This window comes from Streptomyces sp. NPDC052042, from assembly GCF_044548345.1.
Lineage (GTDB): Bacteria > Actinomycetota > Actinomycetes > Streptomycetales > Streptomycetaceae > Streptomyces.
Window position 1 is genome coordinate 244,383 of sequence record NZ_JBIUBU010000002.1, and the last position, 56,153, is coordinate 300,535.

Below are 56,153 nucleotides of genomic sequence, written 5' to 3' on the forward strand. Positions count from 1 at the left end.
GGGGGGCTGGGTTTTTCCCGGGATCGACGGGGCTGGGGGGGGGGCGGGTGCTGCCGGGACCGGTGGGTGGGGAGGCGGGGGGGGCGCCCCCCCGCCCGGCCGCGCGCCCGGCCCGAGCGGGCCTCGCGCTCAGCCGGCCGTGCGCGGGATCCGCTTCTCCCAGGTGCGGTGGAAGACGACCTCGCCGCCGTCGCGGCACACCACCTCGTCGGACGTGATGAAGTCGGTGGCGTCCGCGCTGATCTCGGAGCGGGTCTCGATCCGGACGTCCCATGCCATCTCCGGCCGGTGCAGCCGGATCGACCAGTCGGAACGGGTGCGCGCCGAGAGCGGGTCGTCCTCCTGGACGGTGTACGTCTCCAGCGCGTCCTCGGTGAATTCGAGGCCGTCCGGGTAGACGCGGGTGCCGCCGTAGCGCGGGTCCACCTCCAGTCGCCACTCGCCCGTGGCGACGTCGCGGATCACCAGGCGCTCGGGGCGCTGCCCGTCGAGCTGCACCGGCTGGACGACGCCGAGCGGCGGGGCCTGCTCCGGCTCCTCGAACCGGATCTCCGGGTCCTCGGTGTGGGCGCGCACCGGCAGTTCGAGGAAGCTGCCGTCGGCGTCGAGGGTGAAGCCCACCGACCCCGGCTGCGGCCAGATCCAGGGCCAGTAAGCGGACGAGACCGCGAGCCTGATCCGGTGGCCGGGCGGGAAGGTGTGCCCGATGCCGTTCAGTTCGAAGCTCACCTCCTCGGTGGCGCCGACCGGCCAGTCCACCGCGCGGTCGCGGCCGTGCCGGGCGGAGAGGTTGAGAGCGCCGCGGGTGACCAGGGTGGAGGAGCCGTCCGGCGCCACGTCGCAGAGCCGGGCGATCGCCTGTCCTCGCGGCGCGTCCATGCGCAGGCGGAGCTTCACCCGTGGCCGGCCCAGGATCTCGATCGGGACGTTCTCGACCGGGAACTCGAAGCACACCGACTTGGCGTCCTCGTCGCGCTGGTCCGGCGGCAGGTCGGCGTCGTTGCCGAACGGGAAGAACCGGCCCGCGTCCAGCCCGGTGTGCTGCGGCGAGTCGACGGTCTGCGGTCCGCCCCGGAAGGCGTATGCGACGGTCGACACGTTCGGGGACGGCCAGACGGTGTCGCCGACCCAGCGGCCGGGCAGCGTCTCGTATGTCGTGGCGGGCCGGTGCGACTCGCTGATCCAGGACCGCAGCAGCGGCTCCGCCATGACGCCGGTGTCCTCGCCCTTCAGATGCTGGTCCCACCAGCGCAGCGTCTCCTGGAGGAAGCCGATCGCCGGCCCGGGCGGCAGGCCCCGGTCCGGGTACTGGTGCGACCAGGGGCCGATCAGCCCGCGCACCCGGTCCTGCGGCAGGTGCTCGACCAGCCGCAGAACGGTGTCGCGGTACGGATCGTGCCAGCCGCCCACCGCGAGGACGGGGGCCTGGATCGCGGAGTAGTCCTCGCAGACGCTGCCGTGCCGCCAGTAGTCGTCGCGGGTCTGGTGCGCCAGCCAGGTGTGGATGAATGGCTCGACGCCCTCCAGCCGCCTCAGCCACATGTCCTTCCAGCCCTCGCCGGCCTGCGTCGGGTCCGGGGGCCGACAGACGAAGGCCAGCATGGTGGCCGCCCAGGCGTGCATGTCGACGCCGACGACCGAGCCGCCCATGTAGTGGACGTCGTTGTCGTAGCGGTCGTCGGTCGAGCAGACGGTGACGATCGCCTTCAGCGGCTCGGGGGCCAGCGCGGCGATCTGGAGCGAGTTGAACCCGCCCCAGGAGATGCCGAACATGCCGACCCGGCCGGAGCACCACTCCTGCCCGGCCAACCAGTTGATGACGGCGACGCCGTCGGCCAGTTCCGTGGCGTCGTACTCGTCGCCCGGCATCCCCTCGCTGTTGCCGTGGCCGCGCACGTCGACCCGGACGGAGGCGTAGCCGTGGCCCGCGTACCAGGGATGGCGCTGCCAGTCGCGCGGGGCCGTCCAGTCGCCCAGCCGGTACGGCAGGTATTCGAGGAGCGCGGGGACCGGCTCGTCGGTGACCGGCCGCCAGATACGGGCGTAGAGGCGGGTGCCGTCCGGCAGCGGGATGCGGACGTCCTCATGGGTGGTTTCGTACGGGAACGTGGTGCGGATGTGCATGGCGATACCTCGGTCGACGGGGCGCGTGTGCGTCGGTGGACGGGGTGCGCGCGGTGTGCGTCGGTGGGTGGGACGCGGACGGGCGCCGCTGGACGGAGCGCGTGCGGCGGGCCGGCGCATGGGGCGCGGTGGTCAGTGGACGGGGTGCATGGTGCGCCTGAGCCAGGGTGCGGCGGCGATGACGGCCGCACCGGCCACCACTGCGATCGCGCCGTTGACCCCGAAGTAGGCGGGCGTGGAGACCTCGCCGTACAACTTCACGACCTGCGCCTGGATGCCGTTGGCGAGGGCCAGCGAGAGGAACCAGAGCGCCATCGTCTGGCCGGAGAAGGCCTTGGGCGCGAGTTTGGTGGTCGCGGACATGCCGGAGGTCTCCAGCAGGATGTCGCCGAGCCCGAGCAGCAGGTACGAGCCGACGATCCACCAGGCGGCCATCCGGTACGTGTCGCCGGAGTGCCCGGACGTCGGCAGCACCATCAGCAGGAACGACAGCCCGCCGAGGACCACCCCGATCGCGATCTTGTTGGAGGCGTGCGGCTGGCGCGGGCCCATCCGGGCCCAGACGGCGGCGACCACCGGGGCGAGCGCCACCTCGAAGGCCCCGAGGGCCGAGGCGTACCAGCCGGCCGGGAAGTGGAAGCCGAGAATCTCGGTACGGGCGTTGGTCGACGCGAGCAGCATCATCGTCGAGTACGCCTGGAAGAGGATGAAGTTGAAGACGACGGAGGACAGGAACAGCACCACGTACGGGCGCAGCCTGCCGCGTTCCTCGGCGGTGACCCGCGGGCTGCGGAACATCACCACGAAGTACACGACCGGGGCGATCACCGACATGAGGGTGAGGACGTCCACGAACCGGCCCATGGTGAGCCAGCCCGTCAGGGCCAGCGCGGTGGCGAGGACGGCGACCGCGACGGCACCGGCCACGATGAACCGCACGGCACGCCGCATGGACTGCGGCGGCAGCGCGAATTCGGCGCCGTGCCTTCGGCCGATCAGGTGACGGCGGCCCAGTACGTACTGGATCAGGCCGAGGGTCATGCCGAGAGCGGCGGCCGAGAAACCCCAGTGCCAGCTCGCGTGGTCGCCGAGCCAGCCGGTGACCAGCGGGCCGAGGAACGCGCCGATGTTGATGCCCATGTAGTACAGGGCGAATCCAGCGTCGCGGCGCTCGTCGTCGGTGCGGTACAGCTTGCCGACCATGGACGCCACATTGGGCTTGAGCAGACCCGTTCCGGCGCTGATCAGACCGAGGCCGGTCCACGTCATGGCGTCCGTGGGCACCGCCATGGCGTAGTGGCCGCAGGCGATGAGGATTCCGCCGTAGAGGACGGCACGGTACGAGCCGAGTATCCGGTCGGCAAGCCAGCCGCCGGCCACGGAGACCAGGTAGACCAGGGTGCCGTAGGCAGCCGAGACGGACGCCGCGGTGCCCGCCTCCATGCCCATGCCACCCCGGGCCACGGTGTCCGCGAAGTACAGGACCAGGATCGCCTGCATGCCCAGGAACGAGAACCGCTCCCAGACCTCCAGGCCGGAGAGCGTCATCAGCCCCCGTGGCTGGCCGAAAAAGCTGTGGTCGTCGCCGGTGTGCGGCTGTGTGGGTTCGGTATCGGTGGGCGTGTGGGACAAAGGGAATACTCCTGATCGTACGAGCTGATCCCGAACATACCGGCGGTGGCGGGAAGGCGCCCACGGCGATCCACAGGGGACCGGATACGCTGACTTGAGTGATGACAGCGACACATCGGCATTCCGTGTGATCGGCAGCAGACAGGAGATCCCCTCGTGACCGTCGTCGGGCCGTTCGGACTGAGCGTGCGGGACCGCGCTCTCGAGGCTGATGTCCAGGCCGGATTGGCCGCTGTCGAGTCCGGGCTGCTCGAAACCACCAAGAGCGGTGTGCCCTTCATCACGGAGGCCGCACAGCATCTGGTACGCGCCGGGGGCAAGCGTTTCCGGCCACTGCTGGCCATGCTCGCCGCCCAGTTCGGCGACCCGCACGCGCCGGGCGTGGTGCCCGCGGCCGTCGTCGTGGAGCTGACCCACCTCGCGACGCTCTACCACGACGACGTGATGGACGAGGCGGAGGTGCGGCGCGGCGTCGACAGCGCCAATTCCCGCTGGGGCAATTCGGTGGCCGTCCTGACCGGCGACTTCCTCTTCTCCCGTGCCTCGCACATACTGGCCGACCTCGGCCCGGAGGCCGTACGCATCCAGGCGGAGGCGTTCGAGCGGCTGGTGACCGGCCAGATCCTGGAGACCGCGGGCCCCGACGGCCGCGACCCGGTGGAGCACTACCTGGACGTGTTGCGCGGCAAGACGGGCTCGCTGATCGCCGTGGCCTGCCGGTTCGGGGCGCTGATGGCCGGGGCGGACGAGTCGGCCGTCGACATCCTCACCCAGTACGGGGAGCGGCTCGGCGTAGCCTTCCAACTCGCGGACGATGTGCTCGACATCGCCTCCGACTCCCATGAGTCCGGCAAGACCCCCGGCATCGACCTGCGCGAGGGCATCCCCACCCTGCCGGTGCTCCATCTGCGGGCCCGCGCGGAGGCCGAGGGCCGGCCCGAGGACCTGGAGCTGGTCGCCCTCCTCGACGGCGGCCTCGCCGACGACGCCCGGCACGCCGAGGCGCTGCGCCTGCTGCGCGCCCATCCGGCGCTGGAGCAGGCCCGGCGGGACACCGTGCGGTACGCGGAGGAGGCGCGTCGGACGCTGGCCCCGCTGCCGGACGGCTATGCGAAGGCCGCGCTGGCGGAGATGTGCGACGCGGTGGTGCACCGCGCGGGCTGAGCCCGCGGGCGGGCGCCCTTTCCCGGGCGTGCGTTCTTCGCGGTGAGCCGTCGGGCAGGGGCACCGGGGCCGGACGCGTCGTTCACCGCTGCCGTGCGGTCCTGATGCGCTTCGGCCGTCGCGGACCGGGCCGGACGCGCCTTCCTCCGTCCCCGGACAGAGGTCCGACACGTCTTCCGCCGCACCGGACCGGGAGCTGTGGGCTTCGTCCGGCCGAGGCTCCACGCAGGCGGCTCCGGCCGAGGCTCCACGGCGGCGGCTCCGGCCGAGGTGACCGCCCGCGGGGGGATACCTCCGGCCGTCTGCCAGGGGCGCGTGGCCCGGAACGGGCATTCGCCCCTTCACGCGCGGCGCCCTTCCGTGTCCCGGGCGCGTGTGTTCCCGGAGCGGGCATGCCCGTGCCCGTCTGCCGGTCCGGGCCGCCGTCGTGTCGCGCCGGACGCGTCCGTTCCCGTTCGCCGGCCACCCGCAGGCGCGGCGTGCGCCGGACGCAGCCGGCCCGCATCCGGGCACCTACCCGGATGCGGGCCGCTCGTCCAGCGCAGGCCGGTCGCCTCAGCGCAGGCCGATGGTGACCGGGCCGCCCTGGGCGCTGAGTCCCTTCATCACCGACCACGGCACGCGGAAGACGCGGCCGGGGGCGGCGGGCCAGGGGAGGGTCCGCTCCGAGAGGATCCGGCCGTTCTGCCGGACGACGACGCGCGGGAACCGTACGGACCGGTCCGTCCAGAGCAGCAGGCGCCCGCGCGGGGGAGCCGGGTCGCCCGGGCGCACCAGCCCCGGTGCCACCCAGCGCAGGGGAGCCTCGGCGAGGAGGCGCACGCCCGGCGCCGGCTCGTCGGCCCCGGTCAGCCATGCCTCCACCTGGTCCGCGACGTGCAGGCCGTCGAGGGCCGCGACATCGGCGGTGTCGACCGGGTGGAGGAGGTTCCCGGCAGCGAAGACACCGGGGCGGCTGGTCCGCAGGGCCGTGTCGGTCAGCGGGCCGAGCGTTCCCGGGTCCAGGTCGATTCCGCCGCTGCGGACGAGTTCGTGGTCGGGGATCCAGTCCCCGGTGAAGACGACGGTGTCGCAGGCGACGGTGCGCCGGGCACGGGTGTCGAGGTTCTCGATCTCGACGGCCTCGATCCGGCCCTTGCCGATGACGCGGGTGACCCGGCTGCGGTTGGCGACGGGGACGCGCAGCAGGGCGCGGCCGGCGGCGTTGAAGGCCGCGTACGACTCCGCCCGGGGGTACTGGCTGACCATCAGCTCGGTGGCGCAGCCCGCCTCGCGCAGGGTGACGGCGGCGGACCAGCTGACGAGCTCCCCGCCGACGATGACGGCCCGGCGGCCGACCTCGCTGTGGTGCAGGTGGACGGCGTTCTGCAACTGTCCGGTGGTGTAGACGCCCTGTGGCCGGTCACCGGGGATGCGGCGGGCCGCGCGCGGCCGTTCGCGTGCGCCGGTGGCGAGTACGACGGCCTTGGCCTCCACGCGCATCCGCCCCTGCGGACCGGTGACCTCCACGGCCCGGTCGCCGGCCCAGTGGGTGACCGTCGTCTCCGTGCGGATGGTGGCCCCGGCGGCGGTGGCCTGCTCGACGAGGTGGCGTGCGTAGTTCGGTCCGGTCATGACCCGGCGCAGGTCCCGCAGGCCGTATCCGGTGTGGTCGCTGTGGCGGGGGATGCCGCCGGCGTCCTGCTCCCGGTCGAGCACCAGGACCTCGCCGCGGATGCGGGGTGCGAGGGCGGCGGCGGCAGTGAGTCCGGCGGGGCCGCCCCCGATGATCAGGACGTCCGGTGTGAGGGTGGTGGTCATCAGGAGTTCACCTCGGGCCGGGCCGGCGCGGTGGCGCCGCGGTTGCCGCAGCCGTTGTCGTTCAGGAGTCGGTTGACGGCCGCGCCGCAGAAGAAGCCCTGGCAGCGGCCGTTCATCGCCCGGGTGCGGCGGCGCAGGCCCTCCAGGTTGCGTGCGGGCAGCGGCGACTGGAAGGCGTCCCGGATCTCTCCGGAGGTGACGCGCTCGCAGAAGCAGACGATCCTGCCGTATTCGGGATCCGCGGCGATGCGGTCGGCGTCCTGGTAGGGACGTACGGTCGCCTCGCCGATGTTGGCCATCCGCGGAGGGGCGGGCAGATCGGGGCGCGGGGCGAGGACGAGCCCGGCTTCTTCGAGCACCCCGTGGACATGCTCGGCGATGGCCAGGCCGGACGTCAGACCGGTCGAGCGGATGCCGCCGACGAGGAGGTAGCGCTGCGAGGGGCTCGGTTCGATGAGGTAGTCCCCGTGATCGATGGCGGCCCGCAGCCCCGCGTAGGAGGCGGTCACCTCCTCGGCGAGGAGCCGGGGCATGAGGCGCTCGCCCTTCTCCAGCAGGAAGGCGAAACCGTCCTCGGACGTTCCGGTCGCGGTGCGGTCGGTCAGGTCCTCCGAGGTGGGGCCCAGCATCACGTTGCCGTAGATGGTGGGGGAGATGAGCACCCCCTTGCCGCGGGACGTGGGCACCGGCAGGACGATCTTGTCGGCCAGCGGGCGGGCGAGCTTGTCGAAGACGAACAGCTCACCGCGGCGCGGGGTGACGGTGAACCGCTCGTGTCCGAAGAGCCGGTCGACGCGGTCGGCGCCGAGGCCCGCCGCGTTGACCACCCAGCGGGCGTGCACGGGGCCGCCGGTGGTGGTCAGCGTGGTGGAAGCGGTGCCCACCGACACCGCGGTGACGGCGTGGTTGAGCAGGACCTCGGCGCCGCGCAGCCGGGCCTCGGTGGCCAGGGCCAGGTTGGTGGTCCAGGTGCAGATGATCGACTCGTCGGGGACGGTGAGCCCGCCGAGCGCCCCCTCGCCGAGCGCGGGGATCAGCTCGTAGACCTCGTCGGCACCGACGATCCGGCACCGGTCGTAGCCGTTCTGCTCCGCCTTCTCCTTGAGGCCGGGCAGGGCGGCCAGCTCCTCGTCGTTCCATGCGACGAGGACCGCGCCCGTGTGCTCGACCGGGATGCCGGTCGAGCGCGCGTACTCCGACAGCAGGTGGTATCCGCGCTTGACGAGTCTCGACTCCAGCGTTCCCGGTTTGGCGTCGAATCCCGTGTGCAGGATCGCGGTGTTCGCCTTGCTGGTGCCGTCGCCGACGTCGTCGCGCGCCTCGACGAGCGCGACCGACAGCTGGTGGCCGGACAGGTCGCGGGCGATCGCCGAGCCGACGATGCCGGCGCCGATGACGACGACGTCGTAGACATGCTCCGGCTCGTGCGGTGTGGTGTCGGTCATCCGAGTTCTCCCTTGCGGGCGGTGGCCTCGGCCGCCGCCGCCCATGTACTGCGGTAGTGCGCGGCCCGGTCGGCCGACCAGACCGGTTCGTAGACGGTGACCGGGTTCCAGTCACCGACGGCTTCCGCCAGGTCCATGCCCGGGTTGAGGGCCAGCCTGGCCAGTGCGGCCGCGCCGAGCGGCGTGGCGTGCGAGGACGGATAGATGTCGATGGGTACCTGGGCCAGATCGGCCTGGGCCTGCATCAGGGTGCGGCTGCGGGTCAGTCCGCCGTCCGCGCGCAGCCGGCTGAGCGGCGTGCCGAGGTCGTCCTCGACCAGGCCGCACAGGGCGGCGACCTGGGCGGCGATGCCCTGCAACACGGCGAGGACGAGGTGTTCCTTTCCGGTGGACAGCGTCATTCCGGTGAACGTGGCGGTCGCGTCGGGGCGCCACCACGGCGCCGCGAGGCCCGCCAGGGCCGGCACGCAGAGGGTGCCGTCGCCCTCCTTCGCCGCCACCGTGTCCAGTTCGCTCGCGGACCCGATGAATCCCAGGTCACGGATCCAGCGGACGGCCGACGCCGCGGTGTACACCTGGCCGTCCACGCAGTACGGCGTCCGCGCCGCGGTCCGCCAGGCCACCGAGGAGGTGAGCCCGGCCCGTGAGCGCAGGGCGGTCTCGCCGGTGTTGGCCAGCAGGAACGCGCCCGTGCCGTAGGTGCACTTCGCGGTTCCCCGCTCCAGGCAGCCCTCGGCGAGCAGGGCCGCCTGCTGATCGACGACCAGGCCGGCGACCGGCACCTCGGGGCCGAAGGCACCAGTCGTGCCGATGATCTCGTCGCTGCCCACGATCCGCGGCAGCTCCTCGGTGCCCAGGCCGAAGAGATCGAGCAGTTCGGGATCCCAGGAGACCTGGTCGATGTCCAGGAGCAGGGACCGGCTCGCGGTCGAGGCGTCGGTGACGAACTCGCCGGTCAACCGGTGCACCAGCCAGGTGTCGGTGGTCGTCACCACCCCTTCGGTGGTGACGTTCCGCCGCAGCCAGGCCATCTTCGGCGCGGAGAAGTACGAGTCGAGCACGAGCCCGCTGCGCCGGGCCACCCGCGGGGCGTGCTCGGCCAGCTCGGCGCAGATCGTTTCCGCTCTGCGGTCCTGCCAGACGATCGCCGGGGACAGCGGGGTGCCGGTGCGCGGATCCCAGGCGAGCACGGTCTCGCCCTGGTTGGCCAGGGCGACCGCGTCCACGGGCCGGCCGGCGGCCGCGAGGGCCCGCCGTCCGGCCGTGAGGACCGAGTCGAGCAGTTCCTGCGGGTCCTGCTCGACGCCGCCGCCGGCGAGGTAGACCGGCCGCAGCTCCTCCTCGGCGATGGCGATGGTCTCGCCCCGCTCGTCGACCACGATCGCCTTCGTGCCGGAGGTGCCCTGGTCGATGGCCAGAATCGTGCTCATCGGTTGCTTTCCTCGGCGGTCGTGGGCGTGGTCCCCGGCGCGGAGGCGCCCGCCGTGACGTCGAGCGCCTCGTCGATGTTGATCATGTCGGGCATCGACATGCCGGACACACCGCGCCGGACCAGCAGGTAGACGAGGTAGGCGGCCCCGAGGGCGAAGAGGACCAGGACATAGAGCCAGGGGTCGCGGAACGACTGGTCGCGGAAGATGAGGAGCTCGTACACGAGCCACACGGAGGCCACCACGATGACCGGTATCTCCCAGCGTCCGAGGGAGAACCCCTGCGTGGGCGGCAGCGACTTCCGCTTGACGATGTACATGAGCACCGTGCCGGCGTAGATGATCGCGGGCAGCAGGGTGGCGGCGGAGAACAGCGAGAACAGGGCGTCGGTGGAGCTGGAGAAGCTGGCGAGGATCAGCTGCGCGATGACGAAGATGAACAGCGTGGCGTTCAGCGGGGTGCCGCGGGACGGGTTGACCTTGCGCAGCGCCTGCCAGCCGGGGAACCGCTCGTCGCGGGACATCGCCCACACCAGCCGGGTGCCGCTCATGGTGATGACCAGGCCGCAGGAGAAGATCGAGACCACGACGAGGACCAGCAGCGCCTTGCCGACCGCCGACCCGAGCACGGCGGTGATCACAGTCGCCACCGGGGTGTCGGACGCGGCGAGCTTCACGGGGTCGTCGATGAGGGCGGTGATCGCCACGAGGAACAGGAAGCCGAGCACACCGAGGGAGAGCACGGCCTGGGCCATGGCCTTGGGGATCACACGTGCCGGGTCCTTGGTCTCCTCGGCCAGGTTGGCCGCGGACTCGAACCCGACGATGGTGAAGGCGCCCAGGAGGAACGCGAGGGCGAACGGTCCCGCCTGGGTGGCGGTGCCCAGGCTGTAGTAGCCGACGTCCGCGGCCGGCGCGGCGCTGAACAGCGTGGAGAAGTCGAGCTTGCCGGTGAAGCCCCCGACGGCGAAGAGGAGCACGGTCAGCGAGATCATGCCGATGAGCTGCACGGTCACGGCGGCCTTGTTGACCCGGTGCGTCAGCTGGGTCGAGGCGGCCACGAGAATCGCCTGGAACAGGATGACCACGGCGGTGATCGCCCAGGCGTTCTGGACCGTCCCCTTGTACTGGAGCAGCTCCGGCAGGATCGTCGCGGCGACGGTGTAGTCCACCGCGACCACCACGACTCCGAGGAAGGAGAACGAGATCCAGCCCATGATCCAGCCCCAGACCGGGTTCACCAGTCGGGAGACCCACTGGTAGGCGTATCCGTTGATGGGGATGCGGGCGGCGAGCGCGCCGAAGACCAGCGCGACCGACAGCTGGCCGATGACGCTGATGGGCCAGGCGAAGATGCCGCGCGGGCCCGAGCTGTTCAGTACGGAGCCGTAGGTCGTGAAGATGCCCGTGGCGATCGAGACGAAGCCGAAGGCCATCGCGAAGGAGGCGTACCGGCTCAGCTCCCGGCGCATCTCCTGCTTGTAACCGGAGCCCGGTGTGGATGGTGCGTCGTCACCTTGTACGACGCCGGTGTTGGTCGTGGACATGGCAATACTCTCCTTTCAAAAACTACCGCGCGCTACTGGAAAACCGCCGTTCATCGCATCGGCGGGCCTCACGGGGAGACGCCACCGGGAAGACCGGGGAGGTCGAAGAGGGGCCGCGGCGCTCAGGACGGTCCGGCCGGGAGCACCACTGCCCCCGACTGCTCGATGGCCGAGGCCAGTGACGGTTCGGGGACCCCGTCGGTGATCAGGCCGGTGCAGTCACCGAATCCGCAGACCCGGTGCGGAGCCACCCGACCCAGTTTGCTCCCGTCGGCCAGCACATAGCTGAGCGCGCTGCGAGCCAGGATCGCGCGCTTCGTCGCGTTCTCCTCGAAGTAGAAGTCCGTCATTCCGGCGTCTTTGTCGACGCCACCGGAGCCGAGGAACGCCATGTCGGCGTAGAGGCCATGGAAGAACTCCACCGTCAGCGGGCCGGAGCAGACCAGGTCGCCGCCCCGGATCCGTCCGCCGGGGACCAGTACGTCGACATGGGGGCGATTGGACAACTCGGCCGCGACGAGCAGGGACGGGGTGGCCACCGTTCCCCGGAAGTCCGGAGCCAGGGCGCAGGCGACCTGCAGAGCCGTCGTACCGACGTCGATCACGACGGTCATGCCGGAGCGGACCAGATCCGCCGCGGCCCGCCCGATCGCCGCCTTGGCCTGCTGCTGCGAAGCGGACCGCTCAGTGAAGGATGCCTCTTCTCCGCTCGGACCGCGAACGACGGACAGCGAGGCCGCGCCGCCGCGCACCCGGATCAGGTGCCCCTGCTTCTCCATCTGCGCCAGATCCCGGCGCACGGTCTCGGCCGAGACGCGGAGCTGCTCCGCCAGGCTCTCGGTGCTGACCGTGCCGTTGCGCTCCACGAGGCCGGAGATGCGGCGGTGACGTTCGGCTGGGAGCATCCCGGTGACCTCGCTGACTGGTTTCGTGGGAAAGTGACTGAAGATGCCTGAAAGTGTGGATGCGTGACTGGGAAACGTCAAGAGTTGGTGTGAGATTCATCCGCCCGTCTCTCGCGCCGCCCTCGGTCGACGGGTCTGCGGCGCGGCTCCCGGCTCCGGCCGCCACGACGACAGGGCGGCCACCCGGACAGCGTGGCGGTGCTCCGGATCCGGAGCACCCCTACGGGGTGGCGGAGGTCCGGCCCGCCGGTGTCATCCCGAAGAGGTACGAGGAGTTGCTTCCACGGACTGACGCCTTCGCGCCGCCGATTTGGTCGGATGGGGTACATCCACTCCTGAGCGAATCGGTGAGAACGGCGGCGCGGAGTGGACGCGGCCATCCGGACGGAAGCCGCCGACCACGGAGGGACAGGGCACACATGGCACCGAACGACAGCACGGCGAGCGAGGGCGGGACCGGGGGCACCGCCGTCCGCCGCAGGGCGGCACGCTACATCGTCCCGGTCGCGGTGGCGGGGGTGGCGGCCGCGACGATCGGGCTCGTCCCGGCGCTCGCGAGCACCGGTGACCCCGATCTGCCGGAGATCACGGCCCAGCAGCTCATCGAGAAGATCGCCGCTTCGGACACCCAGCAGCTCTCCGGAACGGTGCGGATCAGCACGGACCTCGGCCTTCCGTCGCTCGGCGGCCTCGCCGGCTCCTTCAGCCAGGGCTCAGGCCCGGGCGAGGGCGGTTCGAGCGCCGACCCGAAGGCGAAGCTGACGGAGCTGGCGTCCGGCACACACACTCTGCGGATCGCCGCCGACGGCCCCGACCGGCAGCGGGTCTCCCTCCTGGAGGACGCGGCGGAGTACAGCCTGATCCGCAACGGCGACGAGGTCTGGGCGTACGACAGCGGCAGCAACCAGGCGTACCACGCCACGCAGAAGGGCGCCGCGGACAAGCACCGCGGGGCGGAGGAGCACGGCCGGCCGGCACCGCCGCCCGAGTCCGTGCCGACCACGCCGAAGGCGCTCGCCGAGCAGGTCCTGGAGGCGGCCGGCCCCACCACCTCGGTGACGGTCGACGGCACGGCGCGGATCGCCGGACGGGACGCGTACAAGCTGGTCGTCAAGCCGAAGCAGAGCGGTTCCACGGTCGGCTCGGTCACGGTCGCGGTCGACGCGGAGAACGGTGTGCCGCTGAAGTTCACGCTGCTGCCGAGCGGTGGCGGCAAGGCCGTCGTCGACGCCGGGTTCACCCGGGTCGACTTCACGAAGCCGGCCGCCTCCTCGTTCACGTTCACCCCGCCCAAGGGCACCGAGGTGACCGAGGCCGACGACGCCGAGGCGGGGCGGACGGCCGAGGGACCCCAGGGGCTCGGCATCCTCCCGGGCTTCGGGGCCGAGGGGCACGAGAAGGCCGAGGGACTCAAGGGCGTCGAGGAGCCGAAGGTCATCGGCGAGGGCTGGAACGCGGTCGCCGAGATCACCGTCCCCGGCGGCATCGGTCTTCCCTCGAAGGCGTCGGACGACGACGACGTACCGGCCGAGGCACGGCAGTTCCTGGACGCGCTGGGAGACCGGGTCAACGGGAAGTTCGGTACGGGCACGGTCTTCAAGACCCGCCTGATCAACGTGCTGATGACCGAGAACGGCAAGGTGTACATCGGCGCCGTCACGCCGGACACCCTGGTCAGGACGGCCGACCGCGCCTCCTGACGCGGCGGGCCCGGTGCGCCGGCCCGCCACCGCTCACCCGCCCCGTCGTACCCTCCGTACGGCGGGGCGGTCCGCCCGCACGTCAGGGCCCGTCCGGAGCCGGTCCGCCGGACCCGGCCGACCCGGCCGACCCGACCGAGGGGAGCACGCATGACACGGCCCGGAGAGGTGCCCGAGCCGGGCCCGGTCATCGAGACGCGGGGCCTCACCAAGCACTATGACGGCGGCAGGCCCGCCGTCGACGGCCTCGACCTCGCCGTCCCCGCGGGCAGCGTCTTCGGTTTCCTCGGCCCCAACGGCTCCGGCAAGACGACGACGATCCGCATGCTGATGGGCCTGATCGAGCCGACGTCGGGCACGGCCCGTGTGCTCGGCCGGGCCATGCCGGACGCGGCCCGTACGGTGCTCCCGCAGGTCGGGGCGCTGATCGAGGGGCCCGCGCTGTACGGCTTCCTGAGCGGCCGGGACAACCTGCTGCGCTACGACGCCGCCGACCCGACCGCCGATCCGCGCACCCGCCGGGCCCGGGTGGGACAGGCCCTGGACCGGGTCGGACTGGCCTCGGCGGCCGGGAAGAAGGCCAGGGCGTACTCGCTCGGCATGAAGCAGCGCCTCGGCCTCGCGGCCGCCCTGCTCCGGCCGCGCCGTCTGCTCGTCCTCGACGAGCCGACCAACGGGCTGGACCCGCAGGGCATGCGGGAGATCCGCACCCTGGTCCGGGAACTGGCGGCGGACGGCACCACCGTCTTCCTCTCCTCCCACCTCCTCGACGAGATCGAGCAGGTCTGCACCCATGCCGCGGTGATGGCCGGCGGCCGACTGGTCACACAGGGCCCGGTCGCGGAACTGGCGGCGGGCGCCCGGGGCCGACTGGCCGTCACCACCCCCGACCCGGACGAGGCCGCCCGCGTACTGAAGGAACGGGCCGTCACCGGTGTCACCGTCGACGGCGGTCGGGTGAGCGCCGACGCACCGCCGGGTGACGTCGAACTCGCGGACCTCAACGCGGCGCTGGTGCGCGCCGGCGTACGCGTACGGTCCTTCGGCGTCGAACGGGCGTCGCTGGAGGACGCCTTCGTGGCACTCACCGGAGAGGGATTCGATGTGGCGGGCTGAAGCCGGAGCCGAACGCACCGGGACGGGCGAGACCGGCGGGGCGAGCGAGGCCGCTGTGGCGGGCGGGAGCGCCGTGGCGGGGGCGACGGGCACGACGGGCGGGAGCGGCCGGGCGGAGGCGGTGAGCGGTGCTCGCGGGGTCCGTGGTCCGCTGTGGACCTTCGGGCTCCTCCGCTCGGAACTGACCACCACCTTCCGCAGGTGGCGCACCCTCGCCCTGCTCGGGGTGCTGGCCGCCGTGCCGGTGCTGATCGGGATCGCGGTGCGGATCGAGACGGGCCACGGTTCCTCGCCCGGTCCGGGTGGCGGGGCGGGAGGGCCCGCGTTCCTCTCCCAGGTCACCAACAACGGCATCTTCCTGGTCTTCGCGGCCCTCGCCGTGACGCTCCCGGTCTTCCTGCCGATGGCCGTCGGCGTCGTCGCGGGCGACTCGATCGCCGGTGAGGCGGGTGCGGGCACCCTGCGCTATCTGCTGGTCGCCCCGGCGGGTCGGACCCGCCTACTGCTGACGAAATACGCCTCCGTCCTCACGTTCTGCCTGGTCGCGACCCTGGTTGTGGCGCTTTCGGCGCTCGCCACGGGCGCCCTGCTCTTCCCCCTCGGCGATGTCACCACCATCTCCGGGACCAGGATCGGCTTCGGCGAGGGGTTGTTGAGGGCCGGTCTGATCGCGTTGGTGGTCGCGGTGTCGCTGACCGGTTTCGCGGCGGTCGGAGTGTTCGTCTCGACCCTCACCGGAAGCGGGATCGCGGCCATGGCCACGACCGTCGGGCTGCTGATCGCCGTGCAGATCGTGGACGCGATTCCGCAGTTGAGCGGCGTTCACCCGTATCTCTTCCCGCACTACTGGATGTCGTACGCCGATGTGCTGCGCACGCCCGTCTACTGGGACGAGTTGGTCAGGAACCTGGGTCTTCAGGGCTTGTACGCGCTGGTGTTCGGCTCGGCGGCCTGGGCCCGTTTCACGACGAAGGACATCACGTCCTGACGCGGCGGTGTGCCGACCGCGGGTCAAGGGGTACGGACCTCACCTCCGCACCGTCGGCCCGGCGAGCCGTCCCCCGATCGGCTCGTCGCGGCGCGAACGGTGCGAACGGTGCGAACAGCGGGAACGATGCGACACGGCACGTTCCGTTTCCGCCTCAGCATTGTTCGACTTGTGGCGACGGGCTGTCAACAAGGATCGGCGCAGGCGCACCTATGCTCACGGAATGATCACATCGCCGAGTTCACTGCGCCGTAGCGAGAGATCACGACGGGCGATCCTGGAAGCCGCGCTCGAACTGTGCACGGAGAAGGGATACGGCCGGGTCACCATCGAGGCGATCGCGGCGAGAGCGGGTGTCAGCAAGAAGACGATCTACCGGTGGTGGCCCGCGAAGAGCGCGGTGATCCTGGAGGCGTTCACGGACGACCTGGTCGGCACCACACCGTTCGCCGACACCGGGGACATCGCCGCCGATCTGCGGGCGAACCTGATGGGTGCGGTGCGGCTGCTGTCCACGCCGCCCTACGGCCCCGCGTACGCCGGGATTCTCTCCGAGGTCCATCACGACGACGCCCTGGCGGAGACGGTCAGGAGGAAACTGGTCGACCCGCGCTTCGAGGAGGCGGTCGCCCGCCTGCGCCGTGCCCAGGAGCAGGGCCAGATCCCCGTGGGCGCCGATCTGCCGCTGGCGGTGGAGATGCTGTACGGGCCGGTGTACTACCGCCATGTGCTGCGCAAGCCGGTGCCGGACGAGCGGACGATCGCGGCCCTGGTCGCGCAGGTGCTGCGGGCCCTGGGGACGCGGGAGGCGCGGGAGGTACCGATGGCGCCGGTCATGCCGAGGGTGCCCGAGGCGCGCGGAGCCGGCGGCCAGGGCGTGACGAACGGGCGGGCGGATCGCGTGATCCGGTAGGCGGCGGGCGGCACTGGGCGGCGGTGCGACACCGGGCGGCGGGAGTCGGGTACGGCCGGGTCCGGTGCCGCGCGGTCCGTCAGGTCCGGCCGAACACCCGCTCAAGCACCTCGGCGACCCCGTCGTCCTCGTTCGACGACGTCACCTCGTCCGCCGCCGCCCGCAGGTCCGGGTGGGCGTCGGCCATGGCGACGCCGTGACCGGCCTTGCGGAACATGGGCAGGTCGTTGGGCATGTCCCCGAAGGCGATCGCGGTCCGGGCGTCCACGCCCAGGTACTCCGCGGCCAGCGCGAGCCCGCTTCCCTTGTCGACCCCGCACGGCTGGAGTTCGACCGTGCCGGGTCCGGAGTGGGTGACGGAGGCGAGCCCGTCGACGGCCGAACGGGCCGCGTCGGCCAGTGCGTCGTCCGTGAGCTCCGGATGCCGGATCAGCACCTTGATGATGGGCTTGGACCACAACTCTGACCGGCGCAGGGTGCGTTGGGCCGGAAGGGCCGGATGCGGCATCACATAGCCGGGTTCGATCAGGGTCCGTCCGTCGGCGCCGTCCTGGTCCACGGCCGCGAACACCGGTCCCACCTGGGCCTCGATCTTGCCCAGCGCCGCGTCGGCGGCGTCCCGGTCCAGGGTGATGGTGCGTATCATCCGCTCCGCCCCGGCGTCGTACAGTTGGGCCCCTTGCCCGCAGACCACCGGTCCCCGGTAGCCCAGCCCGGTGAGGAGCCGCCGCACGCCGGGCACGGGCCGCCCGGTGACCACGAGGTGCCGCGCCCCGGCACGGGCCGCCAGGGCGAGCGCGGCCCGCGTGCGGGGGCTCACGGTGTCGTCGCGGCGCAGCAGTGTGCCGTCCAGGTCCGTGGCGACGAGGCGGTGGGCGGGTGGGATGGGCATGCTCCGGACTCCGTTCTCCGATGCCCCGCCCCGGGACCGGCCGGGCGGGGAGCGCGTTGACAGGCGGTGGCTGACTGCGTGTAATGAAACCGGTGTCGCGTGGCGTCGGCCAAAGAGCAGTGGGCCGGCCGACGATCGGGCGAACACCCTTCACCCAGGGGTTCCGTCATGAGTCTCTACTCCGTGACCTCCTTCTGACGCGGCGCGGCTGCGGCGCGGCGTCCTTCGCCCTGCGGTGCCCCGGTGCCTCTCCGGGTCTTGCCGACGCGATGTGAACCGCGCCCATCACGTTCATCCGCTTCCGCGTCCATCCGCTCCCGCGGCCACCGCGCCGCGGCTTCATTTCGCATCTCCGGAGAGACAGAACACGCATGCCCACGTCTTTCGACCAGTCCGTCATCGATGAGTTCCGCGCCAACGAGGGAAAGGTCGGTGGCCCCTTCGAGGGTGCCGACCTGCTCCTGCTGACGACCACCGGCGCCAGGTCGGGGAAGGAGACCACGGCCCCGCTCGGCTACGTGCGCCACGATGGCGCGCTGCTGGTCGTCGGTTCCAACCTGGGCGCCCCCTCGCATCCCGCCTGGTACCACAACCTGCTCGCCCACCCCTTGGTACGGGTCGAGCTCGGTACGCGTACGTTCCAGGCCCTCGCGGTCCCCGCAGAAGGGGCGCGGCGCGACGCGTTGTTCGCGCAGGTGGTGCGCGTGGCGCCCGGATACGGCGACTACCAGGCCCGTACCGCCCGGACCCTGCCGGTCGTGGTCCTGGAGCCCGCCGATGCCGAGGACACAGAGGAGTCCGCCGGGGCCGACACCCTCGCCGCCAAGCTCATGGAGGTCCACACGTGGCTGCGGGGCCAGTTGCGCCAGGTGAGGGCCGAGGCCGACGCACACTTCGCCGCACGGGCGGCCCATCAGGGCCCCGGTGAACCGCCGGCCCCGGGCCTGGGGCTCCAGATCCGGCAGCGCTGTCTCGCGTTCTGCCAGTCCCTGCGGTTCCATCACACCAGCGAGGACGCACACCTGTTCCCCGCGATGGCCCGCAGGCACCCGCACTTGGCCGACACCTTCGCCCGGCTGACCGAGGAGCACCGCGCGATCGCGCTCGTCCAGGACGAGTTGGTGGCGCTGCTCGCCGGGATCGGCATCGCCGATCCCGCGCGATTCCGTGCGGAGTTGGACAGGATGTCCGTGGAACTGAACGCGCATCTGGACGACGAGGAGGAGCGGCTCCTGCCCTTGCTGGCCGAGGTTCCCTGGCCTCCGCCCGCTCCGGCATCCGCGGCTCCCCCGACCGGGCCGGGCCGGAAGACCGAACCGGCCGGCCCGGCGGAGCCTTCCGCGCCCTTCGGACCACAGGCCAATGGCTGAGCTGAGAGGTTGTGCCGTGCGAGTGAGAGTCAAGGAATTCGACCACCTGGTGCTCAACGTCGGGGACGTCGAGCGGTCGCTGGAGTTCTACTGCGGCCTGCTCGGTCTGGAGCCGATGAAGGTGGACGAGTGGCGGGCGGGTACGTTCCCGTTCCCGTCGGTCCGGGTCAGCCCGACGGTGATCATCGATCTGCTGGAGCGTCGGCGCTCCGAATCGAACGTCGACCACTTCTGCCTGGTCGTCGAACCGCTGGACTGGCAGCAGGTCGTCGACTCGGGCGTCTTCACCGTGCTGGAGGGCCCGGTCAGCCGCTCCGGCGCCCGGGGCACGGCGCAGTCGGTGTACGTCCGTGACCCGGACGGCAACACGGTCGAGCTGCGCTGGTACCCGCAGGACGTGGTGGAGGACTGAATCGGGCCCCGTCCCGTCGGCTCGCCCGCGATCGAGCCGGCGGGACGGGGCGGCGGCCTCGCCTCCCGGCACAGCGATCTCCGTTCACCGGGGTCCTCCGAGGGTGCCCCGGCCTTCAGCTGGGGGAGGATTCAAGCGTGGAAACTGCTTGTCGTGGTTACGTGACCGAGTCCGCGAAGGGCATCATGGCCAAGTCCGCGAAGGTGGCGCCGGGGCTGGTCCTCCATACGCCGGAGGGCCGCCCCTACCGCTTCGATCCCGGCACCCTGTGCCTGGAGCTGCTGCCCACCGGCGGGTGCGCGCGGTACGCGGCGTACGAGGCGCTGCGCACCCCGGCCGACCTGGTGCGCTGGGCGGGCGAGTGCCGACTGCCGGGCGGGCTGACGCCGACCGTGAGCGCGGAGGAGCTGCACCGGGCGCACGCGTTGCGCGCCGCTCTGTGGGACCTGGCGTCCGCCCGCGCGCACGGCCGCCCGCTCGACCCGGCCGCAGTCGGCACGGTGAACGCGGCGGCGGCCGAACCCCCGCTCGTTCCCCGGGTCGACACCGTGTCCGGCGCTTTCGCCTGGGCGCCGGACGCCACCGGAACGGCCCTGCTGTCGACCGTGGCACGGGACGCCGTGGAGCTGTTCACCGGCCCGTACGTCGACCGCGTTCGTGAATGCGCTTCGGACCGCTGCGCACTGCTCTTCGTCGACACCTCGCGTCCGGGCAGGCGGCGCTGGTGCGCGATGGAACGCTGCGGCAACCTTCACAAGGTGCGAGCCCATCGGGCCCGGCGGGCCACCACCGGCTGAAGGGGCACGCCGATGCCTGACCGGCAGGCCGCTCCCGCCCGATCGGCCGGTCCGGCGCGCCGCCCCCGTCGGGGGTGCCGCTCAGCCCCGGTCGGGGCGGCGCACCGTGCGGAGGCTGCCGCCCGCCACGGCCCAGGCGACGGCCAGGAGCCCGGCCGCGGTCAACCCGAGGCCCGCGTGGGAGAGGCAGGCATGGTCCGCTCCCGTCCCGTCGGGCACTCCGAGGTCCACGCCCGTGAATTCCACGCCCGTGAGGCCCACGTTCGTGCGTTCCACGTCCGTGTCCGTGACCGCGATCGTGTCCACGGTCACCGGGCCGTTCGGGGCGCCGGAGCGCGGGGCCTCCCCGATGGCCGTTGCGTGCGGAGCGGTGCTCACGGGGCCGTCGGCGTACGCGACGGGGAGAAGGGGAGGTGCGGGCTCGGCGACGCGTACAGGGACGGGGGCGGACGGGCGGGCCCGCTCCACGTCGTCGGCCGCGTGCGCCGTGGGCGGGGCTTCGCCGACGACGAACGACAGCGTGGACAGGGTCGCGACGGTGGTACGCAGGAGCATGCGGGCGGGGCCGGACATGTGCATGGATCGGCTCATGACATGTCAGAAGAATATAAATGACCGGTAGTTCAGTGATGCCTCACCGTGGCGCGTCCAAAGCCCGCCTGAATGCCGTACCGGACGTGTGCGGAATGCGGTGGCCCCGCCACGGCCGCGTCGGTCGGCGACCCCGTCCCGATGACACGGCCCAGGCCGTGTCATCGGGGGCGTGGTCACAGTGCCAGGTAGTCCCGCACGGCTCGACCGTCTCCCGCGGGAGCGATCAGGCCCACGTGGTTGTCCGGGCGGACCAGGACGAGGGTGTCCCGTTCGATGCCGTACGCCGAACGGGCATGGCCTGCCACGTCGTTCAGGTCGTGCCGCGTTCCCGCGTCCACCCCGGTCGCCCGCAGCAGGCCGCCGTGGTCCGCCTCCGCCGCGCGCAGCGCGTCCGCCGTGTCCGGCCCGAAGCCCAGCAGGGTGAAGTGCGGACCGGCGAACACCTCGGACAGGCGGGTCGGTGCGCCCGTCGCGGCGTCGCGGCAGGGGGCGTCCGGGGCGCGGTCGCCCGCGCGCGGGCCGTTCGCCGGGCCGCCGGGGGAGTGCGTGGCCCGGCGGATGTCACCGTGCCGGCCGGGGCGCGTGTCGCGGGAGAGGGAACTCCAGGGGTAGTCGCCGTCCGGACCCAGCCCCAGTGTCTCCGGGGTGATCGCCGTGTCCAGACCGCCGCCCGGTTCCCTGATCGCGTCGAGCGTGTCCCGCAACCGCTCGGCCGTGAGGCCCAGGGTCCGTGCGGCCACCGGCAGCCGTTCCTCCTGGTACGTGTCCAGCAGAGCGGGAGCCGCCCGCCCGGTGACGACCAGGGCGAGCTTCCAGCCCAGGTTGAACGCGTCCTGGATGCCGGTGTTCATGCCCAGGCCGCCCGCGATGGCGTGCACATGCGCGGCGTCCCCGGCCAGCAGTACCCGGCCCACCCGATAGCGGTCGGCCATGCGCTCGTTGACCCGGTACGTGGACAGCAGCTCGGCCCGGGTCAGACGGTCGCCCGGCAGCCCGGTGTGCTTGGCGAAGAGCCGGCGGAAGCTCTCCAGGGACGGCGGTACGGGGGCGCCCGCGCCATCGCGCTCCGGCGCCGCCTGGAACCACCAGCCCGACCGGGTACCCGGGATCGGGCACAGCATCACGCCGCCGTCCTCGTCGAACCACTGGTGCCAGAATCCGCGGTCGGGGCCGTCCACCGCGACGTCCCCGCAGACCATCGCCTGCTCCTCGGTCGTCCTTCCCTCGAACGAGACGCCGAGCAGCTTGCGCACCGGGCTGTGGCCGCCGTCGCAGCCCACCACGTACCGCGCCTCGATGCTCCGGCCGTCGGCGAGCGTGACGGCCACCGCGTCGGGGCGCTGCGTCAACCCGATGGCCTCCGAGCCGAGTTCTACGTGGACGCCGTACTCCGCGAGACGGTCCCGGAGGATCTCCTCCAGCCGCCACTGGGCGATGAGCCACGGACGGTCGTACGGGGCGTCCGGCGTGGGGCGCGACGCCTCGAACGGGTCCATGTCGGCGACCGGCAGCCCGTTCCGGTACTTGCGCATCGGCAGCGGCGCCGAACCCGCGGCCAGGATCCGGTCCACCACCCCCAGATCCGCCAGTACCTCCAGGGAACGCGGATTGGGGCCCTTGGCCCGTGAACTGCGCGGAAAGCCAGGGGCCTTGTCGATGATCCGCACCTCGACCGAGCGGCGGGCCAGATCGCAGGCCAGGGTCAGGCCGGTCGGTCCCGAACCGACGATCAGTACCTGGGTGATGGATGGGGGCGCGGGCATGCCGACTCCTCGGTCGTGGGTTTCGCGGGCCTCCACGAAAACGCAACCGAGTTAAAAAAGCAACCGGGTAACATCTATTGTGGTGGTTCCGTCCACCCGTTTCGCCCGCCCGTTCCGTCCCCCCGTCTGCTCCGGCCACGTGTCTGCCGCGGATCTTCCGGGCGTCCACTTCGCCGGCCACTCCACCGGCCGCTCCGCCGTGCGGACCTTCCCACAGGTCCGGGTCACGGCGTCGGGGTCGTGGCGGAGGGCGAAGCGGAATCCCCGGCCGGCGGCGTCGAAGATGCCGACGGGGAGGGGTGCGTCGCTGCCCGTGCCGCGCGAGTCCGTGCCGCCTCGGCCTTCGTCCGCCGCGCCGTCCGGAAAGCGTCCCAGGTCAGCAGGGTGAGCGCCAGCCACACCAGGGCGAACCCGGCCCAGCGCTCCGGCGGCATCTCCTCGTGGAAGTACAGGATGCCCAGGACGAACTGGAACACCGGCGCCAGATACTGGAGCAGCCCCAGGGTGGACAGCGGCACGCGGATCGCCGCCGCCCCGAACAGGACGAGGGGTATGGCCGTGACGACGCCGGTCGCGGCCAGCAGCGCCGCATGGCCGAAGCCCTCGGAGCCGAACGTCGCATCGCCGCGCGCGCCCAGCCACAGCAGATAGCCCAGTGCGGGCACGAACAGCACGGCCGTCTCGGCGGTGAGCGACTCCAGTCCGCCCATGGCGACCTTCTTCTTCACCAGGCCGTACGTCGCGAAGGAGAACGCCAGCACCAACGAGATCCACGGCGGCCGGCCGTACCCGATCGCCAGCACCAGCACCGCCGCGGCCCCCGTGCCGACCGCCACCCACTGGGCCGGTCGCAGCCGTTCGCCGAGCAGCAGGACGCCCATGGCGATGGTGACCAGCGGATTGATGAAGTAGCCCAGCGACGCCTCGACGACCTGGCCGTTGTTCACGGCCCAGATGTACAGGCCCCAGTTGACGGTGATCACGGCCGCCGCCGTCGCCACCAGGCCCAGCTTCCGCGGCTGCCGTATCAGCGGGCCGATCCACGACCACCGGCGCAGTATCAGCAGTGCGATGCCGACGACCCCGAGGGACCAGACCATGCGGTGGGCGAGGATCTCGATCGCGCCTGCGGGCTTCAGCAGCGGCCAGAACAGGGGGACGATGCCCCACAGTCCGTAGGCGCCGATGCCGGACAGCAGCCCGGCCCGCTGTTCGTTCGTTCCTTTCACGGACCCCTCGGAACCCTTGGATCTCACGGACCCCTCCCGGCGTGTGTGGGGGCGGGCGCTGTGCCGACTGCACGACGGTACCGCCGCCGGACGCCCGCGTCATGACCGTATGACGATACGGCCATGACGCGGGGGCGCGGGCCGGCCGGGTCCGTCAGTCCGCCCGCGGCACCTGCCCCTCCTCCAGCTCCCGCAGCGCCCGCGACACGTCGAACGGCAGGATCGTCACCGCCACGTGCGGCAGTCGGCCCAGGGCCTTCGCCATCTGCTCGCCCGTGCCCCGGTGCAGCAGCTTGCCGAGCACGCCGCGGTACGTCCGTTGGGGTACCAGCACCGTCAGCCAGGTGTTCCCGTCCTCCGTCGTACGGGAGGCGAGCTGCATCATCGCGTGCCGCAGCCGCCGGTCCGGGCATGCGACCAGCTCCAGCGGCACGGAGGTGGCGGCCGTGGCGCTCCAGCGGGCGGCCAGCCGCCTGGCGTACGCCTCGTCGATCGCGAAGTGCACCGCCCGGATCTCGTTCGGACGCAGCTCACGGGCGTACCGCAGCGCCTTCAGTGTCGCCAGGTCCAGCGACTCGACCATGACCAGGACCAGATGGCGTTGGTACCGCGCCCGGTCGATGCCCGGAGTCCGGAGGTCCTGCAGCACGGCCGCCTCACGCCGGTACTCGCGGTTGATCCGCATCAGCGACCACACGCCCAGCGGGAAGATGACCACGACCAGCCAGGCGCCCTCGGTGAACTTGGTGACCGCGAAGATCAGCACCACGGCGGCCGAGACGCCCGCGGCCAGCGCGTTGACGGTGACCTTCAGCCGCCGGTACGGCTCGCGGCGGCGCAGATGGTACGCGGTGAGCCCGGCCCCGGCCATGGTGAAAGCGGTGAAGACGCCGATCGCGTACAGCGCCACCAGCCGGTCCACGCTGGCACCGGTCACCAGCAGCAGCGCCAGCGAGACCACGGCCAGCGCGATGATGCCGTTGGAGAACGCCAGCCGGTGCCCGCGCCGGGTCAGCTGCCGGGGCAGGAACCGGTCCTCGGCGACGAAACTGGCGAGGTACGGGAAACCGGTGAACGGGGTGTTGGCGCCGGTGTACAGCACCAGCGCGGTCGCCAGCTGCACGAAGACCAGTCCGGCCGTGCCGATCGGCCCGTCGCCGAACGCCAGATGGGCCTCCTGCGCGATGACGGTCGGGGTGCCGTTCACGTACGGCACGGCGTGGGTGAAGTGCGCCATCGTGGACACCCCCAGCACGAGGACGCCCAGGATCAGGCTCATGGCGATCAGGGTGCTGCGCGCGTTGCGGCCCTGCGGTTCACGGAACGTGGAGATGCCGTTGGAGATCGCCTCCAGCCCGGTGAGCGACGAACCCCCGTTGGCGAACGAACGCAGCACGATGAACAGCGAGGCCCCGTACAGCCAGCCCTCGCCCGTGGTGCCGACCGGCACCACCCCCTCGGCCCGCAGATCGGCGTGCGGCAGCCCGACCGTGAGCCCGCGCACCGTCCCGACCAGCAGGATCAGGCCGACCGCCACCATGAAGAGATAGGCGGGCAGCGCGAAGGCCCGGCCCGCCTCCCGGACCCCGCGCAGATTCCCGTACGCCAGGATCACGATCACGGCGACGGACACCGGCAGCTGGAGGTGGTCCAGGCCGGTGAAGCCCTTGCCGACCAGATGGGCGAGCGAGATCAGGGCGTTGGTGCCGGCCGAGACCTGCACGGCGACGGTGACGATGTAGTCGACGAGCAGGGCCACGGCGGCGATCTGCGCCACGTCCGGACCGAAGTTCTCCCGTGCGACGACGTACGAACCGCCTGCCCGGGTGTAGATCATCACGACATCGCTGTAGCAGAGCGTCAGCAGCAGCAGGACCAGCAGGATCGCGCCGGTCACCGGCATGAGCAGGGTGAACGCGGCGGCGCCGACGACGGGTACGAGAACCCGGAGCATCTCCTCGGAGCCGTACGCGGATGAACTGATGCAGTCGGAGGCGAGCACACCCAGCGCCGTCCGGTTGTCCAGCTTCTCCTGGGTGATGCGCTCGGTGGTGAGCGGCCGGCCGAGCAGACGCCGCTTGATGCGGTACGCGGGACGGTCCAGGGTCATGGCCACATGGTGGTGGCCCGACGGCCGCCCACCGGTACGCAAACGCCGGACGGGCCCGAATTTCAGCCCGTCCGGCGACAGCGGACGCTCGTGACCGGCCGTCAGCCGACGACGGTCCAGGTGTCGTTGCCCGCGAGGAGCGCGGCGAGGTCGCCCTTGCCGTTGCGCTCGACGGCGGCGTCGAGCTGTTCGGCCATCTGCGTGTCGTAGACCGGCCGGTCCACGCTGCGCAGGACCCCGATGGGGGTCTGGTGGAGGGTGTCGGGGTCGGCGAGCCGGGAGAGCGCGAAGGCCGTGGTCGGGGACGCGGCGTGCGCGTCGTGGACCAGGACGCGGTCCCGGTTGTCGTCGGAGACCGCGACGACCTCCAGATCACCGGTGGCGGGGTCGCGGACGACGCCCTTGGCACCGAGACCGTCCTCGGCGGCTGCGCCGAAACGGATCGGCTGACCGTGCTCCAGACGGATCACGGCGTCCTGGGCGCGCTCCTTGTCCTTGAGGGCTTCGAAGGCGCCGTCGTTGAAGATGTTGCAGTTCTGGTAGATCTCCACCAGCGCGGTGCCGGGGTGGTCGGCGGCGGCGCGCAGCACGCTCGTGAGGTGCTTGCGGTCGGAGTCGATGGTGCGGGCGACGAAGGACGCCTCCGCACCCAGGGCCAGGGACACCGGGTTGAACGGGGCGTCGAGGGAGCCCATCGGGGTCGACTTGGTGATCTTGCCGGTCTCGGAGGTGGGGGAGTACTGGCCCTTGGTCAGCCCGTAGATCCGGTTGTTGAACAGCAGGATCTTGAGGTTGACGTTGCGGCGCAGGGCGTGGATGAGGTGGTTGCCGCCGATGGACAGGGCGTCGCCGTCGCCGGTCACGACCCACACCGACAGGTCGCGGCGGGAGGTGGCCAGACCGGTGGCGATCGCCGGGGCGCGGCCGTGGATGGAGTGCATCCCGTAGGTGTTCATGTAGTACGGGAAGCGGGAGGAGCAGCCGATGCCGGAGACGAACACGATGTTCTCCCTGGCCAGGCCGAGCTCGGGCATGAAGCCCTGGACGGCGGCGAGGACGGCGTAGTCGCCGCAGCCGGGGCACCAGCGGACTTCCTGGTCGGACTTGAAGTCCTTCATGGACTGCTTGGCCTCGGCCTTGGGCACCAGCTGGAGGAGTTCGTTGGCGTCAGGCATCGATGGCCTCCTTGAGGACCGCCGCGAGCTGTTCGGCCTTGAACGGCATTCCGTTGACCTGGGTGTGGCTGTGGGCGTCGACGAGGTACTTGGCGCGGATGAGGGTGGCGAGCTGGCCGAGGTTCATCTCCGGCACGATCACCCTCTCGTAGCGCGCCAGCACCTCGCCGAGGTTGGCGGGGAAGGGGTTGAGATGGCGCAGGTGGGCCTGTGCGATGGGGTGGTCGCCGGCGCGCAGGCGGCGGACGGCGGCGGTGATGGGACCGTAGGTGGAACCCCAGCCCAGCACGAGGGTGCGCGCGTTGTCCGGGTCGTCGACCTCGACGTCGGGGACCTGGATGTTGTCGATCTTGGCCTGGCGGGTGCGGACCATGAAGTCGTGGTTGGCCGGGTCGTAGGAGATGTTGCCGGTGCCGTCCTGCTTCTCGATGCCGCCGATGCGGTGTTCGAGACCGGGGGTGCCGGGCACGGCCCAGGGCCGGGCCAGCGTCTGCGGGTCGCGCTTGTAGGGCCAGAAGACCTCGGTGCCGTCGGCCAGCTCGTGGTTCGGGCCGGTGGCGAACCGGACACGCAGATCGGGCAGCTCGTCCGGGCCGGGGACCCGCCACGGCTCGGAGCCGTTGGCCAGGTAGCCGTCCGAGAGCAGGAACACCGGAGTGCGGTAGGTGAGCGCGATCCGGGCCGCGTCCAGCGCCGCGTCGAAGCAGTCCGCCGGGGTGCGGGGCGCCACGACCGGCACCGGGGCCTCGCCGTTGCGCCCGTACATTGCCTGGAGCAGATCCGCCTGCTCGGTCTTGGTCGGCAGCCCCGTCGAGGGCCCGCCCCGCTGGATGTCCACGATCAGCAGCGGCAGCTCCAGGGACACCGCCAGCCCGATCGTCTCGGACTTCAGCGCCACACCGGGGCCGGAGGTGGTCGTCACGGCGAGCGAGCCGCCGAAGGCCGCGCCCAGCGCCGCGCCGATGCCGGCGATCTCGTCCTCGGCCTGGAAGGTGCGCACACCGAAGTTCTTGTGCCGGGACAGCTCGTGCAGGATGTCCGAGGCCGGGGTGATCGGGTACGAGCCCAGGTAGAGCGGCAGGTCCGCCTGCCGGGCCGCGGCGATCAGCCCGTAGGACAGGGCCAGGTTCCCCGAGATGTTGCGGTACGTGCCCGTCGGGAACGCGTGCGTGGCGGGTGCCACCTCGTAGGACACGGCGAAGTCCTCGGTGGTCTCACCGAAGTTCCACCCGGCCCGGAAGGCGGTCACGTTCGCCTCGGCGATCTGCGGCTTCTTCGCGAACTTCGCCCGCAGGAACGCCTCGGTGCCCTCGGTCGGCCGGTGATACATCCACGACAGCAGACCCAGCGCGAACATGTTCTTGCTGCGCTCGGCCTCCTTGCGGGAGAGTCCGAACTCCTTGAGCGCCTCGATCGTGAGCGTGGTCAGCGGCACCGGGTGGACGCTGTAGGCGTCCAGCGAGCCGTCCTCAAGGGGGTTGCTGTCGTACCCGACCTTCGCCATGGGGCGCTTGGTGAACTCGTCGGTGTTCACGATGATCTCGGCGCCGCGCGGTACGTCCTTGATGTTCGCCTTCAGCGCGGCGGGGTTCATCGCGACCAGCACGTTCGGGGCGTCCCCGGGGGTGAGGATGTCGTGGTCCGCGAAATGCAGCTGGAACGACGAGACCCCCGGCAGCGTGCCGGCGGGAGCACGGATCTCGGCGGGGAAGTTCGGCAGCGTCGACAGGTCGTTCCCGAACGACGCCGTCTCCGACGTGAACCGGTCACCCGTCAGCTGCATACCGTCACCGGAGTCACCCGCGAACCGGATGATCACGCGGTCGAGACGGCGCACCTCTTTGTCCCCGGCGCCCGCGTGACCGGAGCGGGAGGCACCCTGCCCCCCGACAAGCGCCTCGCCGGCCTCATCGGCCTGTCCGGCTGGGCTACTGACCTGGCTGGTCACTGAACTGGACCTCCCTCACGGCGGCTCGGGACCGGCCGGCCCGCCGACGGTCCCGGGGCCCACCCTACGACGGTAAGGGTCGCCTTCCCTGGACCGGTCACATGGTGGACACAATGATGAGACGCGCTTCCGTGCAGTTTTGTCATGGTTTGCAATCCCCCCAAGTCGTTCGATCGAAGAAGTGGTGCGTTCATTCTTTGGTTGTAGGACCCCGGTGTCCCGGGGTGTGACCCCCGGCTTTCCGGGGCCGCGGCTCCGGCCTTCCGGGGTGCGCCCCGGCTTGCCCGATCGCGGGCCGGACGCGCCCGGGGCGCGGTCCCCGGCCGTGAGATTTCTGCCCGGAGGCCGCGGATTCCACCCCGTCCGGGGCACGGTCCGTCGCCGGGGCGCGTGGCGTGCCGACCGCACCCGGCCGGGTGGCCCGCGTCGGGTGCCCGACGAGACGGCGGCTCGTCAGGAGTTCAGATAGGTCAGCACGGCCAGCACCCTGCGGTGATCCCCCTCACTCGGGGACAGGCCCAGCTTCAGGAAGATGTTGCTGACGTGTTTCTCCACGGCGCCGTCGCTCACCACCAGCTGCCTGGCCACGGCGGAGTTCGTCCGCCCCTCCGCCATCAGACCGAGGACCTCCCGCTCGCGCGGCGTCAGCCCGGCCAGGACGTCCTGTTTCCGGCTGCGGCCCAGCAACTGCGCCACCACCTCCGGGTCCAGTGCCGTGCCGCCCCGCGCCACCCGGACCACCGCGTCCACGAACTCCCGGACCTCGGCGACGCGGTCCTTCAGCAGATAGCCGACGCCTCGGCTGGAACCGGCCAGCAGCTCGGTCGCGTACCTCTCCTCCACATACTGTGAAAGGACCAGGACCCCGACCCCCGGGTACTCCTTGCGCAGCCGCACGGCCGCCCGGACGCCCTCGTCGGTGTGGGTCGGCGGCATTCGTACGTCGGCGACCACCACGTCGGGCAGCGCGTCCTGGCCGGCGAGGTCGCACACCGTCCTGATCAGCGCCTCGGCGTCGCCCACCCCCGCGACGACCTCGTGCCCGAGATCGGTCAGCAGTCGGGTGAGCCCCTCCCGGAGCAGCACCGAATCCTCGGCGATGACCACCCGCACCCTGTCCTCCACCATGAACCTTCCCGTCCCCCATCGCTTCCCGGTCCCACGCGATCACTCGCCGGTTCCGCCTACCGTCTGCCGGTTCCGTACCGTCTGCCGTCCCGCAGACGGTCCGCCGCTTTCGCGCCCACCGTCTGCCGGTTCCGTACGTGCCGGTCCCGCACTGTTCGCGGGGCCCGCTCGTACGCCGTTCAGCATCCCAGTATTCGTGGTGTTCGCGGTTTCGTGCGTCCGGCCGCCGCACAGGCTTGATTGTGGTCCTGTGCGGCGGCCGGGAGCTTGGGATGTGAAGGTTGTGACGCGGGAGCACGGGTGCGAAGAGATGCGCGCCGGAGCACATGGGGTGAACAGCGACGCGCACGGGAGCACGGGGTGGGAAAGAGTGCGCGCCGGAGCACGGGGTACGAGGAGATGCGCGCGGGAGCCCGGGGTGGAAGAGACGCACGCTGGAGCCCGGGGTGGGAAGAGACGCACGCGGGCACACGGCGGGTGACGCGGTGGGGCACTTACGGGTTCAGCCGCGCCAGGGCAGCTCGGCCGTGATCCGCGTTGGGCCCCCCTGCGGGGAGTCCACGACGAGCACGCCGTCCACCGCGTCGAGCCGTTCGGACAGGCCGGCGAGTCCGCTGCCCGAGGTGAGGTCGGCGCCGCCGTGGCCGTTGTCGATGACCTGGAGCATGAGCCGGTCCCCGGCCCGCCATACGTCGACGGAGGCGGAGCGGGCTCCGCTGTGCTTGCTGATGTTCTGCAGCAGCTCGGACACGGTGAAGTAGGCGATGCCCTCGATGGCCGGGGCGGGCCGGGACGGCAGGTCGGCCTCCACGGTGACGGGGACGGTGCAGCGGGTGGCGATGGAGGAGAGTGCGGCGTCGAGTCCTCGGTCGGTGAGGACGGCGGGGTGGATGCCTCGGGCGAGGTCGCGGAGTTCCTGGAGGGCGGTTTTCACTTCGCCGTGGGCTTCGTCGACCATGCGGGCGGCGGCTTGGGGGTCGTGGGTGAGTTTTTCCTTGGCGAGGCCGAGGTCCATGGCGAGGGCGACGAGGCGGGCCTGTGCGCCGTCGTGGAGGTCGCGTTCGATGCGGCGCAGGTCGGCGGCGGCGGTGTCCACGACCACCCCCCGGTCCGACTCCAGCTCGTTGACGCGCGTGGCCAGCCGGGACGGACCGAGCAGCCCCGCCACCATCAGCCGGTCCACACTCGCCAGCCCGCGGATGAGCCACGGCGTGAAGAGGACGAGGACCAGACCGCACACACTGGTCGCGGCCACTTCGAAGGGCGAGTCGAGATAGACCCGGTGGTGGTCGTCTCCGTACAGCTGGATGCCTCCGGTCCCCACGTAGGTCGGGAACACCCACTGCCACAGCGGATAGGTGAAGACGGCCCACCCGGTCGCCCAGAACGTCAGCGAGACGGTGCCGGCGAAGATCGCCCACGGGAAGTGCAGCAGCATGTAGAGCAGGTGCCGCCATGACGCCCCGTTCTTGAGGACCGCGCCCATCCAGGACATCGCTCCACCGGTCTTGCCGTACACCGGCTCCGGTTCCGCGACGTCCAGGTGCAGCAGCCCGCGTGCCCGGGCCCGTTCGAACGCGCCGAAGCCGCGGCACATCGCCAGCGCTCCGGCCAGGATCGGCACCCCGAGGAAGGTGATCAGAGTCCCGATGCCCGCGGTCGTCAGGCCGAGCGCGAAGGCGAACAGAACGGGACTGATCACCAGGCTCAGCGACAGGTATCCGAGCTCCCGCAGGGTCCTGCCCTCGAAGGGTGCGCGCAGCCCGGCGGGCAGGAAGTGCTTCACCGGGGCTTGGTCCCCGAAACCGGCTCCGGACCGCTGGTGGTCCCGGGAATCAGGTCCGTATGCCGTGGCCATGGGCGGTGTCCGTTTCTTCTCGTTCTGCTCGGCGGTCTGCTGGAGGGCGGGCCTCGGGCCCGTGGTTCAAGAGTGCTGGTGCGCGGGCCCGCGCACCATGAGGGCGATATCCCTCTTCGGCCGGGGGTTTTCCCCACCCCCGAGGGGCGTCGGCCGCCGTGGGGCCGGGGGCGCCCCTTCGTGCCGGGCCCGACCGCGGGCACGCCGAGGGTGCGCCGAGGGTGCGCCCGGCCGGTTCGTGCGCATGCGGCATGCGTTTCCGCGTTCGGCTCGGCTTGGCTCGTACGCGTGCGGTGGGGGCGGGTGTGCTCGGTCGGTTTGTGGGCTTCCCCGTGCGTGCGCACACGCCCGTCCGTGAGGTGAGGTGCGGAGAAGTACCGGCGGGGTTCGGGCGCGTCCGGTGGGGGCGGACGCGCTCGGCCGCCGTTCCGGTCCCGGGGCCTGCCCGGCCGGTCCCGGCCCTGGCCCCGCTCCCGGTCCTCACCCGGGCTCCGTTCCCGTTGCCCGCCCCGTTCCCGTTGCCCGCCCCGCTCCCGTTACCTGCTCCGCCAGGGCAGCTCCGCAGTGACTGTCGTGGGGCCACCCGTCGGCGAGTCGAGGACGAACAGCCCGTCGACGGCTCCCAGCCGTTCGGACAGACCGGCGAGTCCGCTGCCCGAGGTGAGGTCCGCGCCGCCGCGGCCGTTGTCGATGACCTGGAGCATGAGCCGGTCCCCGGCCCGCCATACGTCGACGGAGGCGGAGCGGGCTCCGCTGTGCTTGCTGATGTTCTGCAGCAGCTCGGACACGGTGAAGTAGGCGATGCCCTCGATCGCCGCCGCCGGACGTGCGGGCAGATCCACCGAGACCGTGACGGGGACGGTGCAGCGGGTGGCGATGGAGGAGAGTGCGGCGTCGAGTCCTCGGTCGGTGAGGACGGCGGGGTGGATGCCTCGGGCGAGGTCGCGGAGTTCCTGGAGGGCGGTCTTCACTTCGCCGTGGGCTTCGTCGACCATGCGGGCGGCGGCTTGGGGGTCGTGGGTGAGTTTTTCCTTGGCGAGGCCGAGGTCCATGGCGAGGGCGACGAGGCGGGCCTGTGCGCCGTCGTGGAGGTCGCGTTCGATGCGGCGCAGGTCGGCGGCGGCGGTGTCCACGACCACCCCCCGGTCCGACTCCAGCTCCGCGATCCGCCGCTCCAGCTCGTCCGAGGGGGAGAGCAGCCCCCGCGCCATCATCCGGTCGGCATTGGCCAGGAACCGCGCGAGGAAGGGGAGCACCGGCCACAGCAGGAAGAAGCTCACCGACATCACGGCGAAGGTGAGCACCCCCCAGGGCAGCCGGACGAAGCTGTACAGCACCGCCCGCCAGCCCACGGGATCCTTCAGGCTCGACCACAGCCACGGGAAGAACCCCTGCTCCGTGCGGGAGCGCGTCACCGGGCTGGGCTCGTCGATCCGCACCCCGAGCAGCGACCGCGCCCGGGCCCGCTCGGCCTTCCCCACCAGTCGCGCTCCGTGCAGTCCGGCGGCGAGCAGGGGCAGCCCGACCACGGTGACCGAGAGCCCCACACCGACTCCGATCATGAACACCGCGTAAATAAACCCGGCGGTGGCCATGGGAAGGTTCGCCAGGAGGTAGGCGATCTCCCTCCACGTCCACCGGTCGAGGGCGAAGCGGGCGGGAGGCGGCACATCGTCGGCGGGCACCAGGGGGCTCATGGTCATGCCCCCAGCCTGCCGGGCGGAGGCCGCGCCTGGCCATGGGGTTCGTGGGTGGCGTGAAGTAGGGATATCCCCACCCGTTGTCCGACGCGGCTGCTTACCTTCCCTTTAACAGGGCCTAGACTCCCGTGCGTACAACTTCTGCGTACGACGTCGTCGAACGGAACTGAACCAGGGAGCGAGGGGACGGACGTGGCGGACCTGCCGGAATCGGCTGTTCTCGCGTCGGATTACTTCCACACCTATTCGGTGGTCGGACTGCTCGCCGTGATCGGCGTGCTGTTCGTCGCCGTCGCGTTCGGGGCAGGGCGGCTGCTGCGCCCCGTGGTGCCCACTCAGGAAAAGCTCCTGACGTACGAGTGCGGCGTGGACCCGGTGGGTGAAGGATGGGCACATACCCAGGTCCGTTATTACGTGTATGCCTTCCTGTACGTGATCTTCGCCGTCGATTCGATCTTCCTGTTTCCCTGGGCGACGGTATTCGCCGCACCCGGGTATGGGGTGACGACCCTGGTGGAGATGTTCATCTTCCTCGGCTTCCTGGCCGTAGGACTGCTCTACGCATGGAAGAAGGGCGTCCTCGAATGGACGTGACGAGCCCGCCGCCCCCCGAGCACCGGCCCGAGGCGGATCCGGGAACGGAAACCGCGCCCGGGACGGGCACCGGACCGGCCACTGCGGTGGAGACCGATCCCGCCACCGCGACGGAGACCGAACCGCAGCCCGTTCCGACGTTCCTGCCGGAGCCCAAGCGGCTCGGCGTCCTGTCGCGCCTCGCCCCCGAGCCGATGAAGGTGGTCCTGAACTGGGGCCGCCGCTACAGCCTGTGGGTCTTCAACTTCGGCCTGGCCTGCTGCGCCATCGAGTTCATCGCCGCCTCCATGGCCCGGCACGACTTCATCCGGCTCGGGGTGATCCCGTTCGCGCCAGGCCCCCGCCAGGCCGATCTGATGATCGTCTCCGGCACGGTGACGGACAAGATGGCCCCGGCCGTGAAGCGGCTGTACGAGCAGATGCCCGAGCCCAAGTACGTCATCTCCTTCGGCGCCTGCTCCAACTGCGGCGGCCCGTACTGGGACTCGTACTCCGTGACGAAGGGGGTCGACCAGATCATCCCGGTCGACGTCTACGTCCCAGGCTGCCCACCGCGCCCCGAGGCGCTGCTCCAGGGCATCCTCAAGCTCCAGGAGAAGATCGCCCGCGAGTCGCTGGGCGAGCGGTACGCGGCGGGCGGCGCCGGCCGTCCGTCCACCGCCGCACTGCGCAGCGGGCTGGTCGCCGCCCCGCCGGTGCCGGGGGAGGAGCGGAAGTGACCGGAACGGAGAACCGCGACCACGAGAGCCGCGAAGCCCACACGAACAGCGAGGGCCGTGACCGGGACGACCGGGCGCGAAGCGGCCACGAGCGGAACGCTCACGACCCCGCCGCCTACGACCGGTTGCCGGACGCCGCCGTCGAACTCTTCGGCGAGGGCGCGACCGCCGAGCGGGCGTACGACCTGCTGACCGTCGACGTGCCCGCCGGCTCCTGGACCGCCGCCCTCGAAACGGCCCGCGACCGGCTGGGCTGCACCTACTTCGACTGGCTGAGCGCGGTGGACGAGCCGGGCACCGGCTTCCGGGTCTGCGCCCATGTCGCGGCCCTGGAGAAGGGCACGGTCCGGCGGCTCCTTGTCCGTACGACCGTTCCGCACGACGCCCCGTCGCTCCCCACGGCCATCCATGTCTACGCGGGCGCCGCCTGGCACGAGCGCGAGACGCACGAGATGTTCGGCATCGGCTTCGAGGGCCACCCCCATCTGGTGCCGCTGCTGCTGCCCGAAGGGTTCGAGGGACATCCGCTGCGCAAGGACTTCGTCCTGGCGGCCCGCGTCGCCAAGGCGTGGCCGGGCGCGAAGGAGCCGGGCGAGTCGGAGCACGGCGGCCCGAAGCGGCGCACGATGCTGCCGCCCGGCGTGCCCGACCCGAACGAGTGGGGCCCGCTGAAGGGCCAGCTCCCACCCGCCCCGTCCCGCCCGGCCCGCACCCCGCGTGCGGCGGGCGACCGCCCGGTACGGCGTACCCGCAGCGCGAGCCAGGGCTCGGCCAGCCAGCAGCCGACGACGGAGGCATCGGCCGAGGCCGCGCCCCCCGCACCGCGCCCGCGCCGCAACCGCAGCGTGTCCCAGGGCTCTGCCAGCCAGCGCCACGAGGCCACCGAGCCGGGCTCGGCCGGACCGCCCGCCACGGGACCGTCCGCGAGGCCGTCCGAGTCCGGACCGTCCGCTCCCGCGTCGGCGCCCACGCCGGAGACGGGCCCGAAGCCGCCGGCCGGCCCGGCACCGACCGGCCCGAAGCCGAGGACCGGAAGCGGCGACGCCCCCTGGCACCACGCCCGCCCGGCCTTCGACGCGCCCGAGACCCCTGGCTCCGGGGCCGCCCCCGGCTCCGGGACCGCCCCCACCGCTGCCTCCGATCAGCCGACGCCTCCCGAGGAGCGGTCCGAGCGGTCCGAGCGGCCCGAAGGCCCCGGTCAGCCGGAGCCCGGTGAGCGGTCCGAGCAGTCCGAGACCCCCGATCGTCCCGACGGAGGCGGTACCGCGTGAACGACGTACTCGACGTCGCCCTCCGGCTCGTCATCGTCTTCGTGGCGTTCTTGGTCCTGCCGCTCGTCGTGGGGCAGACCGAGCACAAGGTGATGGCCCATATGCAGGGCCGCCTCGGGCCCATGTACGCGGGCGGCTTCCACGGCTGGGCGCAGCTTGTCGCGGACGGCGTGAAGTTCGCGCAGAAGGAGGACGTCGTACCGGCCGAGGCCGACCGCCGCGTCTTCCAGATCGCCCCGGCCGTCGCGCTGCTCCCGTACCTCCTCGTGCTCGTCGTCATTCCGATCGGCCCCGGCGAGGGCGCGGTCGGACAGGTCGTCGACGCGGGCGTCTTCTTCGTGCTCGCCGTGATGGGCGTCGGCGTGCTCGGCTCGCTGATGGCCGGGTGGGCCTCGGCCAACAAGTTCTCGCTGCTTGGCGGACTGCGTACGGCCGCCCAGCTGCTCGCGTACGAGCTGCCGATGCTGCTCGCCGCCGCCTCCGTCGCGATGGCCGCCGGAACCGTGTCCCTCCCGGGCATCATCGACGCCTTCGCATGGTGGTGGCTGCCCTGGCAGATCACCGGAGCGCTGGTCTTCTTCGTGGCGGGGCTCGCCGAGCTCCAGCGCCCGCCGTTCGACATGCCGGTCGCGGACTCGGAGATCATCTTCGGCGCCTACACCGAGTACACCGGGCTGCGCTTCGCGCTGTTCCTGCTCGCCGAGTACGCGGGCATCGTCGTACTGTGCGGGCTGACCACCGTCCTCTTCCTCGGCGGCTGGCACGGACCGTTCGGAGCCGACGGACTCGGCTGGCTGTGGACGCTCCTCAAGACCGCGATCCTCGCCTTCGTCGTCATCTGGCTGCGGGTGACCTACCCCCGTCTCCGCGAGGACCAGCTCCAGAAGCTCGCCTGGACCACGCTCATCCCGCTCGCCCTCGCGCAGATCGCGCTCACCGGCATCGTGAAGGTGGCGATCAACTCATGACCGAGTCCCTTTCGCCCTCCCGGCCCCGCATTCCCGGCTCCGGACTGGCCAAGGGCCTGGCCGTCACGCTGCGGACGATGACGCGGAAGCACGTCACCGCGCAGTACCCCGACGTCCAGCCCGAGCTTCCGCCCCGGTCCCGCGGCGTCATCGCGCTGTTCGAGGAGAACTGCACGGTCTGCATGCTCTGCGCCCGCGAGTGCCCGGACTGGTGCATCTACATCGACTCCCACAAGGAGACGGTGCCGCCCGCCACCCCGGGCGGACGCGAGCGCAGCCGCAACGTCCTCGACCGCTTCGCGATCGACTTCTCGCTCTGCATGTACTGCGGCATCTGCGTCGAGGTGTGCCCCTTCGACGCACTGTTCTGGTCGCCCGAGTTCGAGTACGCCGAGACGGACATCCTCGAACTCACCCATGAGCGGGACAAGCTCCGCGCATGGATGTGGACGGTGCCCGAACCGCCCGCCCTCGACACGGGTGCCGAGGAGCCGAAGGAGCTCTCCGCGGCCCGTAAGACGGCGGAGAAGATCGAGGCCCAGCGCGCCAAGGAGGCGCAGGAGGCCCAGCAGACCATCGAGGCCCAGGAAACCGCCGAGGCCCCGCAGGCCCGGGAGGAACAGAAGCAACACAAGGACCAGAAGGAAGGAGAGGGGAAGGAGTGACACTCGCAGCCATCGCGGCTCTGTCCGCCGACTCCGTCCACGCCGTCGCTTCTGCCTCTTCCGCCTCTTCCGTCTCGTCCATACCGTCCGCGCCCTCGGGGTTCCTTTCTCCGACCGGCATCGAGATCGTCTTCGTGCTCGTCGGCCTCGCCACCCTCGGCGCCGCCCTCATCACCGTCACGACCCGGCAACTGGTGCACGCCGCGCTCTGGCTGGTCGTGGCGCTCGGCGGGCTCGCCATCGAGTACCTCCTGCTCACCGCCGAGTTCATCGCCTGGGTCCAGGTGCTGATCTACGTCGGTTCCGTGGTCGTCCTCCTCCTCTTCGGGCTGATGCTCACCAAGGCCCCCATCGGCCGCTCCCCGGACGCCGACTCCGGAAACCGCTGGGTGGCCCTCGGTGTCGCGGCGGCCGCCGCGGGCACGCTCGTCTGGATCGTCGTCGACGCCTTCCGCACCACCTGGATCGACCTCGGCGGACCGGCCGGAGGCTCCACCGAAGTGACCGGTGAGTCCCTCTTCCGGCACTGGGTGCTGCCGTTCGAGGCGCTCTCCGTCCTGCTGCTCGCCGCCCTCGTCGGCGCCGTCGTCCTGTCCCGCAAGCGCGGTAAGGAGCAGAGCTGATGCACCTCGCCTACCCCGCCGTGCTCGCCGTCCTCCTCTTCTGCACCGGGCTGTACGGGGTGCTCGCCCGCCGCAACGCGATCCTGGTCCTGATGTCCGTCGAGCTGATGCTCAACGCCGTCAACCTCAACCTGGTCGCCTTCGACGCCTGGCTCCGCGACACCCTCCACGCGGGCCAAGCCCTCACGCTCTTCATCATCGTCGTCGCGGCGGCGGAGATCGGTATCGGCCTGGCCGTCGTCCTCGCCGTGTATCGCAACCGGGGCACCTCGGACATCGACCGTCTGCGCGACACCGCCGAGACCGACGCCGCCGAGACGCTCCCCGACGACGCGGCACTCTCCGGCACCGAGGCGGCCGGGCGTCCCGACACCGCAGACCAGGCCACTGCTCCGGCAGGGACGGCACAGAAGGCAGAGGCCACCGCGTGACCACCACGACCCTCGCCGTCCTCGTCCCCCTTCTCCCGTTCCTCGGCGCCGCGGCCGGCCTCCTGCTCGGACGCACCGCCCCCGGCTTCGTACGCCCCCTCGCCGTACTGCCCACCCTCACCGCCTTCCTGCTCGCCGCCGTCGTCGCCTGGCGCCAGGGCGGCGGACCGGCCGTCGACGCGGCGACCCGGCTCACCCCCACCGGGTCCGTGCCGATCGACCTCGCCCTGCACCTCGACGGCTTCGCGGTCCTCGTCGCCGTCCTGGTCGGGCTCGTCGCGACCTGCGTGCAGATCTACTCCACCGCCTACCTCCGCGACGACCCCCGCTACCCCTCCTACGCCGCCCTCGTCTCCCTCTTCACCTCCGCGATGCTCCTCGTCGTCTACTCCGGCGACCTGATGGTGCTGCTGGTCGGCTGGGAGATCATGGGCATCTGCTCGTACTTCCTCATCGGCCACTACTGGGAGACGCCCGAGGCCCGCGCCGCCTCCCTCAAGGCGTTCCTGGTCACCAAGCTCGGCGACGTCCCCTTCCTGATCGGATTGCTCGCCCTCGCCGCCGACACCGGGTCCTTCCGCATCACCCGCATCCTGGGCGCCGTCGCGAACGGCGGCCTCGACCACCCCACGCTCATCGCCCTGCTGCTCCTCGCGGGTGTGGCCGGCAAGTCCGCGCAGTTCCCCCTGCACACCTGGCTGCCCGACGCGATGGCCGGCCCCACCCCCGTCTCCGCGCTGATCCACGCCGCGACGATGGTCGCCGCCGGCATCTACTTCGTCGCCCGGCTCCTGCCCGTCTTCGCGCAGTCCGGCGCGGCGCTCGTCGTCCTCGGTGTGATGGCCGCCGTCACGATGACCGGTTCCGCCCTCGCCGCCCTCGCCCAGGACGACATCAAGCGCGTCCTCGCCTACTCGACGATCGGGCAGCTCGGCTACATGGCCGGGGCCCTGGCCGTCGGCGACCGCGGTGCCGCCGTCTTCCACCTCCTCTCGCACGGCGCGTTCAAGGCCGTCCTCTTCCTCGCGGCGGGCGTCGTCATCCATGCCGCCGGGACCAACTCACTCGCCGCCATGTCCCGCATGGGCGGCCTGGCGAAGCGCATCCCGGACGCCTACTGGACGATGACCGTCGCCCTCCTCGCGCTCGCCGCCATCCCGCCGTTCGCCGGCTTCTTCTCCAAGGAAGCCGTCCTCGTCGCCGCCGAGCACACCGCGCTCGGGGAGCGGCACGTCGCCCCGTCCGCCGCGGGCTGGACCGTCCTCGTCGCCGGGCTGCTCACCGCCGCCCTCACCGCCGCGTACGCCACCCGCCTCTGGCTCCTCACCTTCCGGGGCCGCGGCCCCGCAGCCCCGGACCACGGCCGCCAGCCGCTCGCGATGACCTCCGTCCTGTGGGTCCTCGCCGTTCCCACCATGGCCTTCGGCCTGACCGCCGGCGCGATCGGCGACTGGTTCGACGGCCACGACCTCACCCCGTCCCTCACCACCGCCGTCCTCTCCACGGGCGTCGGACTCATCGGCGGCCTCGTCACCTACGGCGCCTGGCGCCACACCTCGGCACTCGCCGCCCGTACCGCCGTGGGCACCGCCGCCGCCCACCCCGACGCCGAACCCGCCCTCGTCGAGGCGGAGGCGCTGACCGCGCACACCGCCGCCTACGGCACGGCCGGGGACGCCCCCGACCCGGCCGACCCGGGCCGCCTCCTGCTCGGCCCGCTCCACCACCACGCCGCCACCGGCTTCCACCTCGACGCCCTGTACACGGCCCTGTTCGTCCGCCCCGTCCGGGCCGCCGCGAGCCTGGTCCGCTTCCTGGACCGCGAGGTCGTCGACACCTATGTGCGCGGCTCCGGCACCGGAGCGCGCTGGCTCGGCGCCGCCGTCCGCCGTGCCCAGACCGGCAACGTGCAGACCTACCTCGGCGCGCTGCTCGCCGGTTCCCTGGTCCTGGCGATCGCCGCCGTCGTCTTCGCCAACGTCAACGCCGGGTCGTGAGCCGTGATCGATATCAGTGAATCCGTGATGCAGTTCCTTCTCGCGTTCGTCGTCCTCGCTCCGCTCGTCGGCGCCGTGGCCGCCCTGCTGCCCGCCCCGCCCGGACTCAAGGGCACCGGCCCCGACCAGGCCGTGCTCCGCCACGGGGTGACCGTCACCGGGGCGGTCCTCGTCGCCGTGCTCCTGCTCGCCGCGGGCTTCGACCACGACCAACCGTCGAAGATGCAGGCCACGACCGACATCAGCTGGATCCCGGCGCTCCACGTCCGCATCCACCTCGGTGTCGACGGCATCTCGCTCCCCCTCCTCGTACTGACCGCGCTGCTGACCTTCCTCTGCGCGCTGTACAGCTACTTCAAGCCGCCACACCAGCGGCCGACGCCGCGGGCCGGGGGGCCGTCCCCGAAGGCGTTCGTCGCCCTCGTCCTCGTCCTGGAGACCGGCACTCTCGCGACCTTCGCCGTCCTCGACCTCGTGCTCTTCTTCCTGGCGTTCGAGACGGTGCTCATCCCGATGTACTTCCTGATCGCGCGCTGGGGCGGCGCGGGGAGGCAGGCCGCCGCCTGGAAGTTCATCCTCTACACCCTCCTCGGCTCCGTGATCATGCTGCTGGGCCTGCTCCTCATCGGGCTGAAGAGCGGCACCTTCGACATGGTGGCACTCGCCACTGACAACGGACGTGGCCTCACCACGTCCGTGCAGGTCATCGCCGTTCTGGCGATCGGGATCGGGCTCGCCGTGAAGACCCCGATGTGGCCCCTGCACAGCTGGCTGCCCGACGCCCACACCGCCGCCCCCACCGTCGGCTCGGTGCTGCTCGCCGGTGTCCTGCTGAAGATGGGCACATACGGATTCGTCCGCATCCTGCTTCCCGCCGCCCCCGACGGCATGCGTACCTTCGCGCCCTACCTGGCCGCCTTCGCTGTGGTCGGGATCGTCTATGGATCACTCGCCTGCCTGGCGCTGGCCCGCCCCGGGTCCAAGGGCGACCTGAAGCGCCTCATCGCGTACTCCTCCGTCGGGCACATGGGCTTCGTGCTCCTCGGCATCGCGAGCATGACCCCCACCGGCGTCAACGGCGCGCTCTTCGCCAACATCGCCCACGGCCTCATCACCGGCCTGCTGTTCTTCCTCGTCGGCGCCGTCAAGGACCGGTACGGCACCGCCGACCTCGACACCCTCTCCGGCACCACCGGGGCCGCGCTCTACGGCCGGGCGCCCAGGCTCGGCGGTCTCCTCGCCTTCGCCGCGATCGCCTCCCTCGGTCTGCCCGGACTCGCCGGGTTCTGGGGCGAGATGCTCGCCCTGTTCGGCTCCTTCCGCCCCGCCGACGGACTCAGCCGCCCGGCCTTCCTGACCTTCATGGCGATCGCCGCGTTCGGCACCCTGCTCACCGCCGCGTACATGCTGATCGTCGTACGCCGCGTCTGCATGGGCGAGACCGGCGAAGCGCGCGAGGAACCCCGGCGGCTCACCGACGTCCAGCCGTACGAATTCGCCACCTGGACCCCGCTCGTCGCCCTCACCGTCCTCGCCGGTCTGTGGCCCGCCGTCCTCCTCGGCCTCACCGACCCGGCCGTGCAGAAGCTCCTCGCAGGAGGCAAGTCGTGACCACAGCCGCCGTCGCCCCGAGCGCCATCCCGGGTGTCGTCACCGCCGCGCCCGACACCTCCGCCGGCTTCGTCACCACGGCCGCCGACTCCGCCACCAGTCTCGTCCAGTCCGTCGACTGGCTCGCGATCGCGCCCCCCGTCGCCGTCGCGGCCACCGCGCTGATCGTCCTGGTCACCGACCTCTTCCTGCCCAGGGAACGCAAGCCGGTCCTCGGCCTGATCACCCTCGCCGGACTCGTCACCGCGCTCGCCCTCCTCATCCCCTTGCGCGACGGCGACCGCTCCACCTTCTGCCTCACCCCGGCCGCCACCGGCACCGGCACCCTCGGAGCCTGCAGCTACACCGCCGACCACTTCGCCCTCGTCATCCAGGTGCTCGTCCTCGTCGGAGCCCTCCTCACCGCCCTGCTCTCGCTCGGTGAGACCCGCAGGCTCCCGGCCGGCGAATTCTGGTTCCTGCTGCTGTCCTCCGCGGTCGGCGCCGTGCTGCTGCCCGCCGCCCGCGACCTCGCCACCCTCGTCATCGCCCTCGAAGTCGCCTCGCTGCCGGCCTTCGCCCTTGTCGGCCTCAAGCGCGGCGACCGCAGGTCCTCCGAAGCCGCGCTGAAGTTCTTCCTCACCTCCGTCGCCGCGACCGCCGTCACGCTCCTCGGCGTCAGCTTCGTGTACGCGGCCGGCGGCACCCTCCACCTCACGGAGCTGGCCGCCCGGCTCGACGACGTACCGGGACAGCTCGGCACCCTGGCCGAGGCGGGCGTCGTCCTCACCCTCGTCGGCTTCGCCTTCAAGACAGCCGCCGCGCCCTTCCACTTCTGGGTCCCCGACACCTACGTAGGCGCCCCCCTGCCGGTCGCCGCCTACCTCTCGGTGGTCGGCAAGGCGGCCGGTTTCTCCGGCCTCATCCTCGTCGCCGTGATCGGCTTCCCGGCGTACGCCGACGTCTGGGGGCCGGCCCTCGCCGTCCTCGCCGCACTCACCATGACCGTCGGCAACGTCGCCGCACTGCGCCAGAACGCCGACCGCGTCCGCAGCGCCGTACGCCTGCTCGCCTGGTCGTCCGTCGGCCAGGCCGGCTACCTCCTGGTGCCGATCGCCGCCGCCGCGTACGCCAGCGACCGGCACGTCGGCTCCACCGTCGCGTACGCCCTCATGTACGCCGTCGTGAACCTCGGCGCCTTCGCGGTCGCCGCGCTCGTCGCCCGTACCAGCCCCGGAAACCGGCTCTCCGACTACCGCGGCCTGTACGCCACCCGCCCCCTCGCCGCCCTGGCGCTGGCCTTCTTCCTGCTCTGCCTGGCCGGTCTGCCCCCGGGCGTCATCGGCCTCTTCGCCAAGGTCACGGTCTTCTCCGCGGCGGTCGACGCGGGACTCGGCTGGCTCGCGGTCGTCATGGCCGTCAACGTCGTGATCGCGTTGTACTACTACCTGCGGTGGACCGCGGCGCTCTTCCGCGCGCCGGAGGGGACACCCGGTGAGGCCGCGGAGGAGGCGACCGCGGAACGGCCCGCGGAGGAGACCTCCGCGGCACCGGCCGCACCCGCTCCCACCAGGCACCGTGCCCCGGTCCCCGTCGCCCTCGCGATCGCGCTCACCGCCGTCGCGGGCATCGTGCTCTCCGGAGCACCGCAGACCATCCTCGAATTCGCCGCCGTCGGCCTCTTCTGACGCACCCCGGACCGCTTCCCCGGCGTGTCCGAGATCGGTTTGCCCGGAACCGCCCGCACAGGGCAAGGTCTATGACCGCACACCGCGACACACACAGGCCCCAGAGGGAGCAAGAGCAGTGCTGAACGGGTTCAAGGACTTCATCCTGCGCGGAAACGTCATCTCCATGGCCATCGGTCTGGCCGTCGGATCCGCGTTCACCGCCGTCGTCACCGGATTCAGCACCGCGTTCATCACGCCGCTGATCGGCCTTGCCACCGGATCGGTCGGCGACTTCAGCTCCGCGGACTTCGCGATCGAGGGGACCGTCTTCCCGTACGGAAAGTTCCTGGCCGCCGCCATCGCCTTCCTGATCACCGCGGCCGTGCTCTACTTCGGCGTTGTTGTCCCCATGGCGAAGGTCCAGAACCGTTTCTCCAAGACCGACGACAAGGTCGACATCAAGGCCGCCATGCGCGACTGCCCGCGCTGCTACACCGAGATCCCGGCCATCGCCTCCCGCTGCGCCCACTGCACCAGCGAGATCGAGCCGGACCCCAAGGCTCTCGCGGTCGCGGGGCTGCCCGCCCAGCGCTGACCCGCCGCGGTCGTGGCACGGACACGGACGGCCGGGTGCACGCACCCCGGCCCGGCCGTCTGAGCGGCCCGTCCGGCCCTGTTTCCGTCATGTGCACGGGGCCCGTCCCACCACGTGTACGGGGCCTCGCCCGGCCGCCCGCGCAGCCCCTCCACCCGCACGGCCCAGCGCCCGTCCGGCCCCCCGCGCCCCGGCCCGGCGCCGCCCGGTGGCGGCACGCACAAGGGAACTAGCTCATCCCGCCTGGCGTTGACCGGTACGGGAGGCTCCACTGGGGGAGTGGAGCCCACCGAGCAAAGGGTTCCCCTGCCGCACCACTTGGAGGGCGTACCGTGCACCGCCGGCACAACGGGCTCAAGACCGCCGTACTTCTCGGCGGTCTTTCCGCGCTCATCATCGTCATCGGAAGCTTCTTCGGACGTACGGGCCTGATCGTCGCGCTCCTCGTGGCCGTCGGCACCAACGCCTACGCGTACTGGAACAGCGACAAGCTGGCCCTGAAGGCGATGCGCGCCCGCCCCGTCAGCGAGTTCGAGGCGCCGGGGCTGTACCGCATGGTCCGCGAGCTCTCGACGGCCGCCCGGCAGCCCATGCCCCGGCTCTACATCTCCCCGACCCAGGCCCCCAACGCCTTCGCCACCGGCCGCAACCCGCGCAACGCGGCGGTCTGCTGCACGGAGGGAATCCTGCAGATCCTCGACGAGAGAGAGCTGCGCGGCGTTCTCGGACACGAGCTCAGCCATGTCTACAACCGCGACATCTTGATCTCGTCCGTCGCCGGGGCGCTCGCCTCCGTCGTCATGTTCCTGGTCAACTTCGCCTGGCTGATCCCGGTGGGCCGGTCCAACGACGACGAGGGCCCCGGCATCTTCGGCATGCTGCTGATCATGATCCTCGGCCCGCTCGCCGCCTCCGTCATCCAACTGGCCGTGAGCCGCTCCCGCGAATACGAGGCGGACGCCTCGGGCGCCCAGCTCACCGGCGACCCGCTGGCCCTCGCCGGTGCGTTGCGGAAGCTCGACGCGGGAACGAGGCAGCTCCCACTGCCGCCGGAGCCGAAGATCGAGACCGCGAGCCACATGATGATCGCGAACCCCTTCCGCCCCGGTGAGGGCCTGTCCAAGCTGTTCTCGACGCATCCTCCGATGGCGGAGCGCATCGCCCGCCTGGAGCAGATGGCGGGCCGCCGCCCCTGAGGCCGCCGCTCCCGTGCGCCGGTCCGGACGCCTGCGCGCCGGTCCGGGCACCCGCGTATCGGCCCGGACCGCACGGAGCGCTCCGCGTGAACCTTTCCGTTCCGTTTCCGTTCCGTGTTAGTGCGGACCGCTAACGCGCTCCGAACCTCTCGTCGCTCGGAACCACCTCGCGTCCCAGCGGCATGAGGGAGATCGGGATCAGCTTGAGGTTCGCCCAGCCGAAGGGGATGCCGATGATCGACACGAACAGCGGGATGCTCGTCAGCAGGTGCCCCAGCGCCAGCCACCATCCGGCGAAGACGAGCCAGATGACATTGCCGATGAACGAGGGCGCCCCGGCATCGGGCCGCTCCACGGTGGTCCGCCCGAACGGCCACAGGACATAGCCCGCGATCCTCAGGGACGCGATGCCGAACGGAATCGTCACGATCAGCACGAAGCAGATGATCGCGGCCACCAGATACCCGAGGGCCATCCAGAACCCGCAGAACACCACCCACAGGACGTTCAGGATCAGTTGCAGCAGCTTCATGGCCACCAGCCTTCCATGTATGTCGACCAGCGGCGCCGTCCGCCGCCGGTATCGGCCGACGGCCTGGACCGTCGCCCCGGACCGTCGTCCCGGCCGATTGTCAGTGCCGTCATTCACCATGAACGCGTGAACGACACCGAGCAGTTGCTGGCGGACGTGGAGAAGCTCGCGCACGGCGGGCCGCGCTGGGCGGCGTACCCGCTGCCGGCACCCCTGACCACCGAGGGCGTCGAGCGCGCCGAGGCGGCCCTCGGCTTCCCGCTGCCGCCGCTGTTGACCGCCTTGTACACCCGGACCGCCAACGGCGGCTTCGGGCCGGCGTACGGCTTCCTGCCGCTGATCGGCGACCGGGCGCCGGACGGGGAGGAGTCCGCCGTCGCGCAGTACCTCGCGCTCCGCCAGGGAGTGGCGGAGGGGGAGTGGCCGTGGCCGGAGGGCGTGCTGCCGATATGCAGCCTGGGCTGCGGGATGTACTCCTGTGTGGACTGCCGTGACGAGCACACCACGGTCCTGCTCTTCGAGCCGAACGCCGGCGAGCCGGAGCGCGCCTGGTACGTGGACAAGACGGGCCTCGCCCCATGGCTGCGCGACTGGCTGGACGGCACCGCGTGGCACTGCGAGGAGTCGGAGGACGAGGAAGCCGACATGGAGCCCTGGCCCGATTTCCACGCCCGCGTCTGAGCCGCGGCGCCGGGGCCTTGCGGCCTCCCGTACGCCGACGGCTCGCCCGGCTCCCGCCCCGGGCCGTCCGTCGATCGCTCCCCGGGGCTCCCGTACGTCGGCTAACGCCCGTCGGCGCCCGAGCCGCCCGAGCCGCCCGAGCCGCCCGAGCCGCCCCAGCCGCCCCAGCCGTCCGAGGCGCCCGAGCGGGCCGGGGCACCCAGCCCCGTCTCACGCAGGGTCAGGTTGAGTCGGCCGTGGTTCAGCCCGGACTCGGGGTCGGCCGTCCCGGGGACGATCCTCGGTACGCCGTGGAAGGCGAAGCGCGACGGCCCGCCGAAGACGAACAGGTCGCCGGAGGCCAACTCCACGTCCGTATAGGGCCTTCCCCGGTTCTCCGTGTTCCCGAAGCGGAAGACGCAGGTGGCGCCGATGCTGAGCGACACCACCGGGGCACCGGACCGCTCCTCCTTGTCCTGGTGCATGCCCATCCGCGCCGATTCCTCGTAGAAGTTGACGAGGGCGGCATCCGGCGCGTACGTCCGCACCAGGCTCTCGTTCCCGTACGCGGACAGCAGTGCCTCCCGGCCCAACTCCGCCAGCCAGTCGGGGAATGCGGCGACCCGTGCGCCGTTCACGTCCTCGGCCGTGCGCGAGTAGCGGTACGGCTGCCAGTGCCATCCCAGGCAGACGGTCCGCACGGACATCACGCCCCCGCCCGGCAGCACCGTGTGCCGCAGCGGCACCGGCCCCCGCGCCCATTCCCGGCAGGCGGCCACCAGCTCCCTCCGGCGCTCGGGCGGCAGCCACTCCGGTACGTGCACGGCCCCGGGCGCGACGATCGCCCGCGGTCTCGGGAAGAGCCCGGACATGTCAGCGCACCACCAGAGCGCCTTCCAGCCTCAGAAGCCGTTCCTTGCGTTCCAGGCCGCCCGCGTAGCCCCGCAGGGACCCGTCCGCGCCGATCACCCGGTGGCACGGCCGGACGACCAGCAGCGGATTGCGCCCGATCGCCGTGCCCACGGCCCGCACACCCGCTCCGGACGCCCCCGCCCGCTCGGCGATCCACCCGTACGACACGGTCTCCCCGTACGGGACGGTGTCGAGCGCGGCCCACACCCGGCGCTGGAACTCGGTGCCCGCGCCGTCGGCGTACACGATGTCGAAGCGGGTCAGCCGCCCCGCGAAGTACTCCCGCAGTTGGGCCGCGATCCCCACGAAGGCGTCCGGCGCGTGGACCCAGCCGTCCCGGACGACCGCGGCGCCCTTCTGACCGGGAAGGGAGAGCGAGGCGAGCGCGATCCCTCCACCCGCGCCGGCGTCCTCCTCACCGACCAGCAGCAGTTCACCCAGCGGGCTGTCGACCGTCGCGTACATGGTCATGGCTCGTCCTCTCCGCGCCCGTCGTGCCGGAAGGCGACAGGATCATCGCCCGGCACTCACCAGTCTGCGTCCTCGGCTCCGCCGCGACCGGCGGTATTCGGACATCGCCCCCGGGCGGGCCCGTACCCGCTGGGCCCGTACCCGGGTGGGTGTCCGCACGTGGCGCTCCCGCTCCAGCGGGAGGCGGCCGGTCAGTGGGGCCGACCGGCGGACGGGATGTCGAGCACGGCGGGCGCGAGCCCCGACGAGGCACAGGCCGTGATCCGGTCCGCGAGCCCGTCGTAGCCGACGGGTTCCCCGCAGAGCCGCTGCACGGAGGCCAGGCCCATGCCCGCCTGCCCGGTGGCCTCGACGCATGCGCGCGAGGCGACGTAGAAGTGCCACTGACCGATGTCGAGCGGGTCGTATGCGGCGTGGGTGCGCGCGATGTGGAGTGCGAAGACATAGACATCGGCGTTGTAGGTCGGTTCCACGGCATCCTCGGCCTCGGACGTCCAGACCCGTCCGCGCAGCCGGGTGAAGCGGATCTGCGACAGGCGGCGCTGCTCCCAGGCCTGGAGGTAGGCGCTCGTCTTGACCTCGATCCTGAGCCCGTCCGGTGCCAGGACGTCGAAGCTCTCCCACTCCGCATTGCGCTCTTCCGCGCCGACCGCGCGGTGGACCAGGAACTCCGCGAGCAGGCCCCGGGTCGTGTTGGTCCGCAGATCGGGCATCGCGTAGCGCCAGAAGTCCAGCACCGTGCCGGCCCCCGCCCCCCGGAAGACCTCGCCGCCTTCCAGCGGCGTCAGCTCGGTCGGGGTGTGCTGGGTGCCGGGAGCGGCGGAGTCGGAGATCACCGCCCCAGCCTGCCATGCGGCGGATCCGCCGTGCGGACGAACGGGGAGAGCACACCGGGTCGACGTGCCCGGAGCCTCCGCACCGTGCCCCCGGTGCGCCCTCCCCGACCGAAGAGTCGACGTCTTCGCAGGCCGCGGCCTGCCCTGCGCCGGTGCTAGCGGTAGTTCACGAACTGGATCGCGAAGTCGAGGTCCTTGCCCTTCAGCAGGGCCTGGACGGTCTGCAGATCGTCCCGGCTCTTCGAGCTGACCCGCAGTTCGTCGCCCTGGACCTGGGCCTTGACGCCCTTCGGGCCCTCATCGCGGATGATCTTCGCCACCTTCTTGGCGTTCTCCTGGGAGATGCCCTCCTCGATCGAGGCGAAGATCTTGTACTCCTTGCCGGACAGCTGCGGCTCGCCCGCGTCCAGCGCCTTCAGCGAGATGCCGCGCTTGATCAGCTTGGACTGGAAGATGTCGAGGATCGCCTTGACCCGCTCCTCGCCGTTCGCCGACATCAGGATCTTCTCTCCTGACCAGGCGATCGAGGCGTCGGTGCCCTTGAAGTCGTAACGCTGCGAGATCTCCTTGGCGGCCTGGTTGAGGGCGTTGTCGACCTCCTGCCGCTCGACCTTCGAGACGATGTCGAAACTGGAGTCGGCCATGACGTGTGGCTCCTTGGATCGGGGGTGCTGGGAAACGGGGTACGAGCGGGGCCGTCGTGGGCCTCTCGGCCTCCCGCCCCGCCGGTCAAAGCCTAGCCATCCGCACTCGATCGGGCCGCTGATCAATCCAGTGGCGGAGCACCCCCGGGCATCGGGTATCGTTTACGTCGTTGCCAGGGAGCACCGCCGAAAAGCGGTCCTCACGGCAGCGAACCCCGGCGGTGTGCCCGAGCGGCCAAAGGGAGCAGACTGTAAATCTGCCGGCTCAGCCTTCCCAGGTTCGAATCCTGGCGCCGCCACAGAAAAGGCCCCTGTTCACAGGACAGGGGCCTTCTTCGTTTCCCGGACCACTGGCCTGTGGACGGGTCTGCTGCGAAGGTCGTGAGCATGGAGCCTGCACCTGTATCCGTCCCCGTCCCCGTACTGGTCAGTGCCTGTTTGCGCGGCGTGCCCTGCCGCTTCGACGGCCGGGGCAAGGCGTCCGACGCGGTGACCGAGGCCATCGGGGAGCGCGAGCCCCTCGCCTTCTGTCCGGAGGTGGCCGCCGGGCTGTCCACCCCGCGGCGTCCCGCGGAGATCGTCGGCGGCGACGGCCACGATGTGCTGGACGGCCGCGCCCGCGTCGTCGACGACGCCGGGCACGACGTGACGCGCGAGTTCGTGGACGGCGCGGAGCGCGCGCTGGAGGCCGCGCGTGGGGCCGGGTGCACCGAGGCGCTGCTGATGGCCCGCAGCCCCTCCTGCGGGCGCGGCACGGTCTACGACGGTTCGTTCACGGGCGTGCTCCGCGAGGGCGACGGCGTCACCGCCGCCCTGCTGGAGCGCCACGGCATCACGGTCCGCCCGGCCCCGCGCGACTGAGGCGAGCGCGGCCCGCGCACGCCGTGCCGGCCTCGTGCGCGGGAGGACGCCGTCGGTTCCACGCCGCCGCGAACGCCGTCGGCCGCCCGTGGCCCGGGGGCGCCGAGGGGCTCAGTTCCCCGCCACGTCCTTCACCGCGACCGACACCGGCACGTTCCCCGAGACGAGCTCCAGCGTCAGCCCCGCCGTGGCCGGGGTCTCCAGCAGCTCCAGCAGCGCCGCGGCCACGTCGTCGCGCGGCACCGGCCCGCGCCCGGCCGAGACGGTCAGCCGGACCAGTCCCGTGCCCGCGTCGTTCGTCAGCATGCCGGGGCGCAGGATCGTCCAGTCCAGCGCAGTCCTGGAGCGCACGTACGCGTCCGCGGCGCCCTTCGCACGCAGATACGCGTCGAAGACCTCGTCGCCCTGGTGGTCCGGATCGGCGCCCCTCGACGAGACCACGACCAGGCGTCGTACACCGGCCCGCTCGGCCGCGTCCGCGAGCAGCACGGCCGCGCCGCGGTCCACCGTGTCCTTGCGGGGTGCGCCGCTGTTCGGACCCGCGCCCGCCGCGAAGACCGCCGCGTCGGCGCCACGCAGCACCGCCGCCACGTCGTCCACGGAGGCCGACTCCAGGTCCAGGACGACCGGTTCGGCGCCGGTCGCCCGGACGTCCGCGCTCTGGTCCTGAGCACGGATGATGCCGACCGCCTCGTACCCGCGCGCGGTGAGCAGCCGCTCCAGCCGCAGCGCGATCTGACCATGTCCACCTGCGATGACAATGCGCATGTCCCGACCGTACGCCGCCGCGGGCCGCCGTGCTCAGGGACCGCCGTGCGCCGGGCCGGGCCGTGGGCTCCCGGGTGTCGTACGCCGCCGTGTTCAGGGCCCGCCGAAGGGGTCCGGCCTGCCCTGCCGGGGCAGCCCGAGGGCGACGACGGTCTCCGAGTCGCAGTACTCGCGTACCGCGCTCGTCCGTGCCACCACCCGACCGCGGTGCACCACGATCCGGCTGTACGCGAGCGACAGCACGCCCGAGAGCTGCTCCCCGCGCACGGCGAGCAGTTCGGCCGGGAACCCCGCCTCGACCCGGACCTCGGGCAGCCCCATCGCCTTCCTGGCGGCCGAGGAGACCGTCCGGTACGCCTCGTCCGCCCGCATCCCGCTCTGCGAGGCCAGCAGATAGGCGGCCTCCAGCGGGTCGCCGCGGCCCACCGGGTTCGTGACGTCCCGCAGCGCCCCGCTGCCCGCGGCGATCCGCACCCCCGCCGCGCGCAGCAGCCCCACGGGCGCGGTGCCCCGCCCCTCCACCCCGCAGCAGCCGCCTTGGGGGAGGCAGATCACCGTCACCCCGGCCGCGGCGAGCTGATCGGCGGCCCGGGCCGCCGCCTGGGCGGGGATCCGGGCCAGGCCGGCACAGGGGCCGAGGGAGACACCGGACCGCATCCCGCCGGCCACGGCGGCCAGCCGCCCGAGCCGGGCCGGGGCGTCACCGTCCGTGTGCAGATCGACGGGGCAGCCGTGCTCGGCGGCGATCTCCAGCACGGCCTCCGCGTAGCCCGCCGGATCGGGGTCGAGATCGGGGCAGCCGCCGACCGCGCTCACACCCATCTTCACCGCGTCGCGCAGCATGGCCAGGTTGTCGGCGCCCGCGACGCCGGTGAGCAGCCGGGGCACGGCGACCGGGGCAAGCTCGATGAGCCCACGCAACGAGTCCCGGGCCCGGAGCACGGCGTCGAGCGAGGCGAGGCCCTGGACCGAGCCGATCCGTACGTGCGCGCGCAGCGCGGTGGCGCCGTGGCCGAGCTGCAGCAGCGCGGCCTCGGTGGCCCGGCGCTGGACGTCCTGGGGGCGGTACGAGACGGGGCCGGGGATGCCGGGGCCCGTGCCGTCGGCGGTGAGCGCCGTGTCGCTGTGGGCGTGGGGTTCGACGGGGGCCGGGAGCAGCAGATGGCCGCGCAGGTCGACACGGTCGCCGGGGGCGGCCAGGCTGCCCGCGGTGCCGACCGCCTCGATGCGGCCGCCGCCGATGCGTACGTCCACGACGCGGCCGTCGGTGAGACGGGCGCCACAGAGCACCAACGGGTTCGTCTCGGTGGTCGCGGCGGCGTCGGGACCGCCGGACGCGTCGGCCGGGTCGTCGGCATGGTCGTCGGACGGCCGCGGCTGGCTGTCGGGCATCGCGCTCCTGGAACGGGAGGACCCTGGAAAGCGGGCGAGAGGTGCGAGGGAGGAGAAGGGAGGCGGGGAGCGGGGGAGGGGTGGGGCGGAGGAGAAGGGGGAGGTGGGGTGAGGGGAGGGCGGCTGCACAGGTGCGGAAGGTCACGCAGAGTGAGTCGAGCCTAGGGGTGTGTTCGGTCCGGTTCGAGGAGGAGCGAAATAGTCGTACCGGTGTGGCCCCGGGGACGTACGAGTCATGAGTGGGCGGCCGGGAGAGCGGTGGCGGGCAAAGGCGGGCCGGAAGTGATCACCGTCCTCAGAGGGAGGGATGAGGAGATGCTCTCGCCGCAGGGAAAGCGGACAAGGCCGTGGAATCAGGGAAAGCGGGCAGTCGGAATAGGGCTCGGCGTCTCGGGAACGAGCGGGTGGCTGCCGCTGGTGCGCGGATGCGCGGGGCGGCCTGCCGCAGGCCCGCGTGGCGGCGAAAGCGCTGATCAGGCGGCTGGGAGCCGATGGGAGTCAGGGGGTGGACGGCGCCCTCGGACGCCAGGGGCGAGGCACCCGAACGGCCTTGGTGGGCGGACCTGGTCAATGGATTTGGGCAACCGGCGATCGAGCGTGTAATGTCTTCCTCGCTCGCCCCAATAGCTCAGTCGGTAGAGCGTCTCCATGGTAAGGAGAAGGTCTGCGGTTCGATTCCGCATTGGGGCTCTGGTGAACGGGAATCCCCTCGCTACGGCGGGGCCCGTCATCAAAGCGGTGTAGCTCAGTCGGTAGAGCAAGCGGCTCATAATCGCTGTGTCACCGGTTCAAGTCCGGTCACCGCTACTTACGGTAGCCGATTGCGGGGTCGGTCCTTCAGTCGGCTACTCTTCTCTGCGTTCACCCGTCCGTACCGTCCGTCAAGGAGCACTCACGTGGCTGCCACCGACGTCCGCCCGAAGATCACGCTGGCCTGCGTGGAGTGCAAGGAGCGGAATTACATCACCAAGAAGAACCGGCGCAACAACCCGGACCGTCTTGAGATGAAGAAGCACTGCCCGCGCTGCAACTCGCACACGGCGCACCGCGAAACGCGCTGAATCAGGCTCGCCCACGAGGCCGTCCCCGATGGGGGCGGCCTCGTGGCGTTGTATGGGGCTGTTGTTTCGGCCTTTTCATCTCTCACCAGGAGGTAGCGAGCCCATGGCGCTCGACCAGTCCTTCGTGGGGCGGACCTATCCGCCCACCCCGCCGTACGAGGTCGGCCGGGAGAAGATCCGCGAGTTCGCCGAGGCGGTGGGGGACACCAATCCGGTGTACTTCGACGCCGAGGCCGCCAAGGCGCTCGGCCACAGCGACGTGATCGCGCCGCCGACCTTCGTCTTCTCGATCGCCTTCAAGGCCGCCGGGCAGGTGGTACAGGACCCGCAGTTGGGCCTGGACTACAGCCGCGTGGTGCACGGCGACCAGAAGTTCGCGTACACGCGCCCCGTGCGCGCGGGTGACCGGCTGACGGTCACCTCGACGATCGAGGCCATCAAGTCCCTGGCGGGCAACGACGTCCTGGACATCCGCGGCGAGGTCCACGACGAGTCCGGTGAACATGTCGTGACCGCATGGATCAAGCTGGTGGCGCGCGCCGCCGAGGAGGCGTGATGACGGCGAAGGTCGCTTACGAGTCGGTCGAGGTCGGTACGGAGCTGCCGGCGCGGTCCTTCCCGGTGACCCGGGCGACGCTGGTGCAGTACGCGGGCGCTTCCGGGGACTTCAACCCGATCCACTGGAACGAGAAGTTCGCCCGCGAGGTCGGGCTGCCTGATGTGATCGCGCACGGCATGTTCACCATGGCCGAGGCGATCCGCGTGGTCACGGACTGGGTGGGTGATCCGGGCGCCGTCGTCGAGTACGGGGTGCGGTTCACCAAGCCGGTCGTCGTGCCGAACGACGACGAGGGCGCCCTGATCGAGGTCGGCGCCAAGGTGGCCGCCCTGCTCGACGACAAGCGGGTACGGGTGGACCTGACGGCCATGAGCGAGGGCAAGAAGGTGCTGGGCATGGCCCGTGCGGTGGTGCGGCTCGCCTGAGGCCGGGCTGCGGCCATGCGGTGCTGCGGCTCCGCCCGGGACCGGGCGGGCGCGCGGTCGCGGGCACGGCCGGCTGGCGCGCGAGCGGCACCGGGCTGGGGCGGTGCCCCTCGCGCGTGTCCGCTGGCGTCCGCCGGTATCCGCCCGTGTCCGCTGTGCCCGGGTGCGGCCGTTCGTGTTCGCCCCGGTTCCGGCGTGCCCGGGTGCGGGTGCACGGTCCCGGCCCGGCGGCTGCCGCCTCGGGCTTCGGTGGTGATCGGTACGGTGCGCCTCCGCCCTCGGTGGCGCTCGGCTTCGCAGGCCCTTGACCAGGTTAGTGATTGCGTACTAACTTCACACCCATGGCAAGGATGAGTGCGGAAGAGCGGCGCGAGAGCGTCATCCGTGCGGCGATCACCGAATTCGCCCGCGGCGGCTACGACGCCACCTCCACCGAGGTGATCGCCCGACGTGTCGGAGTCTCGCAGCCGTATCTTTTCCGGCTCTTTCCCAACAAGCAGGCCATGTTCCTCGCCGCCGCCGAGCGCTGCTTCGCGGACACCAGAAAGGTCTTCGCCGACGCGGCCGAAGGGCTTGAGGGGGAGGCGGCGGCCTCGGCGATGGCCGCCGCGTACCAGCGCCTCATCGTCGAGGATCCCGAGAAGCTCCGGATGCAGATGCAGACGTACGCCGCCGTGGCGAGCGCCGCGGCGGCGGGGGACCGGGAGTTCGGCGAGGTGTTGCGCGCCGCGTGGCTGCGCATGTGGGAGGACGTCCACCTCGCCCTCGGTGCCGACATCGGGGGGACGACCGGGTTCTTCGCGTACGGCATGCTCATCAACACCCTGACCTCGCTCGGCTTTCCGGCCGAGCATCGGGTCTGGGCCGGTTTCCACGACCCGGCCAAGCCGGACTGCCGCCCCGGGCCGGCCGCTTGAGCGGCGCCGCACCGCTCCGTTGAACAGCGCGACCCGGGGTCCGCCCGGTCCGGCCG

At 71.7% G+C, this 56,153-nt stretch carries 50 protein-coding genes and 3 tRNA genes; 29 read left to right on the top strand and 24 right to left on the bottom strand.

The annotated features are described in order from the left end of the window. Positions 1–129: 129 nt before the first annotated feature. A complete protein-coding gene (locus ACIHCL_RS06325; RefSeq protein ID WP_399857504.1) occupies positions 130–2,124 on the bottom strand; it encodes a CocE/NonD family hydrolase in 1,995 nt (664 codons plus the stop codon). A gap of 132 nt (positions 2,125–2,256) precedes the next feature. Then, entirely contained in the window at positions 2,257–3,756 is a 1,500-nt protein-coding gene (locus ACIHCL_RS06330) for a peptide MFS transporter (protein WP_399857507.1), read from the bottom strand. 156 nt (positions 3,757–3,912) lie between these two features. Here ACIHCL_RS06330 and ACIHCL_RS06335 point away from each other — a divergent pair, with 156 nt between their 5' ends. Next, positions 3,913–4,920 (top strand): polyprenyl synthetase family protein, encoded by a 1,008-nt coding sequence (locus ACIHCL_RS06335; protein ID WP_399857509.1) that lies wholly within the window; start codon positions 3,913–3,915, stop codon positions 4,918–4,920. A 555-nt stretch (positions 4,921–5,475) separates the two neighbouring features. Here the strand turns inward: ACIHCL_RS06335 and ACIHCL_RS06340 are convergent. The 5 genes from ACIHCL_RS06340 to ACIHCL_RS06360 all read right to left on the bottom strand — a co-directional run bounded on the left by ACIHCL_RS06340 (position 5,476) and on the right by ACIHCL_RS06360 (position 12,047). Then, a complete protein-coding gene (locus tag ACIHCL_RS06340) occupies positions 5,476–6,720 on the bottom strand; it encodes an NAD(P)/FAD-dependent oxidoreductase (protein WP_399857512.1) in 1,245 nt (414 codons plus the stop codon). Further along, complete coding sequence (locus ACIHCL_RS06345; protein ID WP_399857515.1) at positions 6,720–8,165, bottom strand: NAD(P)/FAD-dependent oxidoreductase; 1,446 nt, start codon at positions 8,163–8,165, stop codon at positions 6,720–6,722. The genes ACIHCL_RS06340 and ACIHCL_RS06345 overlap by 1 nt, the downstream gene beginning before the upstream one ends. After that, positions 8,162–9,595, bottom strand: coding sequence for an FGGY family carbohydrate kinase (locus ACIHCL_RS06350; RefSeq protein ID WP_399857518.1), 1,434 nt, complete (start codon positions 9,593–9,595; stop codon positions 8,162–8,164). Before ACIHCL_RS06350 ends, ACIHCL_RS06345 begins: the two co-directional genes overlap by 4 nt. Continuing rightward, positions 9,592–11,142 (bottom strand): APC family permease, encoded by a 1,551-nt coding sequence (locus ACIHCL_RS06355; RefSeq protein WP_399857521.1) that lies wholly within the window; start codon positions 11,140–11,142, stop codon positions 9,592–9,594. Before ACIHCL_RS06355 ends, ACIHCL_RS06350 begins: the two co-directional genes overlap by 4 nt. A 122-nt stretch (positions 11,143–11,264) precedes the next feature. Then, entirely contained in the window at positions 11,265–12,047 is a 783-nt protein-coding gene (locus ACIHCL_RS06360; RefSeq protein WP_399857522.1) for a DeoR/GlpR family DNA-binding transcription regulator, read from the bottom strand. 419 nt (positions 12,048–12,466) lie between these two features. On the opposite strand from ACIHCL_RS06360, the gene ACIHCL_RS06365 reads away from it, so the two are divergent. The 4 genes from ACIHCL_RS06365 (at position 12,467) to ACIHCL_RS06380 (ending at position 16,764) form a co-directional block, all read left to right on the top strand. Further along, the gene (locus tag ACIHCL_RS06365; RefSeq protein ID WP_399857525.1) at positions 12,467–13,747 is read left to right on the top strand and encodes an outer membrane lipoprotein carrier protein LolA; all 1,281 of its coding nucleotides are present in this window, start codon (positions 12,467–12,469) and stop codon (positions 13,745–13,747) included. Positions 13,748–13,897: 150 nt separating this feature from the next. Further along, the gene (locus ACIHCL_RS06370; protein WP_399857527.1) at positions 13,898–14,863 is read left to right on the top strand and encodes an ATP-binding cassette domain-containing protein; all 966 of its coding nucleotides are present in this window, start codon (positions 13,898–13,900) and stop codon (positions 14,861–14,863) included. Then, complete coding sequence (locus tag ACIHCL_RS06375) at positions 14,850–15,851, top strand: ABC transporter permease (protein ID WP_399857530.1); 1,002 nt, start codon at positions 14,850–14,852, stop codon at positions 15,849–15,851. The genes ACIHCL_RS06370 and ACIHCL_RS06375 overlap by 14 nt, the downstream gene beginning before the upstream one ends. A gap of 223 nt (positions 15,852–16,074) precedes the next feature. Continuing rightward, complete coding sequence (locus ACIHCL_RS06380; protein ID WP_399857532.1) at positions 16,075–16,764, top strand: TetR/AcrR family transcriptional regulator; 690 nt, start codon at positions 16,075–16,077, stop codon at positions 16,762–16,764. Between the two features lie 79 nt (positions 16,765–16,843). On the opposite strand, the gene ACIHCL_RS06385 is transcribed toward ACIHCL_RS06380, so the two are convergent. Continuing rightward, entirely contained in the window at positions 16,844–17,656 is an 813-nt protein-coding gene (locus ACIHCL_RS06385) for an HAD family hydrolase (RefSeq protein ID WP_399857534.1), read from the bottom strand. Between the two features lie 371 nt (positions 17,657–18,027). Here ACIHCL_RS06385 and ACIHCL_RS06390 point away from each other — a divergent pair, with 371 nt between their 5' ends. The 3 genes from ACIHCL_RS06390 to ACIHCL_RS06400 all read left to right on the top strand — a co-directional run bounded on the left by ACIHCL_RS06390 (position 18,028) and on the right by ACIHCL_RS06400 (position 20,235). Then, positions 18,028–19,026, top strand: a complete 999-nt coding sequence (locus tag ACIHCL_RS06390) for a nitroreductase/quinone reductase family protein (RefSeq protein ID WP_399857536.1) — start codon at positions 18,028–18,030, stop codon at positions 19,024–19,026. 22 nt (positions 19,027–19,048) lie between these two features. Beyond that, a complete protein-coding gene (locus ACIHCL_RS06395; protein WP_399857540.1) occupies positions 19,049–19,438 on the top strand; it encodes a VOC family protein in 390 nt (129 codons plus the stop codon). A gap of 185 nt (positions 19,439–19,623) precedes the next feature. Beyond that, positions 19,624–20,235 carry a CGNR zinc finger domain-containing protein gene (locus ACIHCL_RS06400; protein ID WP_399858039.1) on the top strand — a complete coding sequence of 204 codons (612 nt, stop codon included), beginning with the start codon at positions 19,624–19,626 and terminating at the stop codon, positions 20,233–20,235. Positions 20,236–20,316: 81 nt separating this feature from the next. Here the strand turns inward: ACIHCL_RS06400 and ACIHCL_RS06405 are convergent, their stop codons facing one another. The 9 genes from ACIHCL_RS06405 to ACIHCL_RS06445 all read right to left on the bottom strand — a co-directional run bounded on the left by ACIHCL_RS06405 (position 20,317) and on the right by ACIHCL_RS06445 (position 33,743). Then, the gene (locus tag ACIHCL_RS06405) at positions 20,317–20,826 is read right to left on the bottom strand and encodes a hypothetical protein (RefSeq protein WP_399857542.1); all 510 of its coding nucleotides are present in this window, start codon (positions 20,824–20,826) and stop codon (positions 20,317–20,319) included. Positions 20,827–21,002: 176 nt separating this feature from the next. Continuing rightward, entirely contained in the window at positions 21,003–22,592 is a 1,590-nt protein-coding gene (locus ACIHCL_RS06410) for an FAD-dependent monooxygenase (protein WP_399857545.1), read from the bottom strand. A 224-nt stretch (positions 22,593–22,816) separates the two neighbouring features. After that, the gene (rarD, locus tag ACIHCL_RS06415) at positions 22,817–23,821 is read right to left on the bottom strand and encodes an EamA family transporter RarD (protein WP_399858041.1); all 1,005 of its coding nucleotides are present in this window, start codon (positions 23,819–23,821) and stop codon (positions 22,817–22,819) included. A gap of 154 nt (positions 23,822–23,975) precedes the next feature. Beyond that, positions 23,976–25,931 (bottom strand): APC family permease, encoded by a 1,956-nt coding sequence (locus tag ACIHCL_RS06420; protein WP_399857547.1) that lies wholly within the window; start codon positions 25,929–25,931, stop codon positions 23,976–23,978. A gap of 101 nt (positions 25,932–26,032) precedes the next feature. Next, positions 26,033–27,106 (bottom strand): 2-oxoacid:ferredoxin oxidoreductase subunit beta, encoded by a 1,074-nt coding sequence (locus ACIHCL_RS06425; protein ID WP_399857550.1) that lies wholly within the window; start codon positions 27,104–27,106, stop codon positions 26,033–26,035. Continuing rightward, positions 27,099–29,054, bottom strand: coding sequence for a 2-oxoacid:acceptor oxidoreductase subunit alpha (locus tag ACIHCL_RS06430; protein ID WP_399857552.1), 1,956 nt, complete (start codon positions 29,052–29,054; stop codon positions 27,099–27,101). The genes ACIHCL_RS06425 and ACIHCL_RS06430 overlap by 8 nt, the downstream gene beginning before the upstream one ends. Positions 29,055–29,507: 453 nt before the next feature. Continuing rightward, a complete protein-coding gene (locus ACIHCL_RS06435) occupies positions 29,508–30,182 on the bottom strand; it encodes a LuxR C-terminal-related transcriptional regulator (protein WP_399857555.1) in 675 nt (224 codons plus the stop codon). 502 nt (positions 30,183–30,684) lie between these two features. After that, a complete protein-coding gene (locus ACIHCL_RS06440; RefSeq protein ID WP_399857558.1) occupies positions 30,685–32,040 on the bottom strand; it encodes a sensor histidine kinase in 1,356 nt (451 codons plus the stop codon). A 536-nt stretch (positions 32,041–32,576) separates the two neighbouring features. After that, positions 32,577–33,743 (bottom strand): sensor histidine kinase, encoded by a 1,167-nt coding sequence (locus ACIHCL_RS06445; RefSeq protein ID WP_399857561.1) that lies wholly within the window; start codon positions 33,741–33,743, stop codon positions 32,577–32,579. Between the two features lie 189 nt (positions 33,744–33,932). Here ACIHCL_RS06445 and ACIHCL_RS06450 point away from each other — a divergent pair, with 189 nt between their 5' ends. The 12 genes from ACIHCL_RS06450 to htpX all read left to right on the top strand — a co-directional run bounded on the left by ACIHCL_RS06450 (position 33,933) and on the right by htpX (position 46,059). Beyond that, positions 33,933–34,334, top strand: a complete 402-nt coding sequence (locus ACIHCL_RS06450) for an NADH-quinone oxidoreductase subunit A (RefSeq protein WP_399857563.1) — start codon at positions 33,933–33,935, stop codon at positions 34,332–34,334. Then, positions 34,325–35,053 (top strand): NADH-quinone oxidoreductase subunit B, encoded by a 729-nt coding sequence (locus ACIHCL_RS06455; RefSeq protein ID WP_399857565.1) that lies wholly within the window; start codon positions 34,325–34,327, stop codon positions 35,051–35,053. The genes ACIHCL_RS06450 and ACIHCL_RS06455 overlap by 10 nt, the downstream gene beginning before the upstream one ends. A gap of 125 nt (positions 35,054–35,178) precedes the next feature. Further along, positions 35,179–36,324: an NADH-quinone oxidoreductase subunit C gene (locus ACIHCL_RS06460; protein WP_399858043.1), complete on the top strand. Its 1,146-nt coding sequence runs from the start codon at positions 35,179–35,181 to the stop codon at positions 36,322–36,324. Next, positions 36,321–37,292, top strand: a complete 972-nt coding sequence (locus ACIHCL_RS06465) for an NADH-quinone oxidoreductase subunit H (RefSeq protein WP_399857568.1) — start codon at positions 36,321–36,323, stop codon at positions 37,290–37,292. The genes ACIHCL_RS06460 and ACIHCL_RS06465 overlap by 4 nt, the downstream gene beginning before the upstream one ends. Further along, entirely contained in the window at positions 37,289–37,957 is a 669-nt protein-coding gene (locus ACIHCL_RS06470) for a 4Fe-4S binding protein (RefSeq protein WP_399857570.1), read from the top strand. The genes ACIHCL_RS06465 and ACIHCL_RS06470 overlap by 4 nt, the downstream gene beginning before the upstream one ends. A gap of 80 nt (positions 37,958–38,037) precedes the next feature. Continuing rightward, the gene (locus tag ACIHCL_RS06475; RefSeq protein WP_399858046.1) at positions 38,038–38,580 is read left to right on the top strand and encodes an NADH-quinone oxidoreductase subunit J; all 543 of its coding nucleotides are present in this window, start codon (positions 38,038–38,040) and stop codon (positions 38,578–38,580) included. Next, complete coding sequence (gene nuoK / locus ACIHCL_RS06480; protein ID WP_399857572.1) at positions 38,580–39,011, top strand: NADH-quinone oxidoreductase subunit NuoK; 432 nt, start codon at positions 38,580–38,582, stop codon at positions 39,009–39,011. Before ACIHCL_RS06475 ends, nuoK begins: the two co-directional genes overlap by 1 nt. After that, complete coding sequence (locus tag ACIHCL_RS06485; RefSeq protein WP_399857575.1) at positions 39,008–41,008, top strand: NADH-quinone oxidoreductase subunit L; 2,001 nt, start codon at positions 39,008–39,010, stop codon at positions 41,006–41,008. Before nuoK ends, ACIHCL_RS06485 begins: the two co-directional genes overlap by 4 nt. 27 nt (positions 41,009–41,035) lie before the next feature. Continuing rightward, a complete protein-coding gene (locus ACIHCL_RS06490; protein WP_399857578.1) occupies positions 41,036–42,619 on the top strand; it encodes a NuoM family protein in 1,584 nt (527 codons plus the stop codon). Between the two features lie 26 nt (positions 42,620–42,645). Continuing rightward, positions 42,646–44,286: an NADH-quinone oxidoreductase subunit N gene (locus tag ACIHCL_RS06495; protein ID WP_399858048.1), complete on the top strand. Its 1,641-nt coding sequence runs from the start codon at positions 42,646–42,648 to the stop codon at positions 44,284–44,286. A gap of 118 nt (positions 44,287–44,404) precedes the next feature. Then, the gene (locus ACIHCL_RS06500) at positions 44,405–44,863 is read left to right on the top strand and encodes an MscL family protein (RefSeq protein ID WP_399857581.1); all 459 of its coding nucleotides are present in this window, start codon (positions 44,405–44,407) and stop codon (positions 44,861–44,863) included. 332 nt (positions 44,864–45,195) lie between these two features. Continuing rightward, positions 45,196–46,059, top strand: a complete 864-nt coding sequence (gene htpX, locus ACIHCL_RS06505; RefSeq protein WP_399857584.1) for a zinc metalloprotease HtpX — start codon at positions 45,196–45,198, stop codon at positions 46,057–46,059. A gap of 130 nt (positions 46,060–46,189) precedes the next feature. Here htpX and ACIHCL_RS06510 read toward each other — a convergent pair whose 3' ends face one another. Further along, positions 46,190–46,591, bottom strand: a complete 402-nt coding sequence (locus ACIHCL_RS06510; protein WP_399857587.1) for a YccF domain-containing protein — start codon at positions 46,589–46,591, stop codon at positions 46,190–46,192. 126 nt (positions 46,592–46,717) lie between these two features. On the opposite strand from ACIHCL_RS06510, the gene ACIHCL_RS06515 reads away from it, so the two are divergent. Beyond that, a complete protein-coding gene (locus ACIHCL_RS06515; protein ID WP_399857590.1) occupies positions 46,718–47,272 on the top strand; it encodes an SMI1/KNR4 family protein in 555 nt (184 codons plus the stop codon). Between the two features lie 101 nt (positions 47,273–47,373). Here ACIHCL_RS06515 and ACIHCL_RS06520 read toward each other — a convergent pair whose 3' ends face one another. The 4 genes from ACIHCL_RS06520 to ACIHCL_RS06535 form a co-directional block, all read right to left on the bottom strand. Next, on the bottom strand, positions 47,374–48,123 hold the full coding sequence (locus ACIHCL_RS06520) for an alpha-ketoglutarate-dependent dioxygenase AlkB family protein (RefSeq protein ID WP_399857592.1): 750 nt from the start codon (positions 48,121–48,123) through the stop codon (positions 47,374–47,376). 1 nt (position 48,124) lies between these two features. Then, a complete protein-coding gene (locus tag ACIHCL_RS06525; protein WP_399857595.1) occupies positions 48,125–48,634 on the bottom strand; it encodes a methylated-DNA--[protein]-cysteine S-methyltransferase in 510 nt (169 codons plus the stop codon). A gap of 191 nt (positions 48,635–48,825) precedes the next feature. Beyond that, entirely contained in the window at positions 48,826–49,470 is a 645-nt protein-coding gene (locus tag ACIHCL_RS06530; protein WP_399857598.1) for a hypothetical protein, read from the bottom strand. A gap of 155 nt (positions 49,471–49,625) precedes the next feature. Beyond that, positions 49,626–50,114, bottom strand: a complete 489-nt coding sequence (locus ACIHCL_RS06535; RefSeq protein WP_399857600.1) for a YajQ family cyclic di-GMP-binding protein — start codon at positions 50,112–50,114, stop codon at positions 49,626–49,628. Between the two features lie 217 nt (positions 50,115–50,331). Here ACIHCL_RS06535 and ACIHCL_RS06540 point away from each other — a divergent pair. Further along, positions 50,332–50,413 (top strand) — tRNA-Tyr (locus tag ACIHCL_RS06540). An 88-nt stretch (positions 50,414–50,501) separates the two neighbouring features. Further along, the gene (locus tag ACIHCL_RS06545) at positions 50,502–50,975 is read left to right on the top strand and encodes a DUF523 domain-containing protein (RefSeq protein ID WP_399857603.1); all 474 of its coding nucleotides are present in this window, start codon (positions 50,502–50,504) and stop codon (positions 50,973–50,975) included. A gap of 111 nt (positions 50,976–51,086) precedes the next feature. Here the strand turns inward: ACIHCL_RS06545 and ACIHCL_RS06550 are convergent, their stop codons facing one another. Beyond that, on the bottom strand, positions 51,087–51,743 hold the full coding sequence (locus tag ACIHCL_RS06550) for an SDR family oxidoreductase (RefSeq protein ID WP_399857605.1): 657 nt from the start codon (positions 51,741–51,743) through the stop codon (positions 51,087–51,089). A 93-nt stretch (positions 51,744–51,836) separates the two neighbouring features. Then, on the bottom strand, positions 51,837–53,135 hold the full coding sequence (locus ACIHCL_RS06555; RefSeq protein ID WP_399857608.1) for an amidohydrolase family protein: 1,299 nt from the start codon (positions 53,133–53,135) through the stop codon (positions 51,837–51,839). A gap of 617 nt (positions 53,136–53,752) precedes the next feature. Between ACIHCL_RS06555 and ACIHCL_RS06560 the strand changes: the two genes are divergently transcribed. The 6 genes from ACIHCL_RS06560 (at position 53,753) to ACIHCL_RS06585 (ending at position 56,097) form a co-directional block, all read left to right on the top strand. Continuing rightward, positions 53,753–53,825, top strand: a tRNA-Thr gene (locus ACIHCL_RS06560). A gap of 44 nt (positions 53,826–53,869) precedes the next feature. Then, positions 53,870–53,942 (top strand) — tRNA-Met (locus ACIHCL_RS06565). Positions 53,943–54,031: 89 nt separating this feature from the next. Beyond that, positions 54,032–54,196 (top strand): 50S ribosomal protein L33, encoded by a 165-nt coding sequence (gene rpmG, locus ACIHCL_RS06570; RefSeq protein ID WP_003956487.1) that lies wholly within the window; start codon positions 54,032–54,034, stop codon positions 54,194–54,196. Between the two features lie 103 nt (positions 54,197–54,299). Further along, a complete protein-coding gene (locus tag ACIHCL_RS06575) occupies positions 54,300–54,752 on the top strand; it encodes a MaoC family dehydratase N-terminal domain-containing protein (protein ID WP_399857610.1) in 453 nt (150 codons plus the stop codon). Then, positions 54,752–55,180: a MaoC family dehydratase gene (locus ACIHCL_RS06580; RefSeq protein ID WP_399857613.1), complete on the top strand. Its 429-nt coding sequence runs from the start codon at positions 54,752–54,754 to the stop codon at positions 55,178–55,180. Before ACIHCL_RS06575 ends, ACIHCL_RS06580 begins: the two co-directional genes overlap by 1 nt. A 350-nt stretch (positions 55,181–55,530) precedes the next feature. After that, positions 55,531–56,097 carry a TetR/AcrR family transcriptional regulator gene (locus ACIHCL_RS06585; protein WP_399858051.1) on the top strand — a complete coding sequence of 189 codons (567 nt, stop codon included), beginning with the start codon at positions 55,531–55,533 and terminating at the stop codon, positions 56,095–56,097. Positions 56,098–56,153 lie beyond the last annotated feature (56 nt).

Bases quoted from the DNA above. Each gene is read 5' to 3' on its own strand.
- ACIHCL_RS06555 (WP_399857608.1), bottom strand. From the start codon at position 53,135: ATGCCCGACAGCCAGCCGCGGCCGTCCGACGACCATGCCGACGACCCG.
- ACIHCL_RS06380 (WP_399857532.1), top strand. From the start codon at position 16,075: ATGATCACATCGCCGAGTTCACTGCGCCGTAGCGAGAGATCACGACGG.
- ACIHCL_RS06350 (WP_399857518.1), bottom strand. From the start codon at position 9,595: ATGAGCACGATTCTGGCCATCGACCAGGGCACCTCCGGCACGAAGGCG.
- ACIHCL_RS06340 (WP_399857512.1), bottom strand. From the start codon at position 6,720: ATGACCACCACCCTCACACCGGACGTCCTGATCATCGGGGGCGGCCCC.
- ACIHCL_RS06325 (WP_399857504.1), bottom strand. From the start codon at position 2,124: ATGCACATCCGCACCACGTTCCCGTACGAAACCACCCATGAGGACGTC.
- ACIHCL_RS06370 (WP_399857527.1), top strand. From the start codon at position 13,898: ATGACACGGCCCGGAGAGGTGCCCGAGCCGGGCCCGGTCATCGAGACG.
- ACIHCL_RS06365 (WP_399857525.1), top strand. From the start codon at position 12,467: ATGGCACCGAACGACAGCACGGCGAGCGAGGGCGGGACCGGGGGCACC.
- ACIHCL_RS06385 (WP_399857534.1), bottom strand. From the start codon at position 17,656: ATGCCCATCCCACCCGCCCACCGCCTCGTCGCCACGGACCTGGACGGC.
- ACIHCL_RS06425 (WP_399857550.1), bottom strand. From the start codon at position 27,106: ATGCCTGACGCCAACGAACTCCTCCAGCTGGTGCCCAAGGCCGAGGCC.
- nuoK (WP_399857572.1), top strand. From the start codon at position 38,580: ATGCACCTCGCCTACCCCGCCGTGCTCGCCGTCCTCCTCTTCTGCACC.
- ACIHCL_RS06545 (WP_399857603.1), top strand. From the start codon at position 50,502: ATGGAGCCTGCACCTGTATCCGTCCCCGTCCCCGTACTGGTCAGTGCC.
- ACIHCL_RS06440 (WP_399857558.1), bottom strand. From the start codon at position 32,040: ATGGCCACGGCATACGGACCTGATTCCCGGGACCACCAGCGGTCCGGA.
- ACIHCL_RS06585 (WP_399858051.1), top strand. From the start codon at position 55,531: ATGAGTGCGGAAGAGCGGCGCGAGAGCGTCATCCGTGCGGCGATCACC.
- ACIHCL_RS06490 (WP_399857578.1), top strand. From the start codon at position 41,036: ATGCAGTTCCTTCTCGCGTTCGTCGTCCTCGCTCCGCTCGTCGGCGCC.
- ACIHCL_RS06510 (WP_399857587.1), bottom strand. From the start codon at position 46,591: ATGAAGCTGCTGCAACTGATCCTGAACGTCCTGTGGGTGGTGTTCTGC.
- ACIHCL_RS06455 (WP_399857565.1), top strand. From the start codon at position 34,325: ATGGACGTGACGAGCCCGCCGCCCCCCGAGCACCGGCCCGAGGCGGAT.
- ACIHCL_RS06405 (WP_399857542.1), bottom strand. From the start codon at position 20,826: ATGAGCCGATCCATGCACATGTCCGGCCCCGCCCGCATGCTCCTGCGT.
- ACIHCL_RS06345 (WP_399857515.1), bottom strand. From the start codon at position 8,165: ATGACCGACACCACACCGCACGAGCCGGAGCATGTCTACGACGTCGTC.
- ACIHCL_RS06550 (WP_399857605.1), bottom strand. From the start codon at position 51,743: ATGCGCATTGTCATCGCAGGTGGACATGGTCAGATCGCGCTGCGGCTG.
- ACIHCL_RS06410 (WP_399857545.1), bottom strand. From the start codon at position 22,592: ATGCCCGCGCCCCCATCCATCACCCAGGTACTGATCGTCGGTTCGGGA.
- ACIHCL_RS06435 (WP_399857555.1), bottom strand. From the start codon at position 30,182: ATGGTGGAGGACAGGGTGCGGGTGGTCATCGCCGAGGATTCGGTGCTG.
- ACIHCL_RS06420 (WP_399857547.1), bottom strand. From the start codon at position 25,931: ATGACCCTGGACCGTCCCGCGTACCGCATCAAGCGGCGTCTGCTCGGC.
- ACIHCL_RS06520 (WP_399857592.1), bottom strand. From the start codon at position 48,123: ATGTCCGGGCTCTTCCCGAGACCGCGGGCGATCGTCGCGCCCGGGGCC.
- ACIHCL_RS06375 (WP_399857530.1), top strand. From the start codon at position 14,850: ATGTGGCGGGCTGAAGCCGGAGCCGAACGCACCGGGACGGGCGAGACC.
- ACIHCL_RS06580 (WP_399857613.1), top strand. From the start codon at position 54,752: ATGACGGCGAAGGTCGCTTACGAGTCGGTCGAGGTCGGTACGGAGCTG.
- ACIHCL_RS06400 (WP_399858039.1), top strand. From the start codon at position 19,624: ATGGCCAAGTCCGCGAAGGTGGCGCCGGGGCTGGTCCTCCATACGCCG.
- ACIHCL_RS06445 (WP_399857561.1), bottom strand. From the start codon at position 33,743: ATGACCATGAGCCCCCTGGTGCCCGCCGACGATGTGCCGCCTCCCGCC.
- ACIHCL_RS06355 (WP_399857521.1), bottom strand. From the start codon at position 11,142: ATGTCCACGACCAACACCGGCGTCGTACAAGGTGACGACGCACCATCC.
- ACIHCL_RS06390 (WP_399857536.1), top strand. From the start codon at position 18,028: ATGCCCACGTCTTTCGACCAGTCCGTCATCGATGAGTTCCGCGCCAAC.
- ACIHCL_RS06575 (WP_399857610.1), top strand. From the start codon at position 54,300: ATGGCGCTCGACCAGTCCTTCGTGGGGCGGACCTATCCGCCCACCCCG.
- ACIHCL_RS06535 (WP_399857600.1), bottom strand. From the start codon at position 50,114: ATGGCCGACTCCAGTTTCGACATCGTCTCGAAGGTCGAGCGGCAGGAG.
- ACIHCL_RS06525 (WP_399857595.1), bottom strand. From the start codon at position 48,634: ATGACCATGTACGCGACGGTCGACAGCCCGCTGGGTGAACTGCTGCTG.
- ACIHCL_RS06360 (WP_399857522.1), bottom strand. From the start codon at position 12,047: ATGCTCCCAGCCGAACGTCACCGCCGCATCTCCGGCCTCGTGGAGCGC.
- ACIHCL_RS06470 (WP_399857570.1), top strand. From the start codon at position 37,289: ATGACCGAGTCCCTTTCGCCCTCCCGGCCCCGCATTCCCGGCTCCGGA.